Origin of the sequence: Bacillus horti, from assembly GCF_030813115.1 — a bacterium.
GTDB lineage: Bacteria > Bacillota > Bacilli > Caldalkalibacillales > JCM-10596 > Bacillus_CH > Bacillus_CH horti.
In genome coordinates this window covers 230,687-288,357 of record NZ_JAUSTY010000003.1, presented here as the reverse complement: position 1 = coordinate 288,357, position 57,671 = coordinate 230,687, and the positions used below count along the sequence as shown (strand labels likewise).

Below are 57,671 nucleotides of genomic sequence, written 5' to 3'. Positions count from 1 at the left end.
AGCTCTTTTACAGTGCTCACATTCAGGACTAAAGAAGTAAACGAAAAAGTCCTCTCCATCCTCTAGCTTTTGATCTAGCTCCTCGTTCAGAATAATGTTCTGATAGTTAGGATCATTTAGCTGAGCGATTGTTGATGAGCTTAATCTACTTGTGCCGTAAGGATTATCCTCTGGAATACGGCTTTGATTACTGGATTCATTAACAAAATATAAACCGGCAAAAAGAACGGCAATAATACCTACAAAAATGATGACTTTTTTCACCTTAAGACCCCTTTCTGTTGCTAATCCAAAGATAACCATGAATAATCGTAATAAGTGTAAAGGCAACTAAAGCTAGGAAGGGTATGGTTACAAACCCAAACCAGTTAATATATTCTGTGGTACACGGAACTAGCCCACAAGCTGCATCTGAGCTTGGGAATAGATCTGTTTTTTCAAGCAGGTAGTGATAAAAGGACATTAGCATCCCTATACCCGAAAAAGGCAGTACATAGCTAGAAATGCGTCTATCCTGCTTCACTGTAGCGATAAGCAATATAATAGCAAGGGGATACATTAAAATCCTTTGATACCAGCATAGATTACATGGTGTAAATCGCATGACCTCAGAAAAGAAAAGACTCCCAGACGTAGCTATGGTTGCTATCATCCAGCTTAAAAAGTTCCCTTGTTTCTTCATAAAATCAGAAAAAGAATTCAATCTAACACCACCCCATCCTCTTACACCGTGAAAGGAAATCTCGCAGAAACGCCTACCTATATTTCCTTTTCTTACAGTATAAGACAGCATGAATGCTGATACAATGACTTTTTTGTCGTTTTATTCGACTGACTAAGGTAACCTTGTGAAAAAGCTCCTCTAATTAGAAGCTCTCTATACTTTTGCTTACCTAATATCAACAATAAACCACATTTATCACTCGAACAAGCCAATATCATGACAAAAATATGTCAACTTCCTAAAAGTAAGTTAACTCTTATTGGGAGCCGTTATATTCCTCAACATAGGTTTGTACTTTTGAGGAAGGCATAGGAGGACTGTAGAAATACCCTTGAAACGCATCACAGCCTAGCTCTTTTAATAAATTCGACTGCTCCTGTAGCTCTACTCCTTCGGCGAGCACTTTAAAATTGAGAGAATGACAAACATCAATGATTGAGCGACAGATCGCTAAGCTATGCTGGTCTGTGTTAATATCCTTGACAAAAGCTCGGTCTATTTTAACCACATCTATTGGAAAATGCTTCAAATAGCTAAAGGTCGAAAAGCCTGTGCCAAAATCATCTAGGGCAAGCTTTAAACCAAGGGCTTTAAGCTCCCTTAAAACGGATAAAGCCGAATCAATCCCATGCAAGCTCATATTTTCTGTTATTTCAAAGCCTAATTGCTCTGGTCTAACACCTGTTTTACTCATAATTTTGTGAACACGCTGAGCAAAGTTATAATGTACGAGCTGATAAGCTGATAAGTTAATCATCACGCAAACATGCTCCGGATACAAGGATTCCCATTCCTTAATCTTAAGACAGGCCTGTTCAATGATCCAATAGCCTATGGGAATAATTAACCCTGCTTCTTCAATAATTGGGATAAAAGTAGCAGGAGACACCGGACCCTCTTCTTTGTTTTCCCAACGCAATAATACCTCCCAACCAATTAAGGCTTGGTGCTCAGCATCTACTTGAGGCTGAAAATGAAGGGATAGCTCGTTGCGCTCTAATGCCTTATACAGCTTCTTTTCTAAATGTGCCTCTTTAACAAATTGAACATCTCTTTGAGGAGTATAAAATTCATACGTATTTCCCACGTGCTTTCTTGCTTGATTAATAGCTTGATCGGCATGCAAAATAAGCTGCCTTGGTCTAGTTCCATCGTTGGGGAACAAGCTGATACCGACGCTAGCTGTTAAATAGTGCTCATTGTTCTGAATCATAAAGGGCTGGTCAAATAGTAGTAATAGCTCCTCAGCCATTTGGTTGACCTGATAGGCCTTTTCATACTGTGGAAGAAGAACAGAGAATTTATTCCCCCCTATTCTGGATAGCATGTAAGGAAGCGTGAGCTTAGCCTCCTTCAGCCGCTCAGCTACCATTTGAAGTAAAAGGTCTGCCGTTTCATAGCCTTCTGTTTCGTTTACTTTTTTAAAACGATCCAAATCAATATTCAACACGGCAAGCTTACTATTGTGCTGCTCTGAAAGGGCCATTCCCTGTTCAATATATTCAATAAATCGGTTGCGATTAGGCAGACCAGTCAGTTCATCTAAATAAGCTAAGGCCTCGACTTTTTTATCATACTTCATTCTTTCAAGCTCAAAGGAAATTCTAAAGGAAAATAATTTCATAATATGCTTTAGCTCAAAAGCCACTTCAAAGGGCTTTCGATGAAGCATAATAAACATACCAATTTTATCACCCTTAGAATCTGTTAAAGTAATTCCTGCACAAGCTTCGATATTATGCTTCTTAATGATCTTATCCCTAGGAAACAGCCGATGAGCGCCTTGACTAAAACAACAGATATCCCCGTTCTCAAGCTGCTCAAACGCTGATCCAAGCAGCGGATAAATCAATGGGGTAGTTTCTGAGCCTTTGTACGAAACAGCTATACTTTGGATGTGGTTCTGTTCTCTATATGAGGCGAAGTATTCGCCAATCATCACATAATCTATCCGCAGTAACCGAGATAGGCTATGTGTTAGCTGAGTAAAAAATTCTTTACCATTATACAGGGAAGTAGATTCTTGGATGTGGTCTATCACCTGCTCCAAATAATTTAATTGACTTGCATCCTGTAAATCATCGTCATCCTTCATTTCTATCTTCTCCCTTGTCGTGAAACTCTCAGTATATCAATTACCTTATTGGTGAATGCTAGCAAAACCTATTTTGGCTCCATGGCTAACGGCGAAAGCTTACATATTCTAACATGTAAACTACCGAAAAAAGAAGCCTTATCGTTTTCAAATAAGGCTTCTCTTAGCTTACTATAAGCTTCACATAAAGTGAATTAATAAATTTTAAATGTTTTCACAGCAGCTTGTAATTCTTCTGCCATAGAGGCTAGCATAGCAGATGATGCCGAAATCTCCTCCATGGAGGCATTTTGTTCTTCTACCGCTGCAGCTATATTCTGAGTAGAGGAAGCGGTCTGCTCGGAAATGGACACTATTTGATCGGACGCTTCGACTAATGTATGTGTTCCTTGAGACATATGTTGAACAAAAGTGGTAACCTCTTGTATCTGCTCTGTGACTTGGGTCACAGAAGCAGAGATAGAGGAAAAGGAGTTGCCCGCTTCATGCACCATATTTATGCCTTCCTCAACAGCCATAGTGCCTTCCTTCATTGCACTGAGAGACTGCTGAATATTGTGCTGGATATCCTCAATCAATCGTTTGATTTGATTTGAGGACTGAGCGGACTCCTCTGCAAGCTTTCGAACCTCATCTGCTACTACAGCAAAGCCTGCCCCGTGCTCCCCGGCACGTGCTGCCTCAATCGCAGCATTCAAGGCTAGAAGGTTCGTTTGCTCAGAAACGTCCGTAATCAAGCCCACAATCTTGCCAATTTCATTCGACTTCCCACCTAATTCATTTAATAAAGAGGCGGTTGTAGACGATTTCTCTTGAATCACATTCATTTGCTCTACTGTATGTTGCACGACAGCAACACCTGATTCTGCTTTTTGTGTCGTGTCACCAGACGTCTGACGAACCTGCTGAATATGCTGAGTTACCTGCTCCATTCCTTCAGACATGCCCATAACCAGCGCCTGTGAATTAGCCGAACTATCCACCTGCTGCTCAGCTCCTAGAGCCACCGATTGAATCGCTTCTGAAATCTGCTCAGTGGACTTGCTCGTTTCCGTAGCGCTTGCTGTGAGCTGCTCCGCTGAGGAAGCTACCTGCACGGATGCAGTTGTTATTTTAGTGACAAGCTGATGCAGATTGCTAAGCATCGAATTCATTGATAAGCTTAACTGCCCTAGCTCATCCTCTGAACGAATAGCCAGTGGCTCTATAGTCAGGTTCCCTGCACTGATTTGCTTTGCTTGGGCGGTGATTTTGTTTAGGGTTTTAGTTAAGTACATACTGAATAAGACCATACAGGCCGAGCCTACTATAAAAACGACGATCACTAGAAAAGTAGATATGTTACTGCTTTGTATGATATAGGCTCTGACATCCTCAGAGGAAGCTGTCATTTCCTCCGTAGCCTGCTCAGATAGGAGTGTCACGCTAAGTACCGCTTGATTTTGAATCAAGGATAGCTCCTGAGCTAGACCCGAAATATCTGCTCTTTCTGCTTCAATCATCTGAGCTACCTGATTAAACCTCTCATTACCAGCTACAACTTGCTCGAAAAGCTCTTGCTCCTCCACTGTATCTATCTCTACTTCCACATCAGCCAAATGCTTAGTAATAAGCTGATCCTGTTGCTCATAATACGTTTGATTAAAAACATTTGTCGTGGCATAATCGCTTATAATGATGAATTTTGAGCGGATGATAGAGCCAATTTCCATGATTTTTACGGCGTTTTCGCTATGCCGTGCCATCGAATTCGTCTCTTCTCCCACACTGTTCAACTCATTTAAGACATAAATAAAGCTTCCTAAGAAGAGCAAATACGTCATAGCCATAACGAATAATAACTTAGTTCGAATGCTTCTTTTTTTCCAAAGTTTCATGCCTGCGCCTCCATGTAGTACATCTCATTCTTTCTGCTTTTTGATTTCATCTATTACTATTCATCGGCACAGGCATCGTAAATCTTAATACTTTTTGAAAAAAAATTTCATAAATATATAATTATTATTAAATTTTTATTTCATATTTAGGTATAGACGGAGGGATCAGTAGTGTGGAGCCTAAAACAATTAACGTAGATTCAGAGAAGCTTGAAGATCTAAGCCAAAAACTATCTCTTCATTTTTGGGGCAAACGCTGTGATATCCCTGTTCTCTGGAATGGCCGATTAACTAAATCGATGGGACGTTTTATGTTCTCAAGTAGAGGCAGGACACGAACGGCACTACGCATTGAGCTAAGCAAGCATGCTGTACGCTTTATTCCACCAGAGATTTTTATTGCTGTCTTGCTCCATGAGCTTTGTCATTATCATCTTTTTATCCAAGGGCAGCCTTTTGAAGATGGACATCCCGTCTTTGAAGAAGAATTGCGTAGAGTTGGGGCTATATCAACCAATGTGGTACAGCTTCCACAGAAGGGCTTTGAGCTCTATTGTTCGAAGTGTCATGAGAGGCTGGGGAGTAGAAAACGGATGAATACAAAACATTATTTGAGTGCTTGCTGTAAGGCTCAAATTTTGAAGAAGGAAGCATGGCTGGGGGAATGTAAATATCCCGGAGAAATTTTGAAGCATAGTAAGGTGCGGTTGTCTTCTAACCATGTGAAGAAAGTTTAGCGATTAGGTCTAAGAGGAAGCAAACTGTAGAGTTGATCCCGTCCTTGGAGTAGCTTGACAGGTGTACAAGTTAATCATAAAGTTATCCATATGATATTGATTGAAAAAATCAATCTAACTACTGATTTTAAAATGATAGTAAGATCATATACACATTCCCAATCACGAGGAGGCTATTACGCTATATGTCACCTATGAATACGGATCAATTAGAACAAAAGAAACAGGAACGAAAAGTACAAATTATGCGAGCTGCTCTTAAAGTATTTGCTGATAATGGCATTAAGCTCACGAAAATGAATATGATTGCAAAAGAAGCCAAGATAAGCTATGGATTAGTGTACCATTACTTTGAATCTAAAGAGCAGGTGCTTTATGAAAGTCTCGAATGGGGCATGGAGAGAAACAAAACGAAGGAAATGTTTGATGAGTTGAATAAGAAACAACTGAGCGCCCTGGAGAAAATTAAATCGTTTATGATGGTCGCCTTTAAAGAAGGAGATACAGGAAGAACTGGTGATGTGTTTCGAATCATTCAGCATTTACATTCCTCCCCTGATTTACCTACTCATATTCATGAACTCATTGAACAATCGGGCAAAGTCTATATAGAAACCTTGTATCCTTTATTTATGGAAGGTCAGGAGTCTGGAGAAATTATTGAAGGCAATGCAGAAGAGCTACTTCGTATGTACCTAACGATTCTGTCAGGTATCATGGCTGAGGATCCGTTATTTTGGAAGGAGAATACAGAATGGAAGGTTAGCATTTTAATTAGGATGATTGCAGCCTGATAGCTTCTTTCAACTCCTCAAAAAATGATTGACTTTCATTGCGAGACATCGTATTCTTTTATCGACTGATTAAATCAATCAAATAATTTTAGGGAAACATCCATAGTTTCCTTTCTTCTTTCTACTATTTTTTTGTTATTTTTGATTGATTATGTCAATCTATAATAAGGAGGTCTTCTATATGCATGATTCCGTTATTTCTGTCCTTGATTTAAAGAAGAGTTATGGAGCCCATACTGTGTTAGATGGATTAAGCTTTGAAGTGGCTCGCGGGACGATTTTTGCCCTGCTTGGTGAAAATGGTTCTGGAAAAACAACGACCATTCGTATCCTTTCTACTCTAACCATGGCTGATCATGGGTCTGTGAGGATTGCTGGCTTAGACATCAATCACGCTCCAAACGACGTTAAGAAGCTAATCAGCTTAACTGGACAGTATGCGTCTGTTGATGAGCTTTTGACAGGAGAAGAAAATCTGTTCATTATGGGACGATTAAATCACCTTGCTTCTAAAAAGGTAAAAGAACGAACAAGAGAGCTTCTAGAACAGTTTGATCTGGTAGATGCCGCTAAAAAACTAGTGAAAACCTATTCGGGGGGAATGCGACGTAGACTCGATATTGCCATCAGCCTGTTTTCCAACCCTGAAATTATCTTTCTTGATGAGCCAACCACAGGATTAGATCCTAGAAGTCGCAAAAATATGTGGGATCTGATTCAACAGCTAGCCAAAACTGGAGTGACGATTTTTCTAACCACTCAGTATCTTGAAGAGGCTGACCAGCTTGCCGATGAAATTGCGATTATGAATGGTGGAAGAATTGTGCAAAAAGGGACGGCTGAGGATTTAAAACGGATGATTGGAAATGAAAAAGTAGAGCTAGGCTTCAATCAGCTTGGTTACCTTGAAAAGGCAAACCACCTCCTACAAGGACAGATGGACACTACATCTTTGACTCTTTCCTTGAACACCAAGGGGCAGACGGAAGAGCTAAGAAATTTGTTAAACGTATTACATGAACACGGAATTGAACCCACCTCTGTCGAATTTCGAAAGCCGACACTGGATGATGTTTTTTTAAGTATAACCAGCCCCGCAGCTGAAAGGAGTGCAGTCTAATGAGTCAGTCTAAAGCGTATTGGGCGATTATAGACGGATGGACGATGACCCTACGGAGTATAAAACGTATTTTTCGAGATATAGAATCTCTTCTAATGGGTATTTTGCTGCCTATTATTGTTATGCTCTTATTTGTTTATGTATTTGGTGGTGCCATTCAAACCGGAACAGAATATGTGAACTATGTTGTTCCTGGCGTTATTATTACATGTATGGGCTTTGGAAGCTCTATGATAGCTGCCCTTGTTGCTCAAGACATGACAGGAGGATTGTTTGACCGTTTACGGAGTATGCCAGTTCTCCCCTCCTCTTTAATGGTTGGTCATGTGATTGGTAGCTTTGTTCGAAATGTACTTGCCACTACTATAGCTTTTATTGTGGCTCTCCTTTTAGGCTTTAGACCAGAAGCAGGGTTCTTAGAGTGGCTTGGGGTGATTGGGGTGTTGAGCCTGTTCTTGCTTGCTCTCAATTGGTTGTTTATTGTCTTTGGCTTATTCGTCAAGACAGTAGAAACAGCGTATGCTATAACGTTTCCCATGTTGTTTTTACCTTATCTAAGCAGTGCTTTTGTCCCGACACAAACGATGCCTGCTTGGCTTCAAGTCGTAGCTGAAAATCAGCCGATGACTCCTCTCATTGAAACGTTACGGGGTCTGCTTCTTGGTACACCAATAGATAATAATCTTTGGTTGACTATCCTTTGGTTCGGTGGATTGCTAGTTGTATCTATTGCTCTAGTAACCATTCTTTTCAACAGACGGAAAAGCTAGTCAATCCTTTGAAAAACGGCATTAAAAGAGCGCCTTTACTTTAAAAGTAGTGGCGCTTTATTATCGTTATAAATTGGTAATTTTTAGGTTATTGTTTTTTGGCACTTCCTACAATACATCATAACAAAATACAAAATATAAGTCTATTCTTTTTTTCGATTACGTGGCAAACTTTATAATGTACCGAAGAAGGAGGGGGATTTTCATGGATTCAGATTCTATAACATCTACACATCAGCAAGAGGAGCAGCAGCTAAAGCTTACCTTATCACTTATTACAAAGTTTTTGCAGGAGCGCTCCTCCAAGGAAAGATATGTTGGAGATGATTTTACTGAGCAGGTTTTAGATGATATGAATGAAAAAGCAAAGGAGAGCTTACAGCGCTCCTTAAAGGAGCCTTACTTTGGAAGATTAGATTTTCAAGAGCTTGAGACAGAGCGGGTAGCCCCTTATTATATTGGAAAGGTCGGCGTGATGAACGATGACAATAAGCAGCCTCTCGTCATTGATTGGCGCGCTCCGTTGTCCAGTATGTTCTACGGCTTCAGTGGTGAGGAGGAAATAGCTTTTTATGAAGCGCCCGAAGGGCTTGTTGAAGGAACTCTATTTTTGAAACGAAATATAGTGATTCGCGAACAGCAGCTTTTGCGTGTGGTTGATAGCTTTGTGAAGGGTGAGCATAACTTAGAAGGGACGGATGAATTCCTTTTATACAAGCTAGGAGAAAGGAAGGATAATCGCCTACGTGATATTGTTTCTACCATCCAAATGGAGCAGAATCAGATTATCCGAGCGCCTAAGGATTCTGCCCTAGTCATTCAAGGAGTAGCAGGAAGCGGAAAAACCACAGTAGCTTTGCATCGTTTAGCTTACCTCTTATACGAATATAGAGAAAAGGTTCGCCCAGAGCGAATGATGATTTTTGCACCGAGCACCATGTTTTTAGATTATATTTCTGACGTTTTGCCAGAGCTTGGTGTGGGGGACATCCAACAAAGCACCTTTCCTACCTGGGTTTTAGAGAGATTAGAGGATGAGGTAAAGCTTCGTCCCCTTTCTGAACGTTATCACAGAAGGTTTGAGCGACAGGAAGCTTCAAATGGTGGAGCGTTAGAGAAACCCGGTAGATATAAAGGCTCTAAAGCCTTTAAGTATCTTATCACCTCTTACATTGCTACATTGGAAAAATTACTACTCCCCGACAAAGAATTTGTTGCCTGGGAAGGAAAAGTCATTAATGTATCCACCTTGCGGAATTGGTACTCCCAAGAGTATCGCTCCTATCCTCTTGCCCAGCGTAAGGAAAGGATCATTGCACGGATGAAGCGCTGGATTGAAGGTGAGCTTAAACAGATTGAAGGAATACAGGCGGTAAAGGATTATAAGAAGACGGCTAGTCAAAGGCTGCGAACTTGGGCCAAATCTTGGAACAGCCTCTCCCCCTTTGATATTTACCAAGATCTATTTCAGTCTACTAAACGTACAGCTCCAGAGCTTATGGAGATTATAGAGTCCATTCCTGCTCACGTCAAAGAAGAGTCATTAGCGACTTTCAAGACGCAGCTTATTGATTATGAAGATCTTGCCCCCCTTCTTTTTATTCAGTTTAAGCTGAATGGCTTTAATAAGGAGGATCGCTTCGATCATGTTGTCATTGATGAGGCACAGGATTTCTCCCCTTTTCAAGTGGATTTGTTGAAGGAATTGGTTCGCGGGGGCTCCTTTACTATCCTTGGGGATTTAGCTCAAGGGATTCATGCCGATCAGGGAACACTATCGTGGAAAGAATTTCAAAGCTTGTTCCCACAGACGCAAACCTCTTACTTTGAATTAAAGCAGAGCTACCGCTCCACACTAGAAATCATCGAGTTTGCCAACCATATGATTGACCAAGCCCAGCTCGGTGTATCAAAGGCTGTGCCTGTTTTTAGGAGTGGTGAGCCCGTGAAGGTTGTTGGTCTTAAAGACAAGGAACAGCTTGAGTTTCTAATAGCATGGGTAGCACTGATGCAGGATAAGCAATATCAAAGTATGGCCATAGTTACACGAACGGAAAAAGGAGCTAGAGAGCTCCAGCAAAAGCTATTTGGATTAAACGTTGGAACCAACCTAATTGATGCACAGAGTGAAGCATATAGTGGTGGAGTTTCAATTGTTCCGATTTACTTAACAAAGGGGCTTGAGTTTGATGCCGTCATTCTTCTAAATGTTGATGCAGCTTCTTACCCGGCTAATGACCTAGAAGCAAAGCTTTTATATGTAGGCTGTACTCGTGCGTTACACCAGCTATGGCTAACACATCGTGAAACTCCATCTTCAATTCTTGGTTCTGTTCCTCATGATCGCTATGAGTCAGTGGATACACAGCGTATCTTACGTGGAGAATAAGGAAGAGTATCTTAAATGGCAGAATAAACGTTGAATTAATAAATCTTTCTAAAAGCAATTAGTAGCAATCGTAATCAATGTAAATGACGAAAAAGCCTATCCCTACCTATTGAAGGGTTGCTGTCCTTGCTCTAGGTGGATAGGCTTTAATTTTTTACAAATAAGCAGGTACTACACATACAGGCTTAGAGACCGATTCGGACTCCCCTGTAAACTGTAGCTTCCCTGTAGTAGGATCGATGCGGAAGACAGCAAGATTATTCGTATCCCGATTGGCGGCCACTAGGAACTTTCCTCCCGGAGCAAGTGCGAAATGACGAGGATGAGCTCCTTCAACGGACACATGCTCGACGTAGGTCAGCTTCCCATCAGTCATAATTTTAAACACTACAAGACTGTCATGTCCTCGGTTCGAGCCGTATAGGTAACGGCCATCCTCTGAGATGGCTACCTCTGCACAGATATTCTCCCCTTGCCAAGCCGTTGGCAGGGTTGGAACGGTACTTATCTCTTCAAGCGATCCTGTTGCCTGATCATAGGTAAAAGCCGTAACCGTTGAGTCTAGTTCATTAATCACATAGGCAAAAGCGCTATTCGGATGAAAGGTCATATGGCGTGGTCCTGCACCTGGCCGTAATGACACTTCACCATGAGGAATGAGCTTTTGTTGGCTACTGTCTATCGTATAGATTTTAATACGATCAATCCCTAAGTCAGGGACATAGATATACTTCCCGTCTGGACTAAATTGTGCAGAATGAGGATGCGGCCCTTCCTGGCGATCCAGATTTACACCATGCCCCTCATGCTTTTGGACATCTAGCCATTCTCCGATCTCGCCTTCCTCTGTTAAGGCAACTAGACTTACACTTCCACCATTATAGCTGCTTAGGACCAAATAGCGACTGCTTCTGTCTCGTTGAATGTGGCAGGATGATCCTGCCCTCCCCAACGAACGGCTTGTCTCACTCAATTTAAGCGTCTCGGGGCTATATTCAAGGGCTACCGCCTCTGTTGTCCGCTCTCCATCCGGTGAGATACCTTCAGAGAAGGTATAAAGCTTCTGCTGTTGTGTATCAAGGTTTAGGAAGGTTGGGTTTTTGAGTCCCTGTAATACTCCTAGTTTAGTCAGCTTGCCACTCTCCTCATCCATTGAATATGTATGAACACTTTCCGATCCCACTTCGGAATAAGAGCCTATAAATAATGTAAGCTTCTGCTTTGTTGTCATGCTTGTGCCTCCTCAATTGAATTTAATTATCTTTCTATACTTTCTTTCCTAAATTTATCTTCTCTTTAACTTTCTTTGCATTCCTATATTTATCTTCTCTAAAACATTATTTTCATTCCTGTTGTTACTTTACCAGCATCTATCTTATCTTCTCTTACTGTACCTTATTTGACTTTTTTAAACAAACCTAAATCGTATCCTCAAGCTGAGGGGCTAGGAATAAGATAGTAGTAATTAGCCTTTCTCATTTATTAGCATCCACTGATATCCGAATGGATCTTCGAAATCCAAGAATAAGGCAAACCTTGAAATGTATAACGCTATTGTAGAACCTTACGAGGATAGAGTTCAACCATTGGTTGCGCTTATAAAGATCATAAAAAAACATCCATATATCTATTACATGGATGTTTGAATATTTTGATGTGCAGATACACATCGAAATCAACAGACTGTCTTTGATCCCTACGTCCCACAATATGTCTGATAAGGGAAATCTGACGCTTGGGGTAATGCTGTGTATTTTTCCTGAACAGGCGAGTAAGCATAGGGATCAGCTAAGGCTTCCAGTAGACTATTCATCACAGTATAGTCTCCGTCGTCCACAGCGGCATCTAGCGCTTCTTCAACCCGATGATTCCGCGGAATGATGGCAGGGTTGGATTTTTGCATCAAATGCCCCGAGGAATCTCTAGATTCTTCCTGCCTATCCAGTCTTTTTTCCCATTGCTCGTACCATTGCTTAAATTCTGGAGCATCACTCAGCTCAGTATCCTCCATATTCCCTAACGTTAATGACCTGAAGGTATTTGTATAATCCGCCTTATAGCTGTGCATTAAGCTAAGAAGCTCTTTAACCAAAGACTCATCCTCTTCTTCCTCATTAAATAAACCGAGCTTAGCTCTCATGCCATTTAGCCACTCTTGTTGAAAATGCTTAGAGTAACTTGAAAGGGAAGCCTCTGCCAATTTAATCGCTTCCTCTTGGTTTTCAGCAAATAGGGATAGCATGCTGTCTGCCAGTCTTGCTAGGTTCCATACGGCTATATACGGCTGATTTCCATAGGCGTAGCGTCCCTGTGTATCAATAGAACTAAACACTGTTGCTGGGTCAAAGCTATCCATAAAGGCACATGGACCGTAATCAATCGTTTCTCCACTAATCGCCATATTATCGGTGTTCATAACACCGTGAATAAATCCTACTAATTGCCACTTTGCCACAAGAAAGGCTTGACGCTTAATGACTTCTTGCAGGAATCTAATATACTTATCATTATTCTCTTCCGATGATTGAATGTTGGGATAATGTCTTTGTATGGTATAATCCGCAAGTTCCTTGAGATCTTCAAACGTTCCCATTCTTGAAGCATACTGAAACGTCCCTACACGGATATGACTAGCAGCCACTCTCGTCAAGATGGCACCCGGAAGACCAGTTTCTCGCCACACAGGTTCACCAGTCGTAACCACAGCCAGACTCCGTGTAGTAGGAATGCCTAGAGCGTGCATCGCTTCACTAATAATATATTCTCGAAGCATAGGACCAAGTGCTGCTCGACCATCTCCCCCACGCGAGAAAGATGTACGACCTGAGCCTTTTAGCTGTATATCAAATCGCTCTTTTGTAGGTGTTATCTGTTCACCAAGCAGAACAGCTCTCCCATCCCCCAGCATGGTAAAGTGACCAAATTGATGACCCGCATACGCTTGAGCAAGTGGCTGAGCACCTTCAGGAATCTTGTTACCTGCAAATATGTCAAGGCTAGCATCACTTTTTAGGGCATGACTATTTAATCCTAAAGCATCAGCTAATTCAGTATTTAAGATAATTAGATTTGGTGATTGTACAGGGACTGGATTCTGACTTGAGAAAAAACCTTGTGGCAAACGTGCATAGCTATTATCAAAGTTCCAACCTGCCTCTACCTTTTCTTTTCTCTGTGTCATCGTATCCACTTCTCCTTCATCACAAGTTATTCTTCTTATCATAATCAATCATGTTAGAAGCTATTCTCTAACTCATCCACTAATGAGCCTACATAGGCTACAGCTGTTCTAATCGGGGCAGGAGTAGACATATCCACACCAGCAAGCTGCATAAGCTCAAGCGGCTTTAATGTTCCTCCCGCTTTTAAAGCAGACAACCAACGGTCTACAGCTGGTTTCCCCTCACTTTGAATTCGCTGTGCTGCCGCTGTAGAAGCTGTGAGACCAGCAGAGTAGGTGTATGGATATAAGCCCATATAATAGTGGGGCTGACGCATCCATGTTAAGCCTGCTCCTTCATCCATTTCCACGGCATCTCCCCAGAATTTAGATAGCAGCTCTGTTTTCTGTTCACATAAAAGCTTAGCTGTTATAGGTGTACCTTTATCAGCAAGCTCGTAAACCCGACGTTGGAGCTCCCCCTCTAGGATATGAGTAACAAAGTTATGATAGTAAGTACCTAGAGATTGAAGGATCACCCAGCGACGCATACGTGAATCAGTAGATTTTGCTAGAATATGCTGGCTAAGAAGCATTTCATTCATCGTTGATGGCGCTTCAACAAAATATGTGGATGGACGTGTATTAGAAATCCTTTGATAACGACCTGCTAGGCTAAAATGTCCGGCATGCCCTAGCTCATGAGCTAATGTATAAGCATTTCTCATAGAGTCGTTCCAGGTCATCAAAATATACGGGTGAACCCCATAAGGACTTGAGCAAAATGCACCGGATCGCTTGCCCACATTGTCTGCTAAATCCACCCAGCGATTATACAAGCCCTGCTCCATAATTTCCATATATTCTGGCCCCATGATTTCTAAGGCCTCGAGAACAAGTTTAGCCGCTTCATCATAAGAAATCCTCGGGTTGTATTCAGGATCAAGAGGAGCCTTCAGATCACTAAAGCTCATCTTATCTAAGCCCAGCACACGCTGCTTTAATTTGGCTAAGCGACGCATATGCGGGGCTAGCTCTGCTTGGATTGTATCTAGCTGATTATGGTACATTTCCTTTGTAACCTGCTGCTCATGGAGAAGCATATCCGTAACAGAAGGATAATTACGTAGACGCGCTTCAACAACCTGCTTTTTGACTTCTGTTGCATACGTAGCTGCATACGTGTTTTTGTATTGTTTGAGTGTATCTATAAAAGTAGCATAAGCCTTTCGACGTAGTTCAGTTTGAGCCTCCCCTTCATATTTAGGAAAGGAGTTAAAGGTTAAAGGGTACTCTTCCCCATCCTCTGTTGTGAAGGAAGAGAACTGCATATCTGACGTTCTGCTTCTTTCATAAATCATATACGGAGCATTAAGCACCTCTCCAAAGGCTGCTAGGACTTCTTCTGTATCTGGAGACAGCCTGTAGGGTATTTGTTCTAACAGATCAGTAAGTGTTTTACGAAACTCCTCTAAGCCCTGCTCTTCCTCTATATAATGATGGATCGTTTCACTACCTACGGCCAAAATTTCAGATTGAATAAAAGCGGATTGAGCTCTAACCGATGAAAGTACGGAGCCCACCCTTGCTGTATTTGCCTGATACACTGAATTTGTACCATCCTCAGAAAGCTGTAAGTGAGCGAAGGTCATAACACGTGCTACTCGTTCACTCAGCGCATCTTTAGCAAGCAGGCAATCTAGTAATACTTTAGCCCCCTCATGTATCCTTCCTTTATACTGTGATACTGTTTGAATATCACTCTGTAAGGAAGTCAATTCCCTTTCCCAAGCTTCATTTGTCGCAAATAAATCATTAAGATTCCAGGTCTGCTCCACAGGAATATCTGAGCGGTGTAATGTGTTCTGAAAAGCTTTCATAGAAAAACTCCTTTCAAAATAAGTTAGACTTAGAGTAGCCTGATTTTCATAAGAAATGATTAAAACATTTCGCAAATCGAATAGTTATATCTCCATTATACATAATTACAAAAAAAGAGGAGTGATTTCACCGAATCACTCCTGTTATATCATCTCTATTTATTGATCTTCAAAGGCTTCAGCAATTTCGTCGATAACAAGATTAATGGCTAAAGGACCATAGTATCCAATCCACATAGTCGTATTGACCACGTACAGCTGTTCATCCTGTACAGCCGTTAAGCCTTGCCACACGTTCGTATTTTGAAATTCTCCGATTAATTCTGTATTCGAATCATCCATTAAGAGAAAGAGATGATCTGCGTTTAAGTCTGGCATCACCTCAAGGGCAATGCTTTCACTAGATTCTGCCTCTTGCACCATGTCAGGAGGATTCAGACCAAGATCCGTATACAGAATAGCTGCCGTACGATGATCTGTCCCGTGTAGGCGAATCATTTCTTCACGCGGCCTAATTAAAGCCACCGTTTCCCCTTCAAGCTTTTCCTCTAATTTTACCTTCAATTCGCTAACCTTTTGCTGATATTGCTCCACAACATCCTTTGCTTCCTGCTCTTTATCTAAAATTTTTCCAAAAGATTCTATAACCGTACGCCAATCCTCATTTCTTTCAAACATCAGAGTTGGTGCAATTTTTGTTAAATCATCATACACATTTTCTTGGAACTCTGTACTAATAATTAAATCTGGTCCGCTTTCCAGAATCGCTTCTAGGTTAGGCTCTTGGTATGTTCCTAATATCTTAACGTTGTCAGGTAACTTATCCATTAAATACTCAGGGAAGTCTGCTTTATCGCTTGTAGCAATAACACTTCCTATTGGCTGTTCGCCAAGCGCAAGCATATGATCAATATATTGAACGTCTAAGACGACGATTTTTTGCGGAACTTCCTCTAGCGTCATTTCACCCTTAAGGTGTTGAATGATCCTAGCTGCCCCCTCTGTTCCCGTTGCTGAACTGCTTCCTGCTTCACTACCTTGACCCGTAGACTGACTTGGTGAATTTGTCGCAGGGCTACTTGTACTACCAGTACCTGTAGCACCAGAACATGCACTAAGGAGTAGTGTTAGGGTAAGCATCATACTTATAGCCATAGCTGATTTTGAACTTTTATACATGATCGGTAATGCTCCTTTATTTTTATAGTGATAATGATTATCATCATCACTATACCGTTGTCGTTTGTCTACAGCAATAGGTAAAAACGACAGAAAGGATGGATTTTGGCGACCTAGATCTCTTAGACTCTGCTCTTTGAAGTGGACAGGTGATAGCCCCGTATACTTTTTGAATAACCTACTGAAATAATAGCTATCTGTATATCCGACGGCTTCAGCAATCTGTTTTAAAGAAAAATCGCCTTTGTCCAGTAATACTTTTGCTTGATTTATTCGTACAATGGTTAGGTATTTCATTGGTCCCATTTTAAAAGCTGCTTTAAAAAGCCTCTGAATCTGCCTTGGCGTACAGCCAAAATCCTCTGCTAATAAAGGCAAAGTAATAGGGTCTGCGTAACGCTCCTCTAAATATCGAACGGCTTGTGTAACAAGATTGGGAGATTGTATCCTTTCACCCTGCTCCTCAAGCTGCTTAAGTAGCTCATAGACAAATTGATGAAAGAGACCCTTCGTTCTAAACTTTTCTAGCATGCCATATTGCTGCCAGTATTTATCCATCTGCTCTATCGTTAAAAACAGAGAAATAGGATGATTAGGGGCAAACCCATACTGAATTTGAAAAGGGTTACTAGCTTTTTGTATACGAATGAGTTGCTTTCGATAGGGTAGGGACAACGTAGCTTTATAGAAAACTAAATAATATTCCAATTCCTCAACAATCTCTAGAATATCTAAAAATGCTCCTTTTCCAGCATGACACACATAAGTCCGGTCTATGTTATACATCCTATTATCTAGAAAAATTTGAGCCTTTCCTCCAACCACATAAAGAAAGGTACTCGCAGGCAGTTGATACGCAGGTAAGGATTGTTCTGGTTCTAGCTTATGATGTCTTATATCGAGCACTTTAAGTGCAGCGTTATTCCATAATAGTATGTGATCTTGAATGTCCAGATTCCTCACCCCTGCCTTTTTTAGCTGTTCAATATAACTTCTCCCTTCATTATAATTGATAACCATTCTCAACTCCAATGAAATTTGTTACTTAGTCTCATGACATCAACCTATCTTTCATTTAAGGAATATCTTTTTATTTCCTATCTTTCACAACCTTAAACTTAAATGAAAAGTAAATAAAAAAAGAGAAGCAGCTCATCTCTTGCTTCCCTTAGATCCACTCTTATGCTTATGCTTTTTACTTTTGCCTATTTTTGCTTACTTTTGTTTCAGTTATTCCGGTTCAATGTGAATATGACTGTGGGCAATCCGATGCTCTTTTTTCAGCTTCTCCTCTACAATTTCTGTTATTGTATGACTTTCTACAACATTAAGGGATGGATCTACCCCTATAATCACGTCGATAAAAACATTGTTACCATGCACTCTTCCTTTAATATCCTTGATACACTTTACTCCACTAATTTTCGAAATCGTTGCTTTAATCTCTTCAAGCTTCTTATCATCAAAGCCATCTGTTAGGGCATGTGAGGAATCCCTAAAAATATCCCATGCCGTTTTACAAATGATTAGCCCCACGATAAAAGCCGTCAAAGGATCAAGCCATGGTAGACCAAACTGTGAGCCTACGATTCCGATAAAGGCCCCAATACTCACCAACGCATCCGACCGATTGTCCACCGCTACGGCTCTCATCGCATTACTATTAATTCTTTTAGCTAATCGTTGGTTATACCAAAAAACAAGGAACATCACCGTTGCTCCTCCTAACGCTGTCCACGCTGCTACCATATCCGGAGTTTCCAAAGCAGGCTGAAACACCTTCATCGTAGCTTGATAGAGAACATGAAGACCAACAGCTACCATGATAAAAGAAGCGATGAGTGAAGCCACCGTTTCTGCTCTGAAATGACCATAAGGATGATCACGATCAGGGGGCTTCCGAGAAATTTTTAGCCCGATCAACACAGAAATGGACACAATGATATCCGTTGCATTATTCAAGCCGTCCGCCATCAACGCTTCAGAGCTAGCTGTTTGTCCTATAAATATTTTAACGAAAGAGAGAATTACATAGGCGATAATACTAAGCCAGGCCCCTCTTTCTCCTTGTTTAAGTTCATTATATGCTTCCAATAGACGTACCCTCCGGTTAATAGTGTAAGCTCCTCTCAGAAAATCATACATGCTAAGGGTCATGTGGGTCTAGAGAAACAGTTTTGCCACTAGTCTTCAACCGGAGGACTCTAACAACATAGTTTATAGGTTCCAACTGATTTTATACTATACAAATGATTTTATAGAGTTCAACTGATTTTGGAATAAGCAACTGATTTGCAATGGGGCAAAAAGAATGGAGTAAAGCGCCCATTTACTCATCTGATTGTAACGTTGGGTAACCTAATGAACCATTCTTCAAGCGTACCTTTGTGTAGACGCACTCATCTCTGAGGTCGCCAGCAACTTGATCGATAAAATTGTTTATAAGTATGGCTTCCAAGTGATACCCACAACGCTCTGCAACCCTACGACTGGCATCATTTCTAGTGTCACAACGTATTTCGATGCGATTGGCTTGAAGATTTTCGAAAGCAAATTGTGTCATTCCATCCACGGCTTCACTCATATATCCGTGTCCAGAAGCAGATTGCCTAATCCAGTAAAAGAATTCAAAGCGGCGCACTTTCCAATCTATCCTTACTAGATTGCAAGAACCAATGAACGTTCCGGAAACTTTATCTAGCATATAAAAAGTAAGTGTTTCACGCAAAAAGAAATTCGCTCGAAGTTTACGAGCATTTGCTTCAGTCTCTTCGGTTTCTGGAATTTGGTTAACCCATATCCACTCATCCAAAAATTCATAAGAATCTCTAATTGCCTCATTAACCATGGCTCCATCGCCAATCTGAGGCACCCGCAATAAAAGTCGTTCGGTTTCAAACTGTTCCGGTATATCAAGAAGAATTGGATTCATGACTACACCCCCGTAAATTCTAAATCTTTCTGTCCCTTCTTCTACACTCCTACCTTCAAACTTAATAACAATTATGTCAAACCTAAAAAGAGAATATTAGCAATTATATTAACTAACTATCCTCTTCTTAATTATATCTATTTAATTCTAATTAAGGAATAGAGCGAGCCAAGTCTAAGAGTCGAATATGACCGTTACAGTTGGAAATTAAACAAGGACCGAACAATACTACAAATAGCTGACCGTACACAGGTCATTCTACACTTACTTTTGAGAGAGTTCCCTGTCCTTTCTCTTCACTAGCTCCTGCACGACAAAAGAAGCCACATCAGGGGCTAGCGACCCCGGACCAAAACCAGCATCATAGCCCAGCTCTAGTGCCATCTCATGGTTAATCCTTGGCCCTCCGCATATCAGCAGATACTTCTCCCTTAAGCCCTCTGCTTCAAGTAGCTCAACCAACTCTGTTAAGTTTTTAATATGTGAGCCTTTTTGCGTAACTACTTGTGATACAAGCAAAGCATCAGCATTCAGTTCAATCGCTTTGGCAATCAAGCGTTCATTAGATACCTGACTGCCCATATTCAGCGCTTCTATCTCAGGATATCTCTCGAGACCATATTCTCCGTTATAGCCTTTCATGTTCATGATCGCATCAATACCTACCGTATGGGCATCCGTCCCCGTACACGCTCCAATAACGACAGGTTTCCTTCCTAAGTGCTCCTTAATATATTCATTAATCTCTTTAAAATTCATCACCTGAGATTCTACCTTAGGGACATAGATAGAGGAGTAATCAACGGCATGCTGACAATGACCGTACACAATGTAAAAGCTGAATCCCTCTCCCAAGTCCTGAGCACTGTACACTTGCACATCCTCAAAGCCCATCTTCTGGACGAGCTTTCGCGCTGCTTCCTTCCCTTCTTCGCCGTATGGGACGGGCAAGCTAAAGCTTAGCTGTATCGCTCCATCATTATACGTATCACCATAGGGTCTAACATGTGTATGATCTAACTCGTATGGACGAAATGAAGCTTGATTCATGCTTCCCTACCTCCTGCCAGCTGTGCTTTCCTAGCTTCAAGGCCTAATCGACTACGCAATTCATCCTCAAACGGATTGTGGTAGCTTGGTGCTTTTAGAAATACCCCTGACAATCCTCGCCCACCTTCTCTAGAGCGTTTTACGTCAGCAAACCGCCCTTCCTCAAGAGCTAGGAATAAACCCTGATCTCGTACATCCTGCAACAGTTGAATGGCTTCCTCTAAAACCTGCTGAGCTCGTCTCTCGATTTTCCCACCCTCTTTAAATTCAAGCTCATCTCCAAGGGTTTTCATTGTGCGGAAAACGTACTGCGCATTCTCAATAGCAAGCTTACGATCATGCATAAACGGTGTATGCATCGCCTCTGTCATCATCCCCAAAAGCTGAATACCTTGCTTGGTCATGATAGACACGACATTAAAAAGTGCATCCTGAATATGACCCTTGAAAATATTCCCCGTCATATGTTTCGTAGGAGGCATATACTTCAAAGTGGCTTCAGGAAAAATCTGACGAGCAAGCTGAGCCTGAGCTAATTCAAGTAAAAAGCCATCCTCAAGCTCTGGATTAATTTCAAACGCATGACCTAAGCCCTGCTGAGCAGCAGTCAGCCCAGAGCGAAAAGCAAATTGCTCGTTAATAAATTGAGAAGCTAGCACCGTATGAGCCGCTTCTACAGCATCAGCAGTCGTTAAATAATTGTCTTCTCCTGTATTGATGATCACACCAGCATACGCATTAATCATTCTGGAGAAATATTGATCGACTAGCGTTCGCTGCATATTAATATCCCGGAAAAGGATACCGTACAAAGCGTCATTCAGCATGACATCCAATCTCTCCAAGGCTCCAGCAGCGGCAATTTCAGGCATACACAAGCCCGAGCAATAGTTACACAGTCTGATATAGCGCCCTAGCTCTTCACCCACCTCATCTAACGCTTCACGCATGACACGAAAATTCTCCTGTGTGGCATAGGTTCCACCGTAGCCTTCACGCGTAATGCCATAGGGGACGTAATCGAGTAGACTTTGTCCTGTACTGCGAATTACGGCTACAATATCTGCTCCTTGTCTAGCCGCAGCCTTCGCTTGTGTTACATCCTCATAGATATCTCCTGTAGCTACGATGACGTACAGGTAGGGCTGCTCTCCGTCTCCCCAGCGCTGTATATACGTATCTCTTTCTTGCTTTCGTCTCTCTAGCAAAGCTAGTCTTTCGGCTACTACCTGCCTGCTTGCTTCCTCATAGCGCTGAGCGCTTACCTGAGGTACCTTGTCTAAGTGTACATCCCCCGCAGCTACTCTTTCGGCAATCTGTTGGGCAGAGCAATCCCATGCGAGCATAGCATTTAACACTGGAGCATACGCTCCTTGCTCTAGTAAGCCTTTATCCTGTAAATGCTCGACCACCAAGTTGGGATAGGGCACAAAGTCTGCTACACCATCAATACCTAAAAGTCGAAGCACAGTTCGTTCCGAGGCTACCGTTGATCTTTGAGCAATAAATTGATCCATATCCCCTGCTATTTCCTTAGCTAGCTGCCTAGCGTAGGCTATCTTTTCCTTCTCCACTCTTAATTGCCCCATACGCCTCCCCCTTTTGGTTCCCTAGATTGTCTTCAGCCGTTTTTTCAGCCTTTCTAACTGTTCTGGTCTTTCTATTCATTTCTCCCGCTCCAGCCTTTCTAGCTTTTCTAGCCCCTTGGGTTATACTAAGCGTTTTAGAAAGATATTGCTTAGCCAGCTCAATGATTTCAGTAGGAACCCCTAACTGCTCAGCCACATAAAAAGCTTGTCGTGGTGCTCCCCCTTGTTGAACTTCACGCAGGGTGTAGCTAATTTTCCCCGTTCCATCCATCTCCCCAGATTGATAGCAACGAATATTTGGAATATCCTTCTTGAATGTAAAATGGCTGACAAGGACAGATATATGTCTCTTGCTCTCAGCCAGTTGCTTCATAACAGCGTATACCAATGCCTCTCCTTCATGCGGGTTCGTACCTCTAGACAGTTCATCCAGAAGGATGAGCTTATTAGATGTGACCAATGTCTGTCCAAGCTGGTGCATTTCAGCTCCAAATGTACTTAGTTCTTGTGTCACGCTTTGCTGATCACCACTAATCATTTGCAGCCCTTGCAATAGAGCAGTTTGGAAGAAACTAGCGGACACAGGTAGGGCAAAGTGAGCCTGCAAGCATAGTGAGCCAATCGTTTTAAGGGCTATACTTTTACCGCCCATATTCATTCCCGTTAATAACGTGCAGCCGTATTCAGCCTGAACATGCAAGGGACTGTATGCCCTTCCCTCACCTTCGAGCTTATCCAGCAGCGGTAAAAATCTACCCTCCCGTACAACCAAACTTTCTCCAAGCATCGGCCACTCTAAATTTCTTGCTTTTTTCCAAGCCCATTTAGCCCTACGCCAATCCCATTTACCGAGCTCTACCGTCACCTGATGAAGCTCCTGCAGGAACGGGCGGATGTTTTGCGCTAACTGACGTAAGGATTCCTGCTCTAAACGTTCTAGCTCTTTCTGAAGCTTTTTTCTACTATTTTCTAGCTTTTTCTCCTGTTCGTCTGGAATTAAAGCAAAAATGATTTCAAAAGGAGTTTGCTGCTTCTGTTCTAGGTCTGCTCGAGCACGGCATATCTCCAAAGCCTTTTGATCATAGATAGAAACATAAACATAGCGGTCACGTTGAGTAATTAGCTTTCCTTGCTTCTCTCTCTTTCTGTGTTCTTGTTCTTCATGTATATGTTGTTCTCGCCTGTGTACTTGATCTAGTTCATGCTCTAGTTCGCGCTCAAGCTGCTGGATTCGTAGCGTTTTATGTTGCTGAAATTCCTTTTCAAGTCGAGCAGCCTTCCCTTGACAATCAGCAAGCCTAGGACTGATCTTATCTAAAGATAGCCCCCTATCCTCAGCACCTAGAGGAGCTAGGCAAGCATGAAGAAGCCGCTGTGTTTGTTGCAGATCTGACTGTAGTTTAAGAAAAGGCTGTAGAATTACAAGGGCTTGCTGTAAAAACTGCTTTAACACAAACCAATCCGATTGATCACCCGTTTCGTCTTGCTCTAACAAAGCCAGAAAGGATAAAGGATTAGGAATAGCCCTTAACGCCGCAAGAAATGCTTCATCCCTCAGCTCATGCTCCATCTGCTCTAAGGCTTTGGAAAGCCGAATTTCCTCTAGCCACAGTTCTTCTTCACCAGTCTCAAAAGGAGTAAGTCGCCTTTTAAAGTTTCTTCCGAAAATAGATAAGGGCTTAAGCTCCTCCAAAATCGACTCCCACTGTAAAGTAGCTAAAGTAACAGAGTCTGCCCACAATCGGCGGACCTCTGTGCGGAACTCTGTTTGCTCTTGCTCCATATTCCCTCTCATAACAACCCTCCCTTAAACAACACCTTCTCACAACTCTCCTCTTCAGATCATTAAATCTCTCATAATGCTCATCATAGATGAGCAGAGACAACTTTGGCCTGCCTCTCACCTGTAACGGACATTTATGACCCTTAGAGCGCCATTTTTAACTGATTGGATCTCTAACGGACATTTGCAACCCTTAGAATGAAAGTTCATTGATTTTGATCTTATCTATCTTTCAACTAACCTAGATTAGAAGTCTTCTTTTGGCATCAATAACAGGGAGCGGATCAGCGATGCGTTTCATCTCTGCCAGCCAAGGCTCTGTGCTATACCCCTGCTGAACGCTGAATGGATTGACCGCTAAAGCAAGCAGCTCACTTTTTTCTCGCACATAAATCTCCCCACCCTTTCTGAACCAACGTAGCAAGGTATCTTGACCTGCAAAGCATTTGGTTGGATTATCTAGGAGAATAGGAAAGGCTCTTTTAGAGGATAAGCATTTCAATAGCATATTTTCAGTCAAAGCACCCGGAATCCATAGCGCCTCAAAATCAGAGGTTAGCTCCGTTCGTAATTGATCGAAAAATGGCATCGCATGTATCATTGAGCTTTGCACCCATTGTCTTTCCTTCATATAGGCGACACTCCTAAGCTCTGAAGGAAAAGTTCCGCTCCAAAAGGGTAATTTCCAGCGCAATAGAATTTCTTTTGTTTTGCCCAAAGCAGATTCAAGATCTGTCGCTACAGTCTGTCCTGTACACAGGATAAATCCTTCAGCGATTTTCGTTTGAGCTGCTGCTATTCGATCATAGGCACCATCAATAAGGGAATGTGTCACTCCCTGGGCAAAAAATGCAGTATGAGCCATTTCGATATCCGTTAAAAGATGGGTCCCCCCAAGCTTTATAGTTCCACTATGAGTGCACTGAACAAGATAGACTGGTCCTAAGGGGGAGCTTGCCTTAAGCTCTTTTACATAACGAAAGCCGGCCTTTGAGTCAGCTAGAGCAGCCTTAGCAGAAACGGCCCACATGCCCGTATAGATAGGAATAGCTGGTTTGGCATGCCCCTCCCATACGTCCAGCTCTTCTCCATCCACCCCTATACTTGTCAGACCTAAAATATGCTGTCTTTCGATTCCCTCTTCAATCAGCCAATTCAAAACGGTCGTTTTCCCTACATTTTTGGCTAGCCCGACGACAGAAAGTCGCTTCATTGCTGTGGGAACGAGGCCCCATAAAGAGGGTGTAAAAGTAGACATTACGTCCCACTTTTCTCTTCCTGTGGTTTTCTTACCTGATCCTTGATATCCTTAATTCCTTTAATTTCGTCGTCTGAGTTTTCCTGCATGTCTTCTTTATTCTCCTGATTCTTCTCTGCTGCTCCCTGTTTCTTTTTATCATACGCCGTGATGAGCTTCTCTTTCATTTCATCCCTTTTTCCTCTGCGATCCTTTAAGCTCTCTCTACCAGAAGCTTCATATGACTCTCTTTTCTTCATTCTATTAAGACCTTTAGGAACTAAATTAAATTCTGTATCATCCATAATGGCGCTAATCCCCACTGAACGCTTCTCACTTGGCCCATACACTTCATCAAAGTACTGGTCAGCAAGACCTGGCGTATATTCCTCTGGCTCAGGGTAAGACGTAATCACACCTTCAAAATTACGCAGAATCACCTTATCTGCACTCTGTGAAATGATGTAGTTCGGCGCTACTGGAATCTTTCCACCCCCACCAGGTGCATCCACCACAAACGTAGGGACAGCATAGCCCGACGTGTGTCCTCTCAAGCCTTCCATGATCTCTAAACCTTTAGAAATAGGAGCACGGAAATGTCCGATTCCCTCAGAAAGATCACATTGATAAATGTAATAAGGGCGAACTCTTATGCGTACTAGGTCATGCATAAGCTGTTTCATGATACGTACACTGTCATTAATTCCGGCTAAAATGACCGCTTGGTTTCCTACCGGTACACCTGCATTTACTAACCGTTCACAAGCCTGCTTCGCTTCCGGTGTAATCTCTAACGAATGATTAAAATGAGTGTTGAGCCAAACAGGGTGGTACTTTTTAAGAATATTACATAAATTTTCTGTAATTCTTTGCGGAAATACTACGGGAGCTCGTGTACCAATTCTGATTATCTCCACATGTTCAATTTCTCTTAAGTTTTTTAGAATATATTCCAGAATCCTGTCGTTAATGAGTAAACCATCCCCACCTGAAATCAGAACATCTCTCACTTCTGGTGTTTCTCTAATATAGGCAATCGCTGCGTCTAGCTGTTTTTTCGGAACCCCCATGCCCACTTGTCCGGAAAAACGTCTGCGTGTGCAGTACCTACAATACATAGAGCATTGATTAGTAACTAAAAAAAGAACACGGTCTGGATAGCGATGGGTTAAGCCTGGAACTGGAGAATCCTCGTCCTCATGTAGCGGGTCCTCAAGGTCGTATTTCGTTTTTGAAATTTCCGAGGAAATAGGTACAGATTGCATACGCACAGGACATCTCGGATCGTCTGGATCCATGATTGAGGCGTAATATGGCGTAATGTTCAATGGGATCGTTTCCATTGAAACTCGTACTCCTTGCTCTTCCTCTGGAGTTAGGTTGATGATTTTTTTCAAGTCATCCACTGTACGAATCGTATTCGTGAGCTGCCACATCCAGTCGTTCCACTCATCCTCCGTGACGTCCTTCCAAATCTCTATATCCTTCCATGGTCTAATTTGCCTTGTCATAGCTATTCCTCCTTTATTGACTTGCTTTCTTTCATCCTTTATCTATCATTAGGTGAGAAGACTCCTTCTTAAAAAGTGAATCTTTAGGTGGGAGATGAATTACCTTTTTTGTGTAGCACAACGTAAACGCATGTGCTAAAATGAAACATACGTTCTATGAAAACTGAACATATGAGGTTGCACAGAGAAGAAAAGGAACCTTCTGTGCGTAAAATGTTCAAGGTAACAAGAACCTTAACCATGTACTCCCAAACTATTTGACGTAGTGAGGGATAATGGATGTGTGAATCATCCACAGTGAATAAGGGCTGCCTACACGGTCGAAAGTTAAATGCCAAACTTCACTGAAAAAAATTCCAAGCTATTCATCAGTTGGAAGCCCCCACTTCAAATACCTTTGGTGTTAAGTGGTGGGTAGTTCACATACTTACCAAGCATATACTCCTGTAAAGATTGGGATTCTCGAAGCAAGCCTAAAGTAAGCTCAGCATGACCACGAGTGTAGCCATTTCCGATCATTAATTGAATATCCTTCCCTACCCCTTCTGCTCCTAAAGCTGCCGCTGTAAAGCTAGTCGCCATACTGAAAAAGTATGTGATGCCACCCTCCTTTGTACATAGAATAGAGGTCATCTCTGTATGAGGAACGTTCACACAATTAATCACTACATCAGCAAGCATTCCAGTCGTAGCACTCACTACCTTGTCATATAGCTCCATTGCTTGAGTTGCATCTGCCTGCAAAACCTCATCAGCAAGCTTTAGCTTCCTTAAACTGGCACAGGATTCTTCCCCATATTCCACAGCAATCACACGTCCTTGTTCACCCACACTCTTCTTTGCCTGATAGGTTGCCAAGAGACCCGACTTCCCTCCTGCTCCCAAGACCAATACGGTATCTCCTTCTTTCACAAGCTGTTGAACCTGAGCTGGCGCCCCACAGACATCTAGTGCTCCCAGGGCCAGTGCTTCAGGTATATCCTGCGGAAGGACTGCATAAGGACTTGATTCAAAAAGGATGGCGTGACCCTTCACTTCAACCTGGGCCGTGTCTAGATCTACAGAAAGAATCTCTTCAATATATAAGGGTGTTAAAGTTAGAGAGATAAGCGAGGCAATCCGCTCCCCAATCTTTAGCTTTTCTGAGGGATAGTGGCGCCCTTTTTCCTTTACAGTGCCAATTAGCATACCACCTGAGCCGGTGACAGGGTTATGCAGCTTTCCTCTTTCCCTTACAATGGCTAGGATTTGATCCGCTATGTGCTTTTCATTTGAATGAACTTCATGATGATTGGCTGTAGACTTAAGCTGCAAAAAGGAGGCAGAATCAATATTTAACCTTTCTACATTAATAAGTAGCTCATTATCATAGATGGGCAAATCAGGGTTTAGCGTTTGAGCAGGCTGAGGTAAGCTGTTTGCTGGCTCCAGCACCCTGTGACACCCATATTTCTGTCCCTTCATATTTATCCTCCCTTCATGATTCTGTGTTTAGCTGCTTAGAATTTGCTTAATTGTTTACTAAGGTGTTTACCAAGCCTGGCTAACGACTTACTACGTAAGTTATAGGATATAACAAAATCTTATCTACCCTTTACTATGCAAAAGCTATGCCAAAGTGGATAAAATATGGAATTTCTCGTATCAATTTAGGCTAGAACAGAAAAAAGGCTATTTCACCAAGCTTAAATAGCTTGTGAGATAGCCGATGACTTTAACTACTTTTTATTTACTCCATTTGATTGTGCCGGAAAACTGGCACCTCGAGTTGATATTTCTTCAGCTTATACTGCATCGTTTGCCTAGGAATTTGTAAAAGATCTGCCGCTTGTTTCACATTCCCTTTTGTCTTAAGCAACGCCTGCTGCATCCAACGCTTCTCCTCTCGCTCCAGGGTTTCTCTTAAAGGTGGAACTTGGTCAGTGATAACAGAAGTATTTCGTTGGGAAAGAGCTTTAGCTCCCGTTTCTTCAGTTGTATCCTCTAGCTTCATACCCGATTTCACATGTAGTATATGATGATCTTTGACTGAAGAAAAGCTTGCCTGCTCATCTCGCGCCCCTTTCTCAGTCATTCCTTCACCCCAAAGCTTCTGTAAATGCTCAGGAAAATGTGTTAGTTCAAGGATGTCTCCCTCAGCAAAGTTCATAGCTGCTTCAATAGCATGCTCTAGCTCTCTAACATTTCCCGGCCAGCTGTAGAGCTTCATTTGCTCTAGCACAGCTGAATCAAGTGTTACATTCTCTTTACCAAATTCGGACGCATAGATATGAACAAAATGATCAATTAATAACGGGATATCCTGAAGCCTTTCTCTCAAAGGGCTTAGATAGATAGAAACAACTTGAATCCGATAATACAAATCAGAACGTAATTGTCCCTTCTGCACGGCTAGATGTGGGTCTACATTCATCGCTACTACAATCCGAACGTCAATCGGAATCATTTTATGATCCCCTATTCTTCTGATCGCTCCGTCCTGTAAAACCCGTAACAGCTTAACCTGAAGCTCCACAGGCATCGAATTAAGCTCATCTAAAAATAACGTGCCTCCGTTTGCAATTTCAAACAATCCCTTACGATCCGTTGAACCGGTAAACGAACCTTTGGTCGTGCCGAAAAGTAGGCTTTCCAGGAGACTCTCTGGAAGAGCTGCACAATTTTGAGCAATAAAGGGGCCCTTTTTTCTGGGAGAAGCAGAGTGGAGAGCTTGAGCAATAATTTCCTTACCTGTTCCCGTTTCTCCATAAACTAGAACGGGAGAAGTGGATTGGGCCACCTTAAGAACAGCTTTTTTCACATTAAGCATCAGCGGATCCTGAGTGAGAAAATGATCTAGTTCATACCATTCTGAATGCTTATTTTTCGGCACTTTAGCTTTTTCATGAGCTACTAGTCTAGCTTGAAGATCTACGAAACGCTCAGCAAGCTCTTTCATTTTTGAGATATCCTTCGCTACCTCAACAGCTCCTACCATGCGACCCTCCACATAAATAGGTAGAGTGGAGTTTATCGTGTTCACTCTCATTCCCTTTACATTCACATATGTTTGTGGCTGATTCATCAATGGTTTTCCGTTTCCAAGAACCTGCAAAAACGTACTCGTGTGCATATCAAGAGAAGGAAAACTGTCTAAGACGTGCTGACCAATCACTTCATCCTCCGTCAGCCCATCTAAAGCAGCGATAACCTTGTTATAATAGATCGTTTTACCGTCAGCATCAATAACATGGATTCCTTCATCTATAGAACTTAAAATAGCTTGTAGCATTTCAGGAGTCTCAAGGGAAAAAGTCATCATACATCCTCCATTCTGCACATAGAAAGAGAGTGAATATAAGAAAAGCTTCTATTGAAGCGTTCTCGAAGAAGTCGTCTAGTCCATCATTTGAGGAAGCTTTTCATGCCGTCAGAAAGTATTAAATTTGAAGAAAACATGGTATCAAATTTTATACTTTCTTAAACGTTAAGAAAAGTTTCTATTGAAGCCCTCTCGAAGAAGTAGTCTAGTCCATCATTAGCGGAAGCTTTCACACAAAGTGCGCAAGTGACGCTAAGCAACTAAAGTTGCAAGTCGTCCTATGTCCTGCAGTCAGAAAGTATAAAGTTTGAAGAATACATAGTATCAAATTTTATACTTTCTGACTGTTACAAATCATCTGTTCATTTAATTATATCAAAGTATCACCCATCTGAGTATGCCTTTGGTAACCGCTTTCATTTTTTACATCTCGTGCTGTTCTTTTGCGCAATGAGCTGCCATACATATCGTTAGTGAACCGTTCTTTAGTTTTAAGGTTTTAGTATAATTGCCTGTTAAGATTGGGAACATAAAAGAAGTCAAACAAGGAGTACAGTTAGTTCGTGTATAAAGACAATAAAATTAGAGCTACTTTAGATTTAATTTAGATTTTAATTTATATAGAAGTAGGAGGGGTGTTAACATGGGTTGGGTTCTATGGGCTGTAATAGTAGTTATTATTGCTGTTATTATCTTTTACGTAAGCTATCACCTCAGCAAGCGCAGACAGTTTCAAAAAAAACAACGTGCTGACGCTACTTTATATCATAAAGTCTTTGAAAGCCTTCATCAGCACCTTTCCATTGATGAAGCCAAAAACCGCTTTGAAATAAAAGCTCACGCCAATCTTTTAGCCTTTATCCAACAAAGCACCTTATTCCCCATTACTCAAAATGACCGCTTCAACATATTAGTCAATGGACCGGAAACGTATGCTAAGCTCTTTCATGAAATCCAAAAGGCTACTCACCATGTCCATCTTCTTTATTATACAATCAGGGATGATGAGATCGGCAAAAAGCTTTTGCGCTTACTTATCAAAAAATCTCAGTCAGGAGTGCTTGTTAGAATCCTAGTGGACGGAGTAGGCAGTCTCCAATTTTCCGAAAAGACCTTAAAAAGGCTTAAACATTATGGCATCCAATGTGGCGTGTTCGCTCCACCTAAGCTTCCTTTTCTGCTTCATCTTAATTACCGTAACCACCGGAAAATTGCTGTAATCGACGGTAAAGTAGGGTTTACAGGTGGTCTTAATATTGGGGATGAGTACCTACACAAGGATCCTAAAAAAGGCTATTGGCGAGATATCCACTTGCTTGTTGAAGGAGAAGCCGTTCTATTATTACAGCGCATTTTTGTTACAGACTGGTACTATGTTAAAAACCAGAAAATCGAAGAGGATAAGCAATACTTTCCCCTCTATGATGCTAAAGCAAGCTTAAAGCTTTCTATCTCACAGCCTTTAGAGGAACAGACCATTTTAGCCCAAATTGTACCGAGTGGACCAGATATGAAAAAGCAGATCATGAAGCAGGTGTACACACAAATGATTCGCTCGGCTCAAAGGCATATTTGGCTGGCTACTCCGTACTTTATTCCTAATAGATCTTTTTTAAATGCGATTCACATGGCTCTTGATCAAGGTGTGTCAATTACTCTTCTTGTCCCTTACAAAACAGATAGCTGGTTTGTCCAGCAAGCCTCCTTTCACTACTACAAGCAGGTGCTAGAAAAGGGAGGGCGCATTTTTCTCTATAAGAAAGGATTTTACCACGCGAAGATCGCTTTAATTGATGACCAAATTGCCAAAATTGGTAGTGCCAACATTGATAAAAGAAGCTTTTACTACAGTTTTGAAGCAGGTGTGTTTGTGTATGATCCAGAGGTCTGTCAGACACTTAAACAGCTATTTATAGAGGACTTTCAAGACAGTGTGCGTTTAACTCCTGAAGATATAGCGAACCGAAGCTTTCCGAAACGGCTTGCTACCTCCTTCTCCTTGCTTTTGTCTCCATGGCTGTAAATCTTAGCATTAGCTACTACTGGTTCTTAATCTTTTATCTCTTCAAATCATTGAACCAAAAAATCATTAAATATGAAAAGCTTCTATCGTAGCCCTCTCGAAGAAGTCGTCTAGTCCATCATTAGAGGAAGCTTTTACATGCTGCCAGAATTTATAAAACTTGAGGAAATCATTGTATCAAATTTTATAAATTCTTAGACTGTCAAAAAAGAGATGAACAAAGCAAATCCTGTTCATCTCTCATTTCATAGGCCTATTTCAACAACTCTCTAAAGGCTGTCTTCATAATTTCTTCTACAGGCTTTCTTTGCATCTTAGGTTTACTCAAAAGCTGATGCATTCCCTGCTTAATCTCAGGATAGCTATGTAGATATTGAATGATTTGAATCATTTCTTCATCTATCGCTTCTTCTTCCTCAACTGTGTACAGCTTTCTAATCTCACGCAAAACCTGTGTAGGTGGATAAGGTCTACCTACAAGAGCATCAATACTCACATCAAACAATTCACTAAGCTGAACAAGAGCCTGTAAATCAGGAGATAACGTCCCGATTTCCCATTTCGTTAAAACGGAACGAGATACGTTCAACTGATCCGCTAATTGCTTTTGCGTAAGATTCATTTGTTTGCGAAATAATCTAATTTGTTCTCCGACATTTGCCAAGACTATCACCAGTATGATCAGATTTAGTTTAAGTGTAGCATGATGAGGCTGATCCTCTGTGAAAATAGCTGTTCTATACTAGAACAAGTGATGTAATGTTGTAATAAAGACCTGTTTTACTCGACAATACCTACTATTGAGCTTAGAAATGAAAAAGAGCCAGAGCCCTAAGACTCTAGCACTTGCAAGGTGCATCCCATCAGGAATGTATAATTTGAAACTGAATCTTTACTGTGCGTTTTCCCATAGGCTGTCCATTCAATTTCACATCATACTCCAGAGTGATGTTCCCTCCATTATTTATTCGTGTGATTTCACAGATATATGTCGTCGTCTCCATGTTAAATTTACCCAGTGGCGTACGATATGCCCCTATGATGGATTCTCCAGCCTGAAACACCTGATTCATTTCAACCGCACCATGACGAATGATTTTGACCTCATGCTTCTCCTGCTGGTCATTAAAGGTTATAGTGCTTTGAATAGCCCCGCCTTCTTCCACTTGCTCCTCATAGATTAAGAAATTTTTTCGCTTTCCCTCATACAACTGGCCTTGATACGTTTCAGACGTTTCAGCCTCACTCTGATCCTCCGTAGCAGTGTGTATAGTTACGGTCACAGGTGTACGCCTAAAACGCTCAGAGACACCTATTTTACCCATCCTAAAAGTATCTCTCTCACTAGTTTAGCAGCCACAATTTGAGTTTGCTCTGATGGGTCGTACGCTGGAGCAACCTCGACAATATCGGCTCCTACTACATTAAGCTCTGACCCCGCAATTAAATGAATCGCTTGCAAAAGCTCCTTCGAGGTAATTCCTCCTGCCTCTGCCGTTCCTGTACCTGGTGCGGCTGAAGGATCAAGTACATCAATATCTATAGTCACATATACAGGGCGTCCTGCTAGGCTAGGAAGTACGTTTTTTAATGGCTCCACGACATCAAACTTATATAGATGCATCCCGGATTCAGCTGCGTACTGAAATTCCTCTCTCATGCCTGAACGAATGCCAAAGGAATAGACATTTTGTGGCCCAATTAGATTACACACCTTACGAATAGGGGTAGAGTGAGACAAAGGCTCCCCTTCATATTCCTCGCGCAAGTCAGTATGAGCATCCATATGGATAATGGCTAAATCAGGGTATTTTTTATACATCTCTTGGATAATTGGCCAGGAAACTAAATGTTCACCGCCAAGACCTAATGGAAACTTGTTCTCTTGTAATAGCTTTGCCACAAACTCTCCAATCATCTCAAGGCTTCTACCTGCATTACCAAAAGGCAGTGGAATATCCCCTGCATCATGGTAGTTCACCTGCTCAAGATGACGGTCTAAATAAGGGCTATACTCCTCCAAGCCCAAAGAAACCTCGCGTATTCTTGCTGGACCAAAGCGTGACCCAGGTCTAAAGCTAACGGTAAAGTCCATTGGCATCCCATAAAGGACAGCCTGACTTTCTTTGTAGTCCTGCTGACTTGCGATAAATATATTTCCTGAATATGCCTCGTCAAATCTCATTGCTACTCCCACCTCTATCTACTGTTGCTGTAAATCATAAACTCCTAACATCGATCTTTCTGAAATTCTTTGTATCAGTTTGATCAATATTCTCTTCTAGTATGAAGCTTGTTATTTCTTCTCCGTTAAGTCCTTAACGAATTTAGGCAGCACAAACGCTGCACGATGAAGCTCAGGCGTGTAATATTTCGTATCTAGCTCTGGAATTTTCGTGATATCTACTTCTACTGGATCATGCTTTTTAGAGCCTAATGTGAACGTCCACATCCCACTTGGGTAGGTTGGAATATTGCAGGTATACAGGCGTGTTACAGGAAAGATATCCTGTACATCAGCAAATACTTTTTTGATTAGATCTCCATGAAACCAAGGGTTGTCCGATTGAGCAACGAAAATTCCCTCTTCTGTCAATGCATCATAAATTCCTTGGTAGAAGCCTTTTTCGAACAGCTTAGCTGCTGGTCCTACAGGCTCTGTGGAATCGACCATAATCACGTCATACTCATTCTTATGATTATGAATATGCATAAAGCCATCATCGACCTGAACCTCTACCCGAGGATCATCTAGCTTTCCTGCAATATTAGGCAGATACTGCTTAGAGTATTCAATAACCTTCCCATCAATTTCTACAAGAACGGCTTTTTCTACGGAAGGATGCTTTAGGACTTCACGAATGGCTCCTCCGTCTCCCCCACCTACAACAAGAACCTTTTTAGGGTTAGGGTGAGTAAATAAAGGAACATGAGTGACCATCTCATGGTAGACAAACTCGTCTACATCTGTTGTCATGACCATGCCGTCAAGAACGAGCATTGTGCCAAATTGATCCGTTTCAATCATGTCCAGCTTTTGGAACTCTGTTTGCTCTGAGTGTAGTGTTTTTGAGATTTTACTCGTTATCCCGTGTGTCGCTGTTTGTTTTTCTGTAAACCATAATTCCATTTTTGGATCACCTCTATAGCATGTATTTTTAAATTGAAAGATTTGTATTTGAATAAGATATTAAACAAGTCTATTAACTCTAGCGGACATATGGCCTCGATCGAATTCACAGTCTAATTTAAAGTTTAACAAACAAATTATATCTGAACCTCTGTGAAATGCAAGTGGAAAAAGTATAAAAGCTTCTTTCTCTATCCATACTAAATACTAGTAAGTATATAGGATAGGAGCTTGATTGGCTATGCAGGTCATAAGAGAATCCAAGGTCGTTCGACTTTTTCGCTGGATAGGTAGATTAAGTGTTATTGCCATTATTCTTCTATTATTATGTGCGGCTCTTGCCATTTTAGGGCTATTATTCCTACGTTCTCAGCCTCTCCCCCCATCTCAGGTACAAGAGACCACCACGATCTATGCGGCTGATGGAGAAATCATGGATACGATACACAAAGGACAAAATCGGGTTTATGTGCCTATCGATGACATTCCTGAATACCTTATTCAAGCTACGTTAGCTGTTGAGGACCAACGCTTCTTTGAGCATTTTGGTATTGATGTTAGAAGAGTGGGGGGAGCTTTACTGTCGAATATTAGAAGTGGACAAATTGTGGAGGGTGCAAGTACCCTGACACAGCAGCTAGCTCGGAATTTGTACTTGAACCATGATCGGACTGTAAAGCGGAAGCTTCAGGAGGCTATGTACACGATTCAGCTAGAGCTCCATCTATCAAAAACGGAAATCCTAGAGCGCTATTTAAATCAAATCTACTTCGGTCATTCCGCCTATGGTGTTGAAGCAGCCTCTCAATTGTTTTTTGGGAAGCGAGTAAGTGAGCTTAGTTTAGCTGAAGCAGCTATGATTGTAGGAGTACCAAAAGGACCTAGGTATTATTCACCTTATCTCAACATGGAGAATGCTGTAGCTAGGCAACAGCTAATTCTAAGTTTAATGGAGCGGCAAGGGTTTATCACTTCCGCTGAAAAAGAAGCGGCTTTAGCGGAGCCCTTACAGTTTTTGAGTGAGGAGGAGAGATTGTTAAACGCCCCTGATATCGCTCCTTATTTTACCGACTATGTTCGGCAGCTGGCGATCCATGAGTATGGGATTGAAGAGGAGTTTTTTAATCACGGTGGGCTGCGCATTTACACAACGCTAGACGCTCATATGCAGCAGGTAGCGGAGGAGTCCGTAGAACGCCTTTTACCTCAGGACAGGGATCTGCAAGGAGCCTTGCTAGCGATAGAGCCTAGAACTGGACATATTAAAGCAATGGTAGGAGGGAAAAATTACGATGCCTCTCCGTTCAACCGTGTTTTTGCTGAGAGACAGCCCGGCTCCTCGATCAAGCCTTTTTTGTACTATGCAGCACTTGAGCAGGGATTAACTCCTTTAACAGAGATGAAAAGTGAAGCTACGGTATTTACCTATGACGAGGGGAGAGCAACGTATAGCCCCCGCAATTTCAATAATTCGTATCCAAATGACTTTATTACAATGGAGCAGGCCATTGCTAGCTCAGATAATATTTATGCCGTAAAAACTCTCCTTTATTTAGGAGAACAGAGCCTAGTAGATACTTTGAAGCGATTTGGTTTTGAGCGTGATTTTCGCCCCTTACCCTCTCTAGCTTTAGGAGCACAAAATGTCTCTTTGTTTGAGATGGTTCAAGGCTATTCCATTCTAGCCAACGAGGGTGTTAAAGCGGAGCCTATCGCTATTCTACGCATCGAGGATCGGAATGGAAATGTAATTGTACAGGAAGGGGCTGTCCAGCAAGAGTTAGTCTTGGACAAGGCAGATACGTTTATCCTTACACGTATGCTTCGTAGCGTGTTTGAACAAGGGGGTACTGGGTTTAGAGTAGCTCCGCAGCTTCATCGTCCTGTGGCAGGGAAAACAGGCTCTACCGACACAGATTCGTGGATGATTGGCTATACACCTGAATTGGTTGCAGGGGTGTGGATTGGCTATGATATGAATCAGCTGATCAATCATAATAATGATGGCAGGCTTTCGGCACAGATTTGGGCAGAGTTTATTGAAGGAGCCTTACATGATCGACTTCCCTCTCTCTATGATGTGCCAGATGGGGTAGTAGGAGCGTATGTAAATCCAAACAGCGGCTTATTAGCTACAGAGCATTGCCCTGTTCAAAAGCTGATGTATTTTAAACAAGGGACAGAGCCATTAGAATACTGCCATGAGCATCTTCCTGATCCAGATATGGCGCCTGTGCCCCTGGAGGATCAACCACCGTCCACCATTTGGCAGAAGCTTAGGCAATGGTGGGGTGGGTAGCAAGCTTGGTTGCTAGGTTACTTACACTCAGGCAAAAAGCGATTATTTAAACACCAAAGGGGTAGAGAGCGTCCTCTCTACCCCTTTGGCTGTCCTAGTATATATCATTTTACATATACACTGTCCTTATTTTAATCGTTTCTTGCTTTCTGTACAATACACTTTTTAATTCAGAACATAATTTTAATTTACAGCCCTTAGCTGCTTAATGTAAACGAAGGCTCGATCCATTTCTTCATCCGTATAATTCTGCTTAGCCTTCACCTTAGCTACTTTTTGGAATAAGGCTTCCTGCTCCAGCTTATCGAAATAAAGCATCGTTGAAACAAGCTCTAGAAAACGAGAGCTTTGCTCATTCAGATCATGGACAAAAGATTGATAACGCTCCATCTCGATCGGATAGACCTCCAAATATTCCTTCCCTTTATCAGAAAGCTCATAGTTATATTGTGAGTAGCCCGATTTTGTCTCCTTCACTTCTTGAATGAAGCCAAGGTTGGTCAGCTCTTCAATTTGTAGACTTAACTCCTCTGAATAGGGGCCGAAAAAGTGAAAATTATATTTCTGCTGAAAATCGTACTGGCATTTTTTTGATATGTAGATGATTTTCTGCAGCTTCTTTCTTCCAACTACCTGACCTGCTTGCTGAATAGCGTATAATAGCTTCGAATGCTCGATTAGCATGCAACCTCTCCGTCCTTTCGCTTTGTATGTCTTTCCTAGGATCTATGATGATATACCCAATAAACGTTTGATTTGAACGACTTTCTCTGCGTATTGTTTATGCTGTGCTTTTTCCTCAATGAGCTCTTGGGCATAATATAGCTTATGATCTGTCCTTGTTTTCCCTGTAATCGCTTGGACAATATCTGAGACCTTGGAAAGCTCCTTTAGCTCTCCATTAGGCATAAGTAAATTAATAGGTATACGCTCTCCCTCTTCACCAGGTCTGTAGAAATCATAGGGCAAATCAGAGGAGGAGTCAGCCACTAGGTAGTAATCCGTATCAATACCCACCTCAAGAAACAGCTGCTTTAATTTAGCATAAACATCTTCATCAGCGTTTGCTGTAGGAAGATACTCTATATATTTAAATAACTGCCTGTCCATAAAACGCTGACAAAGATCCTTAAGAATATTATCATCTTCCTCCATCCAGATTTGGAAATAATACATGACGACCGATTCATCAAGCTTTAAATAGGCCTTGAGGGATACGTTTTTTGTCATTAGGGGGATTAAATGATCTGGATTCTGCTTGAATGGATACCCTTGCTCATACAAATGAGCAGCACGCTGGAAAATCTTGCGTAGGATAACCTCCGAGCTCCGAGTTACTGGATGAAAATAAACCTGCCAGTACATTTGGTATCTAGACATGATATAGTCCTCTACAGCATGCATACCACTGTACTTGATAACCGCATATTCTTCATGAGGTCTGATGACTCTCAGGATTCTCTCCATGTCAAAGTTCCCGTAATTCACTCCAGTAAAGTAAGCATCGCGTAGCAGATAATCCATACGATCTGCGTCAATTTGGCTAGAGATTAAGCTTACAACAAGCTTATTGTCTGATGTTTTATCAATAACCTCACTCACTTTAAGAGGGAAATCCTCTCCTACCTTACGTAGGATTTTATTGATGGTGGTATCACCAAGTAAAATTTCTTGTGTCCATTCCTCGTGATCTGTATGGAACACCTTTTCAAAGCTATGTGAAAATGGACCATGCCCGACATCATGCAAGAGGGCGGCACTCAAACAAAGTAGGCGATCCTCCCGGGTCCATTCCGCTTTATTTTTGAGCTGTTCAATAATCCTACGCATCACCTCATAGACACCTAGAGAGTGATTAAAACGGCTATGCTCCGCTCCATGAAACGTCACATACGTTGTCCCAAGCTGCCTAATTCTCCTTAAGCGTTGAAACTCTGGAGTATTAATGAGCTCCCAGATCAGCTGATCCTTCACATGGACATAGCGATGAACGGGATCTTTAAATACTTTTTCCTCATTTAAGGTTTGTAGGATGTCACTCACCTTGCTACCCCTTTCTTCCGATACACGAACAGTTGTTTCTGCTTTATTCTATCTCTATTTTAATCGAAAATCTACTGAATTCAAATAGCCGCTTCTGCCTAAAATTCGTCACCATGAGAGCTGATCAGTTGGTACTGTTGCTAATTAGCTTATTTGACTCTAAAAAAATATTTTTTATGTGGCTGTCTTGTTCAGTAAATCGTAGAATGTTCTCTATATTTCTCAATAGCTTCAGAGATATAATAGGAGTAACTTCATTCCTATAGAAAGGTGCTACACATTCATGCTATTATTTGATGTTCTTGCCGTTCTAACATTAGTTTATTGGTTAGGTATATTTATAGATAGCTTAATCGGGCTGAGATCGATTAAAGAGATTCAAAAAATGCCAAATGATAGGGTCCATCATAATAACCCTACAGCAGCTAATTATAATGGTTCCATGTCAAATGTAGGACTTCCTTTTGTATCCGTCATTGTTGCCGCTCGAAATGAGGAAAAGGATATTAGTCGTACTATTAAACAGCTTTTAGCACAGGATTATCCTGCCTTTGAAGTGATTGCTGTGAATGATCGTTCCACAGACGGTACGGCGAATAGGCTTTCGGAGCTACAGGCTTGGTGGGAAGAGCAAAGCATAAACCGCTCATCTTCTCCTACGCTTAAACAGCTAGATATCACAGAGCTTCCAGACGGATGGATTGGCAAAAATCATGCCCTATATCAGGGTGTACAGCTAGCCAAAGGAGAGTATCTGTTATTTACCGATGCTGATGTTCGTTTTGATCCTGCCATGCTTAGGAGTGCTGTAGCTGCCGCTCAGGGGGAACAGGTCGATCTTCTTACCCTTTCTCCACAAATGGAGGCGAAGCACTTTGTTTTACGGCTATTTGTCCATTATTTTCTCTTCTCCTTTACTCTGTTTAAACGCCTCTGGGTAGCCAATAATGATAAACAACATAAATATGGTGTGGGGATCGGAGCCTTTAATTTGATTAAGAAAAGCGTCTACGAGGAGATTGGTACTCACCGCTCCATATCGATGAGACCTGATGACGATCTCCAGCTTGGTATGAAGGTTAAGCAAGGGGGTTTTCGTCAGCGCGTCCATACAGCTAAGTCAATGCTTCAAGTAGAATGGTATCCTACGTTAAAGGAAGCGATTCAAGGCTTGGAAAAAAACGCATTTGCTGGACTCCATTACAGCTATGCTCTTGCTTTTTTTGCTTTGTTTGGTCAGCTATTTGTATTTCTATTTCCGTTCATTGCTATTTTTATTTGGCAGGACTGGAAACTACTTAGCTATGGCTTAACGATTGCTCTCATCTTTACGTTATACCTTCTACATGTTAGAAAAATGTCCTCCGATTCTGGATTGAACATGTTTCTGCTCCCTGTAAGTGTACTTTTGTTTTGCTTCGTTTTTGTCAGGGCTATTTTGCTCACTATGTTTAAGGGAGGCATCGTTTGGCGGGGAACATTCTATCGATTAACTGAACTCAGAAAAAAGAATGAGTAGCAGGACTAGCTTTACGAGTTATTCTAGGTAAATTATTCGAAACGCCTTCTCCTCTTTTTCGTAAATAAAGACAAATGACTAAAGGAGGAGTACATAATGAAAGCCATACAGCCTGTCCTTAAAAGTATAGGAGTAGGGGCACTAGCTCTGACCCTGCTCACAGCTTGTAGTACTGAAGACGAAAACATACCTATTGATCCAGACAATAGTGAATCTACTGAACAAACAGATCCTGTAGAGGGAGACGAAGGAGAGAGTATAGTGACTATTGATCCACAGGAATTTGGAGAAGCCTTTACACGTGGGGACTTTTCCGAAATCTATGCTCAGACAAGCTCTGATTTTAAAGCAGCCGTAGATGAAGCAGCCTTTATAGAGCTTTCAACCTCCTACAATGAGAATGTTACTAGCTTTGAGCTGCTATCGACGATTCCCGTACAAGGATTGATGGAGTACCTGTGGATCGACCAGTCAGGCACTAAGGGAATTCAAACGTACTTTGATGCTGATCAGGCGATTGCTGGCCTTCAGCTCACTCCATTAAGCTCGTTTCCTGAAACGGATGAAAAGCTATCTGAAACAAGCTTTATCGTACCTACTACTGAGACATGGTTCACCTTTTGGGGTGGACGGAACGTTATGGTCAACTACCATTATGCCGTAGAAAGCCAGCGCTATGCGTATGATTGGTCAATTATGCAGAATGGATCAAGCTACGCGGGCGACCCTGCCGAAAATGAAAGCTATTTCGCCTTTGGTAAGGAAGTCGTAGCTCCGGCTGGGGGGACTGTTATTTCTGTGGAAAACGGGATTCAGGATAATACACCACAGGTTGAAACAAATGCAGAACAGCCTCTAGGAAACCATGTCATTTTGGATCATGGGAATGGTGAGTTTAGTGTCCTTGCCCACTTTAAAGAGGGGTCTGTAACTGTAGCTGAGGGGGATACTGTAGAGCAGGGTGATCTGCTCGGTCTTTGCGGAAACTCTGGAAATTCTAGTGAACCTCATATTCATTTTCATGTGATGGATGATGCCGATTGGATGCATGCCTCCTCGATACGGGTTAACTTTGAGGGTGAGATTGATCCTAAACGCGGGGATGAGGTGCCTGCCGGGAAGAACTAATCTTCTTGTACTCGAGTACTCGAGTACCCGAGAATCTGAACATCCGAGTATGTAAAGATAGAGATAATCTTCATTTCTTGAACAGATACTACGTCTTAAACTAGTTTAATACACGGAAGCCTTCTATAAATGCTTACTAGCTAGGTAGCAGGAAGAAGGCTTCTTTTTTTTGTTAAAGTTATTTGTTGAAAAAGAAAGAGCTAGAACATGAATTGAAAGAAAGAGACAGATAAAGTCGAAAAAGCAGTGATTAAAAATACATTTGTCCTTATCAAACGAACGAAATTAATGACCTCACATAGATTTTCACTTTAACAAACTGTTTCATATTGAATAAGGGAAGATTAAATCAATCTCTCACTTTCACTTTCTTCCTTCGGTCTTAAGACGGAGCTGAAAACCCTGCTGACGCCTGTTACCCCACTTCACTTCTTTTTATATGATGGATGTAACAAATTAGGAAATTGAAGAAAGCTAAGGAGTGAAGTAGAGGATGATTACATACGTGTATGAGCTAGACCACGTTAATAAAGAGTATAAGAAAGGAAAGGTGCAGGCAAACAAGGATATTAGTTTTTATGTACAGCGCGGGGAAATTTTAGGTCTGCTAGGACCGAATGGAGCAGGTAAATCTACATTGATTAAGCAAATGGTAGGACATATTGTTCCCACTTCAGGAAAAGTGTTTTATCAAGGAGTTGAGGTTCTACAGCAAACGAAAAAAGTGGCCCAAGAGGTTGCTTATTACTCTCAAGAGCCACATGCCTTAACTTCATTAAAAGTATGGGAAGCTCTGTATTTTACCGGACGCTTAAGAGGCTTACCGAAGGATGTCGCATTGAAGCAATCAGAAGAGCTATTACAGCGCTTTGAATTGGAGAGCTTGCGAAACAAGCTATTAAAAAACATATCTGGCGGACAGAAGAGATTAATAGGGATAGGAACATGCCTCATTGGCTATTCTCCTGTTATGATTTTAGATGAACCGACCAATGAGCTAGACCCCAAGAAGAGAAGACTTGTTTGGGATTTAATCAAGGAGCGCAATCAACAAGGGGCAACAATTATTCTTGTTACACACAATGTACTAGAGGCTGAGCAGGTCGTCGATCGTGTAGCGGTCGTTAATCACGGACAGCTTTTAGCTATTGATCATATTAGTCATTTAAAGCAACGGGTCGATCAGCGAATGAGATTAGAGGTCACAGCTACCTCTGGAAAAAGCGACTTGTTGTCCAAAGAGCTGAGCGAGCTTGGAGAATGGACCAAGGTAGGAGAAAACCGTATCCGTACTTTGCTAGAAAAGCAAGACGCTAGTCAGGCGATTGAACGACTTGGTGACCCCGCCTTGCCCCTTGAGGAATACTCACTTGTTCCTCCAAACCTAGAGGATGTCTATTTTCATATCGATGATGATCGAATTCAGGAAAATGCGGAGGCCGTGTAGACATGAAAACAAACCAGCAATCTTCAAATCAAAACATGTTGCATGCTCAAGGAGCTATGGAGTTCCCTATACAGCAAGGAGGCTTTAGAAGGAAGATTACAGAATGGCTGATTTTATCCCGCATTCAGTTTTCTATTATACGGGAAGCATGGGTTTGGATTTTCGTTATGGCCTGTATGTTCCCTTTGACAACACTGATGTTTCTTAGATTTTTCACTGTTGATCCTACACCGGAAATGATGACAAGAATTATTACTGGAAATATGCTATTCGGGCTGGTCATTATGGGGCTTAATGTGATGTCCCAGGAAATTTCATGGCAAAAGCATCAAGGACATTTTACGTATTATTCCTCATTACCTATTGCTAAAATTAATTTTATTTTTGCTAATTTACTCCGCGGCTTAATTATGTGTGTTCCATCGTTCGTCATTTTAGCGTTTATAGGTCAGGCGGTCTATGACCTCCAATTCACGTTTAGCTGGGGACTTATTCTTGTCTTAATGCTTACGGTTTCTAGTGTAGTTGGACTTGGAGTATTGATCGGTTTTTGGTCTCCTAATCATCAGCTTGTCAACATGCTTGCTCAGGCATTGATGATGGTTGTTGGCTTCATGAGCCCGGTATTGATTGACATTAGCCAGCTCCCTGTATTTTTGCAATGGTTATCCTATATTTTCCCTACCACCTATGCAGCTGACGCTATGCGTACCGTTTTAATTGAGGGATGGTCCAATAGTGTTTTAATAAATACACTTATCCTTCTAGCTTATACACTAGTATCTGTTTTCTTGATCATTAAGAAAGTAGATTGGCGTGTAGAGAATAAGTGATATAATGAGTATTAAGACAAAGATTGTGAGCAAAGCCTAGGTACACGTGGCTTAAAGGATAAACTTTGAGCAATATGATCAATCATCTATCTTGCTCGAGGTGTATGTAGACAAGGTAGATGATTTTGCTAACCAAAGGAGAGAAAGAGAATGGCTAGATATTTATGGGGACTATTACTATTACTACTCGGCGGTGCCTTTTTATTATCGAATATAGGTCTGCTAGATATAGAGTTTAATATTGGGTGGATCCTTGCTACCTTCTGGCCGGCTATTCTAATTATTTGGGGAGTCAGCGAGCTGATTAACGCACTAAATCGGCTTGTTACAAATAACCGTAGTGTTAGCGGAAGTGTATTTACTGGCTTGCTCTTAACCTTTCTTGGTCTTATATTTCTAGGTAATAACTTAGACTGGTTTTCTATCAGCTTTAGAGATATTTGGACGTATGCCTGGCCTTTACTCATTATCTATATAGGGTTTAAATTGATCTTAAATAACCGCTTTCACCAGCGCAGGGTACGAAAATGGAAAAATGATAAACATCTTGATATGAAAACACAGGATTTTCCTGTTCGAAGAAAAATGATGGTTGGGGATATGAAGATTGGACGAGGCTCATGGAATCTAGAAGATATGACCGTGTGGCTTGGTGCAGGAGATGTAGATATTGATCTGACAAAAGCCATTATTCCTGCTGGGGAAACGATCATAGATATCTCTGGTTTTGTAGGAGAGATTAGTGTGTTAATTCCTGAAAATCTTTCCGTACATGTTGATGCTAAAGTTCGTGTAGGTGAGGTTGATGTTTTAGGCGATAGTGCTAACGGGACAGGTCGATCCGCTTTCTATCAAAGTGAGGACTATAATGAAGCTATAAAGAAAGTATACATTGTGGCCACTCTAAGTGCTGGTGAGATTGATATCAGACGGGCTGATTAAGAGGGGGCGCACAAAAATGATTCGACGTTTTTTACAGAATCAATTTAAGCTGGTTAATTTACAATGGCATATTTTTTTAGAGATTTTGAAGAGTACGCTTAGTAGTGTAGCAGGATTAATCATCTTGCTTCTTTTGACTTCTATGATAATTACTGAGCTTTCCCCTTGGCAGCCTATTTTGGAGTCCTCCTTCTTACCTCCTTTTTATTCAAAGGAGTATTTTACTCTCCTTTTCTTCATTGCGGCTTGTGGAATCATTTCAGCCTTGTTTTTTACTGCTTTTTTTGGCTTCCCCTTTGGTCGCAGCTTAAAAAAAAGACTTCAAGGTATCGCTGGAGCCATAGAGGCCATTAGTAAAGGAAAGCTTGATTACAGACTGGATTTAGAGGGTGAGGATGAATTAGCCCAAATCAGTGAGAAATATAATCATATGGCTGACCGTATTGAAGGTCAGGTGCTTGCTCTGCAAAAGCTTGCTAACGAAAATGCCGAATTGCTACAGCAATCCCAAGCAGCCGCTTCTTTAGAAGAACGTAGAAAGCTGGCCAGAGAGCTTCATGATGCGGTCAGTCAGCAATTATTTGCCGCTTCTATGAATTTATCGGCATTGCCTAGATTGATGACACAGAACCCTGAGCAGGCTCAAACCTTAATGGGTCAAATCGAAAAGATTGTCAATCAAGCTCAGCAGGAGTTGCGAGCGCTAATCCTTCACCTGCGTCCTGTAACCCTTGACGGGCAGACACTCATAGATGGTTTAGATCAGCTCCTGACAGAAATTCAAGGAAAGTACTCCGAGCTACAGCTCAAATGGGATATTCAGCTCGAGATTAAACTAGAAAGTGGGATTGAGGACCATTTATTTCGTGTCATTCAAGAGGCTCTTTCTAATATGCTCCGACATGCCAAGGCAACTCGTATTGAGCTAAGATTGTGGCACAAAGGGGAACGTATACTATTATTTATGGAGGATAATGGTGTTGGCTTTGATCAAAATACGAAGAAAAAGAGCTCCTACGGTCTGGCCACCATGCATGAGCGAATTATGGATATAGGAGGGCATATTGATATCCTATCATATCCTAGTAAAGGAACTCGCATTGATATACGAATCCCGATTAAGTCGAGGAAAGGAGAGGAATAGCATGGAGAATATTCACGTTTTAATCGTCGATGATCATGAAATGGTACGCATGGGTTTAGCTACTTTTCTACAAACAGAGCCTGATCTAGTTATTGTTGGCCAAGCGAAAAATGGGCTGGAGGCTATTGAGCTAGCTAAGCAGCATCAGCCTCATGTCATCCTCATGGACTTAGTCATGGATGGATTGGACGGTGTTGGAGCAACAAAGGAAATCATGAGTCATCCAATAGAGGATGGAAGTTTACCTAAAATCATTGTGCTTACTAGCTTTATTAATGATGAAAAGGTGTTTCCTGCTATCGAAGCCGGGGCGTTTAGTTATCTGCTGAAAACATCACCCGCAGGGACAATTGCCGAAGCCATACGAAAAGCGTTTAAGGGAGAGCCGATGATTGATTCTCAAGTAGCTAGTATGATGATGAATCGGCTACAACGTCCTGGAACTAAAGCAAATCAACTACATACAGCTCTAACCAATAGGGAGCTAGAGGTGCTTGCTCTTTTAGGAGAAGGAAAAAGCAACAAAGAAATCGGCGAGCTTTTATATATTGGGATCAAGACGGTGAAAACTCACGTCAGTAACATTCTCTTGAAGCTTGAAGTTGAGGATCGCACACAGGCAGCTATTTATGCCGTTAAGGAAGGCTTGACGAAGCCTAGCTAGACACATAGGATAGAAGCATATACCTTTTTAACCTTACTGGCTATTAAGAGAAGAGTGGAAAAGGAGAAGTCATTGTCAATGAAGGAAACAAACTCAACCCAGCAGCCTACCGCCTTCAGAGATCGAGCTGATGTAGTGGTTAATCACCCATTCTTTACTGCGGCTGTCATGGTATTGATTCTCATAAATGCTATTATAGTTGGTCTTGAAACGTACCCTGCTATTCTTCAAAAATACCATACTTTACTTGGTATTGCCGATCGTATTCTCCTATGGTTATTTACGATTGAAATCGTTTTGCGCCTTATTGTAGCTAAACCAACACTTTCTTACTTTAAGGACCCTTGGAATTTATTTGATTTTACAATCGTGTCGGCTGGACATCTTTTTGCAGGGGCAAGCTTTGTAACCGTCCTACGGATTTTGCGTGTTTTACGACTGTTGCGGACCATTTCCATTATTCCTTCTCTACGCCGAGTCGTTAATGCTCTTTTACTTACCATTCCTGCGCTAGGGAATATTATGCTTTTACTAGGATTGATTTTCTATATCTTTGCTGTTGTTGGGACGATGCTATTTTCTAAATTGGAGCCTGAGCTGTTTGGTACCCTGCACGATACGTTGCTTACCTTGTTTCAGCTTGTCACGCTTGATTCCTGGTCTAGTGGAGTAATGCGCCCTATGCTAGAGCAGGCTCCTTGGGCATGGATATATTTTATTACATTTATTCTTGTAGGTTCTTTTGTGATTATCAACTTATTTATCGGAGTTATTGTGAGTAACGTAGAAAAAGCCAACGAAGCGGAACGAGCTCAGCTTTTTGAAAAAGAAGATGTGATCGATGTTAAAGTGACCTCTGTTAATCATGAACTGACTGCACTACGAAATGAAGTGCGCGAACTTAAAGCACTTCTAGTAAAAATAAATACAAATCATACTCGGAAGGATTAACTGTGGATGGTTATTTCTTCCGAGTCTTTGTTTCCCCTATCATCAAGGTGAGGGCGATGTTAAACGCTTTAAATCTCTACTCTATTTTGCTCATTTCAATGTCAGTTAAGGAAAGAAATCACTCTCAACATGTGCCCTTTGAATATGAAACTCTAAATAATACTTGTCTAGCCTATACCACGAAAAAGAGCAGCATCGTCGTCTGCTCTTTTTCCTTCTCTTTTATGTTTATAAGCTAAGCTAATTACTCTTTCACTAGCTTATTAATACCTTCTAGGATAGCCTCCTGATCCATACCTTGATTTGTGTTGCTCATTAAATATAGGCCCCGGACCTGATGATCAGCATCTAGAAGAAACATCGTTGTGGAGTGATAACCCGTTCCATCCTCGTTCAAGCCGTAAAAGAACTTGAGACCATCAGCTACCGCTTTAATCTCCTCTTCTGAGCCCCTCAATACTCTCCAGCCCTCTGCATCTACCTGAAAGGCTTCACCATACTCACGTAGTAACTCTGTTGTATCTCTTTCAGGGTCAAAGGTAATGGACAGAAGCTCTACCTCATCACCAAACAAGTTTTGATCCTTCAGCGTTTCCTCTAGTTCCTTATAATCTATCATCGTTGTAGGACAAACGCCATCTGGACAGTTAATAAAAATGAAGGATAAAAGCTTAATTTTATCATTATCAGAGTTATACGTATCCCCTACCATAACATCCTCTAATGTAAATGGCTCTATTTGATTTAGTACGTCTAACGGCTCCCCAGCCTGCTGGAACACACCTATCCACAGAATGCCTCCAAGTAGAACCAGTAGAACAATTCCTCCTAAAATAAAGAGGAGCTTTTTATTCATTGCTGTATTTCCCAATTACATCACCTCATAGAATAAAACTTTTAATCAAGGCTAACTATCAGCCTTTCTTCTCTCATAAACTACTTACCATTGTAGCTTAAGCATATCAAATTTTGAATGGCACTTTCGAGTCAGGTTGTGACAGAATCTAGAACAGAAACTAGAGTGAAGGAAAATAATATGGGAATACAAGGAACAAAATGTGACCGATTCACGTCCTTAACTGTGTTAAAGGTAAAGGAGGACAGAATAGCCATGCAGCAAAATTTGCTCCGGCCGGGCGAACATGTGCCAGGCTCTTACGAGAAATACGCACACACGCTGTTCAAAATCGCGATTGTTCATCTTGGCAATAAGGAAGATGCAGAGGAAGCGATACAGGATACCTTTATTAAGTTAATGGAAAAGGGTCCCGTGTTCAATGACGAAGAACATGAGAAGGCTTGGTTAATCCGGGTACTCACTAATCATTGCAAAAATATGCTAGGCAGAGTATGGCGTAAGCGTGAGGTTAAGCTTGAAGGTATGGAGTCGATTTTCACGACACCTGCTGATCGAGAGCTCATTAGTCTTGTTCTAGCTCTTCCTATCAAGTATAAAAATGTCATACATCTTTATTACTACGAGGATTACTCTGTTCGAGAGATCAGTGAGATATTAAAAATCAGTGAATCCGCTGTAAAGATGCGCTTACAGCGTGGAAGACAATTGTTGAAGCTGGATCTGGAAGGAGAACAGAAACATGAAGCAGGACAATTTTAAATCTAACTATAAGAGAGTGATGGATCAGATGAAAGCAGATGATAAAATGAAACAACGTATCCAAGCAAAAATAGAAGAAAACAAGCAGGAAAAGAGAAAATCCAATAAAGGCAAGATTATTGCGGCAAGTCTATTGGTTGCTGCTGGTATCGGCTTAGCAGCCCCTAGCGTTTGGAATCAGGTAAACCAGCCAGTTCCAACACAAATTGAAGTAGCCGATGGTGTAACGATTCCGAAGATGGAGATACCTGATACAGATGGTCCTATGCTTAATATGATTCCTTTAGTTGTTTATCAAGGAAATGTGTATACTCAATCTGAATCCATGCTATCTCCAGCTGATGCTTTAGAGCTACGAGGAGAGAAGCTTGGACAAACAACAGGCGGAATTGATGAGTGGAGCTCAGAGGATGATTATATTGAGCTTGCTTCCAATATTGGCGAAACTGAAATTTATGCGGTAAACGGGTATGATACAGACTTTAGAGTTATGTCCTATATTGAAATAGATGGACAAATATACGCCGATATCTATGAAAACATGAACGGTATGACCATTACCAATGGGGAAGATCTTCTAGGTAAGCTAAAACTTGAAGGTCGTATCAGCTCTGCTCAATGGGAGAGCTTTGATAGCTGGAATAACGGCAAAGAAGAGCTCAATACCTTATCAACAGACGGAGCTCTGCAAAGCTTTATTCAGGAATTACACGAGGCTCGCCCTCTTGCAGCAGAACCTTTGGTGGAGCAAGGAATATATGAGGACGAATCGCGTAAAACCATTCACCTAACCCTAGAGGACAACACTCACGTTCAGCTAGTGTTATTTCCTAATCAGTTGGTGAGATACGGTAACGTACCGGTTTTCCTTGAAGTTGATGAAGAGGCGTTCCAAGCTCTTTGGGACAGGATGAGTGAATAAATGCTGATTGCGTTTACTTAAAACTTATAAGATATGATAAGGTAGGAGTTAGAATAAAATAAGAAGCTGTACAACAGGAGATTTCTCTTTCTTCACTAAGGTATAGCTTCTTTTTTTCAACCTTTGCAATGCTGCACTTCTTTACTGTCGCACTTTTTTACTTTTTCACTTTTTCAGTGTAACAGTGTTGCACTGTTACACATCTATTTTAACTTGCCTTGATCTCTAACGGTCATTTTAGACTCTTAGACAGCTATTTCGACTTACTTTCATCTCTAACGGACATTTTAGACTCTTAGAATGAATAATTGAACAGTTTTGTTTGAAATGCACGTCTAAGGTGCGTTTTTGACCGTTAGAATTTTTCGAAGTGCAAGAAATACCTCTAAGGTGCAATTATGTCCGTTAGATTTTAGTGAGAGACATAAACACTTCTAAGGCGCCGAGTCCACCGTTTGATTTCAGTGTAGAGACGTCTGTTAGCTGAAGCCACTACACTTTTAGAACTACTGTTTTTAAGCTTGTACAGTATCCATGTCTGTGTCTGTAGTTGTATCAGATAGAAGAATCCCTTCTTGTTCAAGAACAGCACATACTTCATCCAATATGTCAGTCGTATCCGCTTGGAGAGTATGCAAATGTACTCCTTCTGTTAGCTCTGATAGCAGTGATGCCTTTTTCTCTTGAATTTGTTTCAAAAAGTGCTTAACATCCTGACGACTACTAATCATAAGGGATGCTGTTAATTGCCCATACATGGGATGCTCAACGATAACGTCCAGAATCGTAGCTCCGTGATCTACGATCAAGGTTAATTCCTTCTCTGTATCCTGTGGGGTATGGTAGCAAGCAATGACTCTTTGTGGTTTAGGCTCTGATGAATTTCTTAGATAAACATAACCCTGAGCAGTCGCTAGAATAGGCTCATTTTTGGCCTTTAGTAGTGAGATATCCTGTACGATGACCTGCCTACTAACCTTCGCTTTTTCCGCTAATACTCTGGCTGGGATCGGCCCCTCACTGCCTTTAATCCAACCTAAAATCGTATCTCGACGCTGCTCTCCTAGTAGCTTTCCTTTTTCCACAGTACTCCTCCCTTCCTGCCTATTCAAATGATCTTTACTTTTTTCGCTCTATTTCCCTTAAAAAACCTTTCCCTTTCACGTACCGTGCACAGCTCCCATCGCACGGTGTTGCACTGCATGACGGCGGTCGGTTGACCACGTGTGTTAAAGAGTTTCTGTTAACCGTTTATCGCTAAAAGCTCCTTATGTTCTGTTCCTGAGCTTTGATCTTACCTCTTAAAATATTGCTGGCAAATTTGATCAATAGTCTTAATGGTTTGGGTAACCTCTTCCTCTGTTGTTTCTTTGCCCAGGGTCAGGCGAATAAATTCATTGGCTTCTGTATCTGTTTTACCAATCGCCTGCATGGTCTCTGAAGAGCCTTTTTCATGAGCGAGGCAAGCGGTTCCCGTTGAAATTGCTACACCATACCGGTTACATTCAAGCATAGCATATTGCCCCTCCATACCCAAAATCCTAAGCCCTAGATGATGAGGTAGCCGTGTCTTAGGGTGACCTTCAAGAACGATTTCCCATTTTAATTGACGCAATCCTTCTAGCAATTGTTGAGTCAATCGTCGAACCCGCTCCTTCTCTATCCCTAGCGTAAGTACTGTTTCCTCTGCTGCTGTGACAAAGCCAGCTATCCCTGGCAGATTCACGCTTCCCTGACGAAAGCCTTTTTCATGAGAGATATGGGGTAATACGCTTTTCCACGAAACAGAAGGGCTGATGTAACAGGCTCCCACTCCTTTTGGTCCATAAATTTTATGACTAGATAGACTGATACTATCCACTTTTGCTTTTTGCACATCTATAGGAATTTTCCCAAAGGACTGGATACAATCACTATGGAATATAATATGTTTCTTTTCGGTCAATAGCTCTCCAATCTGTTCAAGAGGTTGAATGGTCCCGATTTCTGAGTTGGCATGACAAATCGACACAAGGATGGTATCCTCGGTGAGTAGCGCCTCTAGCTGGACAAGATCCACCTGTCCATACTCATCCACTGGAGCATAAACGACTTCATAGCCTTCCTCCTCTAATGCTATAAATGTGTTTAAAACGGAGGCATGCTCCACCTTTGTGGTGATCAGTCGTCTACCTTTTCGATCATTCCCTTTTACAAGGGAGCGGATAGCCAGTTCATTTGCTTCAGATCCTCCACCAGTGAAAAATACTCCTCTTGATTCGGCTTGAATCAAAGTAGCAAGCTTTGCCCGACACCCCTCTAACAACTGAGCTGCCTGCCCTCCTATGTCATGTAGACTGTTTGGATTACCATAATAGTTTTTAGCTACCTCTAGGTAGATCTGTAGTGCTTGCTCTGATATGGGTGTTGTAGCTGAATAATCTAAATAGATCATACCTTGACTCCCTTTTTTTGAACAGAATTTATATATAAAAGTAAAAACCTATTGTTATTATTGTAGTTTTGTGTCAATATAGATGTCAAGACACATGTAAAGCTAATGTTTCAAACAGCTGATAATTTCATCTTATCTAGGCTAATTTTCTTTATTTTGTGAAATAATTCACATTATTTTGGAGGTAATTCTGATGAGTGTACTAAATCTTCTAAGCAAGCAGTCTATGCTGCCTGCTTCTTATAAAGCATTGAGCGTACCAGACATGGAAGCCCGTGTTCATGAAATCAAAGCCCATTTTGGGGATCGTTTATTTATACCCGGACATCATTATCAAAAGGATGAAGTCATTCAATTCTCTGACGCTACAGGTGACTCTCTGCAGCTAGCACAGGTTTCAGCTGGGAATCGGGCGGCAGAGTACATTGTATTCTGCGGTGTACATTTTATGGCTGAGACTGCTGATATTCTAACAGATGATTATCAACAGGTGATTTTGCCTGACATGCGTGCGGGCTGTTCAATGGCTGATATGGCTGATATTGATCAAACAGAAAAAGCGTGGACAGTTTTTCAGGAAATGTTTGGTGACACCATTATTCCACTTACCTATGTGAACTCTACAGCGGCTATTAAAGCGTTTTGTGGCAAGCATGGTGGCGCAACGGTAACCTCTTCTAATGCGAAAAAGATGATTGAATGGGCTTTCACTCAAAAGCCAAGACTTCTATTCCTACCTGATCAGCATTTAGGTCGTAACACAGCGTATGATATTGGTGTTCCTTTGGACCAAATGGCTGTATGGAACCCGATTAACAACCAGTTTGAATACGAAGGTGACCTTGAACAGGCAAAGGTTATTTTATGGAAGGGACACTGCTCTGTCCATGAAAAATTCACTGTGCAAAACATCGCTGATTTGCGTAAGAATGAACCAGACATGAGAATTATTGTTCATCCTGAATGCTCACATGAAGTCGTTCAACTAGCGGATGATGCAGGTTCAACACATTACATTATAGAAACCTTGAAAAAAGCAGCACCAGGTACAAAATGGGCAGTTGGGACAGAAATGAATCTAGTCAATCGGTTAAGCGATACACATATAGATAAAACGATTATCTCACTAAACCCTAATATGTGTCCTTGTTTGACAATGAATCGCATTGATTTACCTCACCTGCTATGGGTATTAGAGGAGCTTAAGAATGGAGTTGTCATTAATCCAATTAAGGTCGATTCTGAAACTGCGCATTTATCTAAGCTTGCTCTAGACCGGATGCTTGAGAGAGCTTGATAAGATTAAAGGCTTATTTTAACTGATAAAAAGACCTTAAATAAGACGTCTTACTTACTGAAATAAAAAATCACCTCCGACCCCACTCCGTAACGGTGAGATTGGAGGTGTTTTTTATGCCCTAGCTGCTAAGAGACTGCTCCGCATCTACATATCCATGTCCCTGTACAATTCTAGGATAGCCTCGATCCTCTGCTCCATTTAGCAGCTTCTGCTTCACCTCATCCGGTGTCAAGTTTGGCTGAGCCTCTAGCAGCTGTGCTACAATACCTGCAACGATAGGAGTAGCCATTGATGTCCCTGATAAAGAAAGATAATTCTCTCCCACTCGGCTTCCTTTCTGCATTTTATAAAGATAGGAGCCCGGTGCATTTGGAGCAATAATGTTAACCCCTGGAGCTAGTACGTCTGGCTTAGGCAATTGGTCAATAGTTGGACCTCTGCTAGAGAAGCTTGCTACTCGGTCATCAGCTCGCTCATCGGTCCTTTGATCATCCATCGCTCCAACTGTAATGATTTTTGGACTTATACCTGGACTGGCTATCGTTCCGTTATCCGGTCCGTCGTTTCCTGCGGCGGCAACGACAACGATCCCATTGTCCCAAGCCTTATTCACTATATCAACTAACGGATCATCAGCAGCCGATTGCTGAGCAGGCGCACCAAGGGAAAGAGAAATAATTTTAATATTATATAGATCTTTGTAATCCATACACCATTGAATGCCCTCCATAACTGTAGATAAAGAGCCTGAACCCATTCGATTTAAGACCTTCACTCCCACAAGGTTAGCTTCATACGCTGGTCCTTGATACAGACCTCCTGATGCAAACCCATTTCCTGCTGCATCACCCGCACAATGTGTACCATGACCATTGTCATCATACGCTTCTGTTCGATTTTGTACGAAATCCTTAAAGCCAACCAGACGATCCTCAGGCTGTGTAAAATCCTGATGACCATGTATACCGGTATCCACAACGGCTATGGTTACACCTTTCCCTGTAAATCCTGATTGCTGCAGGGCCGGAGACTTAACTGTAGGCGTAGCCACATTCAGTAGTGACTGAACTTTGCGATCATAGTAAATTTTTTTAATCCCTGAATAGTGCACCAAAAGCTCTTCAATCGCATTAGGTGAAAGCTCACAGGAGCACGCAGACAAGCTGTGATACTTTGCCTTCCATTCACATTTTGCGTCCTTGTGAATCATTTCGTGTACGGCCTGCATGTTACTGGAAAGTGCTTGCCCGTTTGTACTCTCCTCTTCAAATTGAATGATAACAGGTATTTTTTTGTTTCTCACCACCCAACCTTCAATCAATTTATGCAGGACACAAGGGATCCATTTCATAGGTCGGTATAGGTTCACTAGTTGATGTCTCATCATTTTATCTAGCTTTGTACTATGTCGACGCACAAGGGTAAGCATGGAAAAACCAAGCATACATATCCCTCCTTTTTGTTAAGCTACGGTATTCTATGAGGGAGCTTGTTCAAAGGAAGCGGTGTTTGTCCGACCTAAGGGACAGATGCTTGAGCATATTTTTTATTAATAAAATAAGCAATCCCTATTAACATGAAGCTAAAAGGAATTGCTTTTGTATTTGTATGATCCTTAAACTATTAGGAAAGGTGCCCCTATAAAGGAGCACCCTTCCCGTAAGATCAGTCTGAGCAGGCTTAGTTTCCTAGCATCTCATTCACATGATCTTGATTATTATCAATCCATTCTTGCGCTACTTCCTCTGCAGAAGCACCGTCCTCAATTTTGAGGATCATTTCCTCAATATCGTCTACAGGAATACTCCAGTTGCTTAAGAATTCGAACGCTTCAGGAGCTTCCTCTTCTACGTTTTCATTCGTGATAACATGGACTTGTGAAGCTTCAAAAAATTTCTCTGGATCCTCTAATACTTTTAGATCCCAGTTTACGAACATTGGATGTGGTCTCCATCCTAGGAAAATAACAGGCTCCTCATTGTTAATCATTCTTGTCGCCTGTGTGAGCATACCTGCTTCACTGGAAGCGACATACTCGAAATCTAGGTCATAGGCTTCAATCATTTCACGGGACGTGATGGTCATACCAGCCCCTTCTTCAATACCATATATTCTTCCATCAAACATGCTTTCATTTCCAATTAGATCTTCAAAAGAATCAATGTCAACATACTCAGGAACAACCCAACCAAGCTCTCCGTCAGGATAGCTAACCGCTGTATCAACTAACGAATCTCCGTAACGATCCATGTAGTTGGCATGCATATCTGGCAGCCAAGAATCCATAAATACATCGATATCTCCGCGAGAAAGGCCTGTGTAGACGACACCTGCATCTGCTTCTTGTAGATTAATGGTATAGCCCATATCTTCAAGTAAAATCTTCGCTACATGTGTAGGAGGAATTGTACTTGTCCAAGGAGTTACCCCAAACGTAAGTGTTCCTTTTTCCTCTGGAGCTGCTTCTCCATCTGTACCATTCCCATCCTCAGTTCCTGTACCTTCTTCAACACCTGTTCCTTCTTCTGATCCATCGCCATTATCAGCCGCACACCCTGCTGCAACTAATACGAAGATTAAACTTAAGAATAATGTTAGCTTTAACCAGTTCTTTTGTTTCATCATATTCTTTAAATTCCTCCTCTTAAAATAAACATAGTTTGTTTGTCTGTTATTCCTGAATCATCTATATGTTCTTACATGACTCATAACTTGAATTACATTATTTTGTCCGAATTATGATTTATTCGGATTATATTTCTTTCCTAGCCCTTCAGTAATACGGTCTAATAGGATAGCAAGCACAACAATTCCTAATCCACCTACTAGTCCCATTCCTACGTTAACACTGGAAATACCCGCATTAACGATAGACCCTAGCCCCGGTGCTCCAATCATCGATGCGATAACCGCCATGGATAAGGCAAGCATAATCGTCTGATTAATACCAGCCATAATGGTAGGTAAAGCCATTGGGAGCTGTACCTTCCGGAGCATTTGCCAAGAGGTTGAACCGAAGGCTCTAGATGCCTCGATCACTTCTGTTGGCACCTGTCTAATACCTAGATTGGTTAGCCTAACAGCTGGTGGAGTAGCGAAAACAAACGTCGCAATCACAGCCGGAACCACGCCAATTCCGAATAAAA

At 41.6% G+C, this 57,671-nt stretch carries 46 protein-coding genes and 1 pseudogene (2 of these 47 running past the window's edge); 18 read left to right on the top strand and 29 right to left on the bottom strand.

Annotated elements, in window-relative coordinates; all coding sequences use genetic code 11:
* The 4 genes from J2S11_RS04955 to J2S11_RS22380 all read right to left on the bottom strand — a co-directional run.
* A protein-coding gene (locus tag J2S11_RS04955; RefSeq protein WP_307391742.1) for a thioredoxin family protein crosses the window boundary here: on the bottom strand, positions 1-264 show its 5' portion. 216 nt of this gene lie to the left of the window's left edge; the window shows 264 of its 480 coding nt (coding positions 1-264); the start codon lies at positions 262-264; its stop codon lies beyond the left edge, outside the window.
* A gap of 1 nt (position 265) precedes the next feature.
* Positions 266-682, bottom strand: a complete 417-nt coding sequence (locus J2S11_RS04950) for a disulfide oxidoreductase (protein WP_307391835.1) — start codon at positions 680-682, stop codon at positions 266-268.
* A 298-nt stretch (positions 683-980) separates the two neighbouring features.
* Positions 981-2,819, bottom strand: a complete 1,839-nt coding sequence (locus J2S11_RS04945; protein WP_307391739.1) for a putative bifunctional diguanylate cyclase/phosphodiesterase — start codon at positions 2,817-2,819, stop codon at positions 981-983.
* A 194-nt stretch (positions 2,820-3,013) separates the two neighbouring features.
* On the bottom strand, positions 3,014-4,696 hold the full coding sequence (locus tag J2S11_RS22380) for a methyl-accepting chemotaxis protein (protein WP_307391736.1): 1,683 nt from the start codon (positions 4,694-4,696) through the stop codon (positions 3,014-3,016).
* A gap of 173 nt (positions 4,697-4,869) precedes the next feature.
* On the opposite strand from J2S11_RS22380, the gene J2S11_RS04935 reads away from it, so the two are divergent.
* The 5 genes from J2S11_RS04935 to J2S11_RS04915 all read left to right on the top strand — a co-directional run bounded on the left by J2S11_RS04935 (position 4,870) and on the right by J2S11_RS04915 (position 10,506).
* A complete protein-coding gene (locus J2S11_RS04935; RefSeq protein ID WP_307391734.1) occupies positions 4,870-5,433 on the top strand; it encodes a SprT-like domain-containing protein in 564 nt (187 codons plus the stop codon).
* 185 nt (positions 5,434-5,618) lie between these two features.
* The gene (locus J2S11_RS04930; protein ID WP_307391732.1) at positions 5,619-6,227 is read left to right on the top strand and encodes a TetR/AcrR family transcriptional regulator; all 609 of its coding nucleotides are present in this window, start codon (positions 5,619-5,621) and stop codon (positions 6,225-6,227) included.
* Between the two features lie 181 nt (positions 6,228-6,408).
* Positions 6,409-7,347 (top strand): ATP-binding cassette domain-containing protein, encoded by a 939-nt coding sequence (locus J2S11_RS04925; protein ID WP_307391729.1) that lies wholly within the window; start codon positions 6,409-6,411, stop codon positions 7,345-7,347.
* Positions 7,347-8,117 (top strand): ABC transporter permease, encoded by a 771-nt coding sequence (locus tag J2S11_RS04920; RefSeq protein WP_307391726.1) that lies wholly within the window; start codon positions 7,347-7,349, stop codon positions 8,115-8,117. Before J2S11_RS04925 ends, J2S11_RS04920 begins: the two co-directional genes overlap by 1 nt.
* A gap of 205 nt (positions 8,118-8,322) precedes the next feature.
* The gene (locus tag J2S11_RS04915; RefSeq protein WP_307391724.1) at positions 8,323-10,506 is read left to right on the top strand and encodes a HelD family protein; all 2,184 of its coding nucleotides are present in this window, start codon (positions 8,323-8,325) and stop codon (positions 10,504-10,506) included.
* 154 nt (positions 10,507-10,660) lie between these two features.
* On the opposite strand, the gene J2S11_RS04910 is transcribed toward J2S11_RS04915, so the two are convergent.
* The 13 genes and pseudogenes from J2S11_RS04910 to J2S11_RS04850 form a co-directional block, all read right to left on the bottom strand.
* Positions 10,661-11,737, bottom strand: coding sequence for a lactonase family protein (locus J2S11_RS04910; RefSeq protein WP_307391720.1), 1,077 nt, complete (start codon positions 11,735-11,737; stop codon positions 10,661-10,663).
* Between the two features lie 465 nt (positions 11,738-12,202).
* Positions 12,203-13,687 (bottom strand): protein adenylyltransferase SelO, encoded by a 1,485-nt coding sequence (locus J2S11_RS04905; RefSeq protein WP_307391717.1) that lies wholly within the window; start codon positions 13,685-13,687, stop codon positions 12,203-12,205.
* A gap of 53 nt (positions 13,688-13,740) precedes the next feature.
* The gene (pepF, locus tag J2S11_RS04900) at positions 13,741-15,546 is read right to left on the bottom strand and encodes an oligoendopeptidase F (protein ID WP_307391714.1); all 1,806 of its coding nucleotides are present in this window, start codon (positions 15,544-15,546) and stop codon (positions 13,741-13,743) included.
* Positions 15,547-15,705: 159 nt separating this feature from the next.
* Positions 15,706-17,745 carry an AraC family transcriptional regulator gene (locus tag J2S11_RS04895; RefSeq protein WP_307391712.1) on the bottom strand — a complete coding sequence of 680 codons (2,040 nt, stop codon included), beginning with the start codon at positions 17,743-17,745 and terminating at the stop codon, positions 15,706-15,708.
* A 210-nt stretch (positions 17,746-17,955) separates the two neighbouring features.
* Positions 17,956-18,819, bottom strand: coding sequence for a cation diffusion facilitator family transporter (locus tag J2S11_RS04890; RefSeq protein ID WP_307391709.1), 864 nt, complete (start codon positions 18,817-18,819; stop codon positions 17,956-17,958).
* Between the two features lie 235 nt (positions 18,820-19,054).
* A complete protein-coding gene (locus tag J2S11_RS04885) occupies positions 19,055-19,657 on the bottom strand; it encodes a GNAT family N-acetyltransferase (RefSeq protein WP_307391705.1) in 603 nt (200 codons plus the stop codon).
* A 264-nt stretch (positions 19,658-19,921) separates the two neighbouring features.
* The gene (kamE, locus tag J2S11_RS04880) at positions 19,922-20,707 is read right to left on the bottom strand and encodes a lysine 5,6-aminomutase subunit beta (RefSeq protein ID WP_307391702.1); all 786 of its coding nucleotides are present in this window, start codon (positions 20,705-20,707) and stop codon (positions 19,922-19,924) included.
* Entirely contained in the window at positions 20,704-22,296 is a 1,593-nt protein-coding gene (kamD, locus tag J2S11_RS04875) for a lysine 5,6-aminomutase subunit alpha (protein WP_307391700.1), read from the bottom strand. Before kamD ends, kamE begins: the two co-directional genes overlap by 4 nt.
* Positions 22,253-24,091: a MutS-related protein gene (locus J2S11_RS04870; protein WP_307391697.1), complete on the bottom strand. Its 1,839-nt coding sequence runs from the start codon at positions 24,089-24,091 to the stop codon at positions 22,253-22,255. The genes kamD and J2S11_RS04870 overlap by 44 nt, the downstream gene beginning before the upstream one ends.
* A 229-nt stretch (positions 24,092-24,320) precedes the next feature.
* On the bottom strand, positions 24,321-25,337 hold the full coding sequence (kamB, locus tag J2S11_RS04865; RefSeq protein WP_307391693.1) for a lysine 5,6-aminomutase reactivase subunit KamB: 1,017 nt from the start codon (positions 25,335-25,337) through the stop codon (positions 24,321-24,323).
* 92 nt (positions 25,338-25,429) lie between these two features.
* Positions 25,430-26,827 (bottom strand): annotated as a pseudogene (gene kamA / locus J2S11_RS04860) (lysine 2,3-aminomutase); the annotation flags it as partial.
* Positions 26,828-27,214: 387 nt separating this feature from the next.
* Positions 27,215-28,291: an L-erythro-3,5-diaminohexanoate dehydrogenase gene (gene kdd / locus J2S11_RS04855; RefSeq protein ID WP_307391690.1), complete on the bottom strand. Its 1,077-nt coding sequence runs from the start codon at positions 28,289-28,291 to the stop codon at positions 27,215-27,217.
* Between the two features lie 265 nt (positions 28,292-28,556).
* Positions 28,557-30,128: a sigma-54 interaction domain-containing protein gene (locus tag J2S11_RS04850; protein WP_307391689.1), complete on the bottom strand. Its 1,572-nt coding sequence runs from the start codon at positions 30,126-30,128 to the stop codon at positions 28,557-28,559.
* Positions 30,129-30,771: 643 nt separating this feature from the next.
* On the opposite strand from J2S11_RS04850, the gene cls reads away from it, so the two are divergent.
* A complete protein-coding gene (gene cls, locus J2S11_RS04845) occupies positions 30,772-32,151 on the top strand; it encodes a cardiolipin synthase (protein WP_307391686.1) in 1,380 nt (459 codons plus the stop codon).
* Positions 32,152-32,404: 253 nt separating this feature from the next.
* On the opposite strand, the gene J2S11_RS04840 is transcribed toward cls, so the two are convergent.
* The 4 genes from J2S11_RS04840 to speE form a co-directional block, all read right to left on the bottom strand.
* Positions 32,405-32,815, bottom strand: a complete 411-nt coding sequence (locus J2S11_RS04840; protein WP_307391683.1) for a helix-turn-helix domain-containing protein — start codon at positions 32,813-32,815, stop codon at positions 32,405-32,407.
* Positions 32,816-33,014: 199 nt separating this feature from the next.
* On the bottom strand, positions 33,015-33,476 hold the full coding sequence (locus J2S11_RS04835; RefSeq protein WP_307391680.1) for a YwiB family protein: 462 nt from the start codon (positions 33,474-33,476) through the stop codon (positions 33,015-33,017).
* Positions 33,464-34,336: an agmatinase gene (gene speB / locus J2S11_RS04830; protein WP_307391677.1), complete on the bottom strand. Its 873-nt coding sequence runs from the start codon at positions 34,334-34,336 to the stop codon at positions 33,464-33,466. The genes J2S11_RS04835 and speB overlap by 13 nt, the downstream gene beginning before the upstream one ends.
* A gap of 111 nt (positions 34,337-34,447) precedes the next feature.
* Complete coding sequence (speE, locus tag J2S11_RS04825) at positions 34,448-35,281, bottom strand: polyamine aminopropyltransferase (RefSeq protein WP_307391674.1); 834 nt, start codon at positions 35,279-35,281, stop codon at positions 34,448-34,450.
* 241 nt (positions 35,282-35,522) lie between these two features.
* On the opposite strand from speE, the gene J2S11_RS04820 reads away from it, so the two are divergent.
* Complete coding sequence (locus J2S11_RS04820) at positions 35,523-37,580, top strand: transglycosylase domain-containing protein (RefSeq protein WP_307391672.1); 2,058 nt, start codon at positions 35,523-35,525, stop codon at positions 37,578-37,580.
* A gap of 183 nt (positions 37,581-37,763) precedes the next feature.
* Here the strand turns inward: J2S11_RS04820 and J2S11_RS04815 are convergent, their stop codons facing one another.
* Both J2S11_RS04815 and J2S11_RS04810 read right to left on the bottom strand, forming a co-directional pair.
* Positions 37,764-38,264, bottom strand: coding sequence for a YwgA family protein (locus tag J2S11_RS04815; protein WP_307391670.1), 501 nt, complete (start codon positions 38,262-38,264; stop codon positions 37,764-37,766).
* Positions 38,265-38,306: 42 nt separating this feature from the next.
* Positions 38,307-39,623, bottom strand: coding sequence for an HD domain-containing protein (locus tag J2S11_RS04810; protein ID WP_307391667.1), 1,317 nt, complete (start codon positions 39,621-39,623; stop codon positions 38,307-38,309).
* A gap of 283 nt (positions 39,624-39,906) precedes the next feature.
* Between J2S11_RS04810 and J2S11_RS04805 the strand changes: the two genes are divergently transcribed.
* From J2S11_RS04805 to J2S11_RS04770, 8 genes are all read left to right on the top strand, one after another.
* Positions 39,907-41,142, top strand: coding sequence for a glycosyltransferase family 2 protein (locus J2S11_RS04805; RefSeq protein ID WP_307391665.1), 1,236 nt, complete (start codon positions 39,907-39,909; stop codon positions 41,140-41,142).
* Positions 41,143-41,238: 96 nt separating this feature from the next.
* On the top strand, positions 41,239-42,270 hold the full coding sequence (locus J2S11_RS04800) for a M23 family metallopeptidase (RefSeq protein WP_307391663.1): 1,032 nt from the start codon (positions 41,239-41,241) through the stop codon (positions 42,268-42,270).
* Between the two features lie 493 nt (positions 42,271-42,763).
* Positions 42,764-43,717 carry an ABC transporter ATP-binding protein gene (locus tag J2S11_RS04795; protein ID WP_307391661.1) on the top strand — a complete coding sequence of 318 codons (954 nt, stop codon included), beginning with the start codon at positions 42,764-42,766 and terminating at the stop codon, positions 43,715-43,717.
* Between the two features lie 2 nt (positions 43,718-43,719).
* Entirely contained in the window at positions 43,720-44,550 is an 831-nt protein-coding gene (locus J2S11_RS04790) for an ABC transporter permease (protein WP_307391659.1), read from the top strand.
* 150 nt (positions 44,551-44,700) lie between these two features.
* On the top strand, positions 44,701-45,492 hold the full coding sequence (gene liaF / locus J2S11_RS04785) for a cell wall-active antibiotics response protein LiaF (RefSeq protein WP_307391656.1): 792 nt from the start codon (positions 44,701-44,703) through the stop codon (positions 45,490-45,492).
* A gap of 16 nt (positions 45,493-45,508) precedes the next feature.
* Positions 45,509-46,636, top strand: a complete 1,128-nt coding sequence (locus J2S11_RS04780; protein ID WP_307391653.1) for a HAMP domain-containing sensor histidine kinase — start codon at positions 45,509-45,511, stop codon at positions 46,634-46,636.
* Position 46,637: 1 nt separating this feature from the next.
* On the top strand, positions 46,638-47,300 hold the full coding sequence (locus J2S11_RS04775) for a response regulator transcription factor (protein ID WP_307391650.1): 663 nt from the start codon (positions 46,638-46,640) through the stop codon (positions 47,298-47,300).
* Between the two features lie 78 nt (positions 47,301-47,378).
* A complete protein-coding gene (locus tag J2S11_RS04770; RefSeq protein WP_307391647.1) occupies positions 47,379-48,251 on the top strand; it encodes an ion transporter in 873 nt (290 codons plus the stop codon).
* 244 nt (positions 48,252-48,495) lie between these two features.
* Here the strand turns inward: J2S11_RS04770 and J2S11_RS04765 are convergent, their stop codons facing one another.
* Positions 48,496-49,107, bottom strand: a complete 612-nt coding sequence (locus J2S11_RS04765) for an SCO family protein (protein WP_307391644.1) — start codon at positions 49,105-49,107, stop codon at positions 48,496-48,498.
* A 255-nt stretch (positions 49,108-49,362) separates the two neighbouring features.
* Here J2S11_RS04765 and J2S11_RS04760 point away from each other — a divergent pair, with 255 nt between their 5' ends.
* Both J2S11_RS04760 and J2S11_RS04755 read left to right on the top strand, forming a co-directional pair.
* On the top strand, positions 49,363-49,869 hold the full coding sequence (locus tag J2S11_RS04760; protein ID WP_307391641.1) for an RNA polymerase sigma factor: 507 nt from the start codon (positions 49,363-49,365) through the stop codon (positions 49,867-49,869).
* Positions 49,850-50,791: a hypothetical protein gene (locus J2S11_RS04755; protein ID WP_307391638.1), complete on the top strand. Its 942-nt coding sequence runs from the start codon at positions 49,850-49,852 to the stop codon at positions 50,789-50,791. The genes J2S11_RS04760 and J2S11_RS04755 overlap by 20 nt, the downstream gene beginning before the upstream one ends.
* Positions 50,792-51,306: 515 nt before the next feature.
* Here the strand turns inward: J2S11_RS04755 and J2S11_RS04750 are convergent.
* Both J2S11_RS04750 and J2S11_RS04745 read right to left on the bottom strand, forming a co-directional pair.
* Positions 51,307-51,876: a transcription repressor NadR gene (locus J2S11_RS04750; RefSeq protein ID WP_307391636.1), complete on the bottom strand. Its 570-nt coding sequence runs from the start codon at positions 51,874-51,876 to the stop codon at positions 51,307-51,309.
* A gap of 209 nt (positions 51,877-52,085) precedes the next feature.
* On the bottom strand, positions 52,086-53,225 hold the full coding sequence (locus J2S11_RS04745; protein ID WP_307391633.1) for an IscS subfamily cysteine desulfurase: 1,140 nt from the start codon (positions 53,223-53,225) through the stop codon (positions 52,086-52,088).
* 193 nt (positions 53,226-53,418) lie between these two features.
* On the opposite strand from J2S11_RS04745, the gene nadA reads away from it, so the two are divergent.
* Positions 53,419-54,522 (top strand): quinolinate synthase NadA, encoded by a 1,104-nt coding sequence (nadA, locus tag J2S11_RS04740; protein ID WP_307391630.1) that lies wholly within the window; start codon positions 53,419-53,421, stop codon positions 54,520-54,522.
* Between the two features lie 121 nt (positions 54,523-54,643).
* On the opposite strand, the gene J2S11_RS04735 is transcribed toward nadA, so the two are convergent.
* The 3 genes from J2S11_RS04735 to J2S11_RS04725 all read right to left on the bottom strand — a co-directional run.
* Positions 54,644-55,969: a S8 family peptidase gene (locus J2S11_RS04735; RefSeq protein WP_307391627.1), complete on the bottom strand. Its 1,326-nt coding sequence runs from the start codon at positions 55,967-55,969 to the stop codon at positions 54,644-54,646.
* Positions 55,970-56,205: 236 nt separating this feature from the next.
* Positions 56,206-57,150 carry a glycine betaine ABC transporter substrate-binding protein gene (locus tag J2S11_RS04730; protein ID WP_307391625.1) on the bottom strand — a complete coding sequence of 315 codons (945 nt, stop codon included), beginning with the start codon at positions 57,148-57,150 and terminating at the stop codon, positions 56,206-56,208.
* A gap of 111 nt (positions 57,151-57,261) precedes the next feature.
* Positions 57,262-57,671, bottom strand: the 3' end of a protein-coding gene (locus J2S11_RS04725; protein WP_307391622.1) for an ABC transporter permease. The gene runs 451 nt beyond the window's last position; 410 of the gene's 861 nt are visible here — the last part of the coding sequence; its start codon lies off the right edge, out of view — the gene reads right to left on this strand; its stop codon occupies positions 57,262-57,264.

Bases quoted from the DNA above. Each gene is read 5' to 3' on its own strand.
- J2S11_RS04950 (WP_307391835.1), bottom strand. From the start codon at position 682: ATGAAGAAACAAGGGAACTTTTTAAGCTGGATGATAGCAACCATAGCT.
- J2S11_RS04945 (WP_307391739.1), bottom strand. From the start codon at position 2,819: ATGAAGGATGACGATGATTTACAGGATGCAAGTCAATTAAATTATTTG.
- J2S11_RS22380 (WP_307391736.1), bottom strand. From the start codon at position 4,696: ATGAAACTTTGGAAAAAAAGAAGCATTCGAACTAAGTTATTATTCGTT.
- J2S11_RS04930 (WP_307391732.1), top strand. From the start codon at position 5,619: ATGTCACCTATGAATACGGATCAATTAGAACAAAAGAAACAGGAACGA.
- J2S11_RS04925 (WP_307391729.1), top strand. From the start codon at position 6,409: ATGCATGATTCCGTTATTTCTGTCCTTGATTTAAAGAAGAGTTATGGA.
- J2S11_RS04920 (WP_307391726.1), top strand. From the start codon at position 7,347: ATGAGTCAGTCTAAAGCGTATTGGGCGATTATAGACGGATGGACGATG.
- J2S11_RS04915 (WP_307391724.1), top strand. From the start codon at position 8,323: ATGGATTCAGATTCTATAACATCTACACATCAGCAAGAGGAGCAGCAG.
- J2S11_RS04910 (WP_307391720.1), bottom strand. From the start codon at position 11,737: ATGACAACAAAGCAGAAGCTTACATTATTTATAGGCTCTTATTCCGAA.
- J2S11_RS04905 (WP_307391717.1), bottom strand. From the start codon at position 13,687: ATGACACAGAGAAAAGAAAAGGTAGAGGCAGGTTGGAACTTTGATAAT.
- pepF (WP_307391714.1), bottom strand. From the start codon at position 15,546: ATGAAAGCTTTTCAGAACACATTACACCGCTCAGATATTCCTGTGGAG.
- J2S11_RS04895 (WP_307391712.1), bottom strand. From the start codon at position 17,745: ATGGTTATCAATTATAATGAAGGGAGAAGTTATATTGAACAGCTAAAA.
- J2S11_RS04885 (WP_307391705.1), bottom strand. From the start codon at position 19,657: ATGAATCCAATTCTTCTTGATATACCGGAACAGTTTGAAACCGAACGA.
- kamE (WP_307391702.1), bottom strand. From the start codon at position 20,707: ATGAATCAAGCTTCATTTCGTCCATACGAGTTAGATCATACACATGTT.
- kamD (WP_307391700.1), bottom strand. From the start codon at position 22,296: ATGGGGCAATTAAGAGTGGAGAAGGAAAAGATAGCCTACGCTAGGCAG.
- J2S11_RS04870 (WP_307391697.1), bottom strand. From the start codon at position 24,091: ATGAGAGGGAATATGGAGCAAGAGCAAACAGAGTTCCGCACAGAGGTC.
- kamB (WP_307391693.1), bottom strand. From the start codon at position 25,337: ATGTCTACTTTTACACCCTCTTTATGGGGCCTCGTTCCCACAGCAATG.
- kdd (WP_307391690.1), bottom strand. From the start codon at position 28,291: ATGAAGGGACAGAAATATGGGTGTCACAGGGTGCTGGAGCCAGCAAAC.
- J2S11_RS04850 (WP_307391689.1), bottom strand. From the start codon at position 30,128: ATGATGACTTTTTCCCTTGAGACTCCTGAAATGCTACAAGCTATTTTA.
- cls (WP_307391686.1), top strand. From the start codon at position 30,772: ATGGGTTGGGTTCTATGGGCTGTAATAGTAGTTATTATTGCTGTTATT.
- J2S11_RS04835 (WP_307391680.1), bottom strand. From the start codon at position 33,476: ATGGGTAAAATAGGTGTCTCTGAGCGTTTTAGGCGTACACCTGTGACC.
- speB (WP_307391677.1), bottom strand. From the start codon at position 34,336: ATGAGATTTGACGAGGCATATTCAGGAAATATATTTATCGCAAGTCAG.
- speE (WP_307391674.1), bottom strand. From the start codon at position 35,281: ATGGAATTATGGTTTACAGAAAAACAAACAGCGACACACGGGATAACG.
- J2S11_RS04820 (WP_307391672.1), top strand. From the start codon at position 35,523: ATGCAGGTCATAAGAGAATCCAAGGTCGTTCGACTTTTTCGCTGGATA.
- J2S11_RS04815 (WP_307391670.1), bottom strand. From the start codon at position 38,264: ATGCTAATCGAGCATTCGAAGCTATTATACGCTATTCAGCAAGCAGGT.
- J2S11_RS04805 (WP_307391665.1), top strand. From the start codon at position 39,907: ATGCTATTATTTGATGTTCTTGCCGTTCTAACATTAGTTTATTGGTTA.
- J2S11_RS04800 (WP_307391663.1), top strand. From the start codon at position 41,239: ATGAAAGCCATACAGCCTGTCCTTAAAAGTATAGGAGTAGGGGCACTA.
- J2S11_RS04795 (WP_307391661.1), top strand. From the start codon at position 42,764: ATGATTACATACGTGTATGAGCTAGACCACGTTAATAAAGAGTATAAG.
- J2S11_RS04790 (WP_307391659.1), top strand. From the start codon at position 43,720: ATGAAAACAAACCAGCAATCTTCAAATCAAAACATGTTGCATGCTCAA.
- liaF (WP_307391656.1), top strand. From the start codon at position 44,701: ATGGCTAGATATTTATGGGGACTATTACTATTACTACTCGGCGGTGCC.
- J2S11_RS04780 (WP_307391653.1), top strand. From the start codon at position 45,509: ATGATTCGACGTTTTTTACAGAATCAATTTAAGCTGGTTAATTTACAA.
- J2S11_RS04775 (WP_307391650.1), top strand. From the start codon at position 46,638: ATGGAGAATATTCACGTTTTAATCGTCGATGATCATGAAATGGTACGC.
- J2S11_RS04770 (WP_307391647.1), top strand. From the start codon at position 47,379: ATGAAGGAAACAAACTCAACCCAGCAGCCTACCGCCTTCAGAGATCGA.
- J2S11_RS04765 (WP_307391644.1), bottom strand. From the start codon at position 49,107: ATGAATAAAAAGCTCCTCTTTATTTTAGGAGGAATTGTTCTACTGGTT.
- J2S11_RS04760 (WP_307391641.1), top strand. From the start codon at position 49,363: ATGCAGCAAAATTTGCTCCGGCCGGGCGAACATGTGCCAGGCTCTTAC.
- J2S11_RS04755 (WP_307391638.1), top strand. From the start codon at position 49,850: ATGAAGCAGGACAATTTTAAATCTAACTATAAGAGAGTGATGGATCAG.
- J2S11_RS04745 (WP_307391633.1), bottom strand. From the start codon at position 53,225: ATGATCTATTTAGATTATTCAGCTACAACACCCATATCAGAGCAAGCA.
- nadA (WP_307391630.1), top strand. From the start codon at position 53,419: ATGAGTGTACTAAATCTTCTAAGCAAGCAGTCTATGCTGCCTGCTTCT.
- J2S11_RS04735 (WP_307391627.1), bottom strand. From the start codon at position 55,969: ATGCTTGGTTTTTCCATGCTTACCCTTGTGCGTCGACATAGTACAAAG.
- J2S11_RS04730 (WP_307391625.1), bottom strand. From the start codon at position 57,150: ATGATGAAACAAAAGAACTGGTTAAAGCTAACATTATTCTTAAGTTTA.